Source organism: Nonomuraea turcica (assembly GCF_030718205.1).
Classification (GTDB): Bacteria; Actinomycetota; Actinomycetes; order Streptosporangiales; family Streptosporangiaceae; genus Nonomuraea.
Genome location: NZ_JAUZQF010000018.1, coordinates 169,649 through 227,030 on the forward strand (window position 1 = coordinate 169,649; position 57,382 = coordinate 227,030).

Consider the following 57,382-nt stretch of genomic DNA (forward strand, 5'->3'; position numbering starts at 1 on the left):
TGTGGACCCCGCATCGCATGGCCTACATCAAGGGTGAGAACAAGCCGACCGGCACCGGCCCCGACGACGGGTGTCCGTTCGACGCGATCCCCAAGATGAGTGACGAGGACGGCCTGATCGTCGCCAGGGGCCAGAGCGTCTACGCGGTGCTCAACCTCTACCCGTACAACTCCGGCCACCTGATGGTCGTCCCCTACCGGCACGTGTCCGACTACGACGAGCTGCGTCCGGACGAGCTGGTCGAGATGGGGGAGTTCACGCAGAAGTCGCTGCGGGCCCTGCGCAAGGCCAGCGGCGCGCAGGGTTTCAACGTCGGCATGAACCTCGGCCACGTTGCCGGCGCGGGCATCGCCGCGCACCTTCACCAGCACGTCGTCCCTCGGTGGGGCGGCGACACGAACTTCATGCCGGTCGTCGGCCAGACCAAGGTCCTGCCTCAGCTACTTCGTGACACGCGCCAGCTGCTCGCCGACGCCTGGGACTGACTGCTCCCGCCGCATGAGCACGCCGATGCCGGTGGCCAGCAGGAGCGGAATGGCCAGCGCCAGCGCCATCGACAGCACGGCCGCGCCCGAGTCGTTGACGAGCATGCCGACCACGCCGCTGACCAGCGTGCCGATCAGCCCGGCCCGCAGTGCGGGGGAGTGCTCGAACGCCGCCGGCACCACTCCGGCCGAGGCCTGCTCGGGCCGCAGGATCGCGTACACGAGGAACGCCACGGCCACGATGACGATCGGCATCAGGTTGGGGTTGAGCAGCGTGCCGAGCATGGCCTGCAGCTTGCGCCAGATGACGTCGAGCGCCTCGCCGGTCAGCACCTGGCCCACGAACCTGCCCAGGTGCGTCTGCTCGTTGGCCGGCCTCAGATAGTTGATCCAGGCGAACGTCATCACGATCACCCCGCCGGCCACGCAGAACAACGCCAGCTTCACCAGCGACACCCGCCGGCCCGACAGGATGAGCGCGGTCACCGCGATGCCCGGCACGAACGCGATGACGCCGCCGAAGTCGCTGCCCAGCCCGGACCCGCCGAGCACCATCGCGGCCGCGCCGAGCCCCACGATCGCGGCCAGTCCGATCTTTCCGGGCCAGCGGTGCGCGATCATCGTCGTGGTCAGCAGCGTGCCGGTCGCGAACAGCGCGAACGGGATGTTGCCGAGCCCGAAGTAGCGGGCACCCTGCTCGGCGCTGAAGCCCATGAAGCTGTTGAGCTGGAGCGTCGTGCCGGTCAGCAGGTCGCCGGCGAGCGTGAGCGCCGTGACGCCCGCGACCACGGCCAGCGGGCCGAGCGGCCGACGCCGCCAGGGCCCGGCCAGCGCCAGTGCGGTGATCGCCGCCCACCAGGCCAGCATGCCGCCGAACAGCTCCAGGTGGGTGGACCACGGCAGCAGGTTGACCAGGAACGAGGTGACGGGCAGGGCCGCCAGCGCCGTCGCGGCCGCGCGTATCCAGGGCAGCTGCTTGCGGCGGCGCAGCAGCAGGAACGCCAGCACGTAGAACAGGACCTGCAGGACCGCCAGGGCGGTGAAGTATTGTCCCTTCGCCGAGCGCATCGTCTGGGCGGTGGCGTCGGCACGCTGGAGGTGCTCGAAGGTGGCGCCGTGCTCGCCGGCCTGCACCGGCACGCCTACGACCGTGGTGGGCACCGCCACGCCGAGCTTGGTCAGCGCGGTGGAGGTCAGGTCGGGCAGGATCGAGATGTCCTCGCGGCGGGTTGAGGCGGCGCCGAGCAACCGGCCCTGCGCGCCGGACTCACGGAGCGCGGCCACCCGCAGGTGGGGTACGGAGCCGTGGTCGGACAGGCCCGCGAGCAGCACCGTCGTGTCGGCGGGCAGCACCGACAGCAGCGCGCCCGCCTTCGCGTCGGCCAGGCGCAGGGCCTCGCGCCGCTGGGCCGCGGTGAGCTGGTCGGGCACCTTCGGCAGCCGGTCGCCGGTCAGGTAGGGGCGGATGAGGTCGTCCACGTCCATGGCGATCATCCGGCACTTCTCCAGGTCGGCGGTCCTGACCTGGAGCGGCGAGGCGTGGTAGTGCTGAACGGCGCCCTGCCGGTCGGCCAGTCCGAGCGCGGCGCCCGGGCCGATGGCGATCGAGCACTGCCCGGCCGCCTTCAGCGACTCTCCGAGAATGCCGGCGTTACGCTGGCCGGCCACGTCGATGAGGTAGCGGTAGTCGGGGATGACGGCGCCCTCGCCCTGCTGCTCGGGCACCGGCGGCGCGCCGCAGCCGTAGCCGACGGCCGACCTGGTGCCCGCCGAGACGGTCAGCCAGCCGTCGTAGGGGCAGGTCACGTTGCCGACGGTGCGGACCGACAGCGAGCCGATCGCGCTGGATGCGGCCAGCTCCCAGAGGTTGGGGGTGTCGGCCTGAGTGAGGTCGTTCCAGTGCAGCCCGGACACCCCGATGAGCGCCACCCGGCCCGTCTGGCCGCGAGAGTGCGCCGTCCGGCCCGCGAGGTCCTGGACCGGCGCGGTGCCGTCGTCCACCTGCGCCATCCGACCGGCGCCCTCGTCGGCCCGTGCCGCCCCCGTGAACAGCCCCAAGCCGGTCAGCAGCTGGCCGAGCAGCACGGCCAGCACGACTACCGCGCGCCTCACCCCGATGACCTCCCGCGATCGATGATGTCCGTGGCACGGTAGAGGACGCTCGCCTCCAGGCGCCACAAGCCCGCGACTACCCTCTCACGAACCGAGGGTGGGCCGAGGCGCCGTCGGGCGTGGGAGCCGCGTTGCTCTGCCGGTCCTCGCACGGCGCGGCCCGCCACCCTGATGGGCGGCGGGCCGGATGGGGCTCGGTCAGCTGTGGCGCAATGGTCAGAACGCGTCGACCTTCACCTTGACCGGCGTGCTCTCGTTGTGCAGGCGGTCGAGCGAGGTGATCAGGTAGGTCCCCGGAGCCTTGACCGCGTACGGCGGGTCGGAGACGACCGCGACCAGGTTGCGGGCGTCCGTGGCCTGGCAGTCCGCGCCGGACTCCGGCAGCTGGTAGACCGCGTACGCGCGGGCCCCGGCCGACGGCGTCCAGGTCATCGTCGAGCCCGTGGCCTTGGCACCCGCCGGCTGGGCAAGGGCCTTCGCGCCGGCCGGCGCGGCCGGCGCCTGGCCGACGCGGTCCTTCATGAGCGGCAGCAGGGCGGGGCGGCCGTAGTGCTCCTTGGCGACCCGGTCCATCGCGCCCAGCGGGTTGGTGAGCAGCTGCTTGGCGCTGAAGTAGACGTCGCCGTCCACCTGCTTGTGCTTGCGGTTGAGCGTCAGGTGCGCGGCCATCTCCTCGGGCCTGGTCCAGGCCTTGTCGTCCGTGGCGCCGACCCGGTAGAGGGCCTGCCCGATGTACAGGTGCACGTCGGAGCCCTTGACGGCCTGAGCCCACCACGGAGCCAGCACCTTGTAGTCGGCCGCCTTGAAGCCGCGCGGCCAGTAGAGCTGCGGCATGACGTAGTCGACGGTGCCCGACTCGATCCAGGCCTTCGCGTCCGCATAAATCGAGTCATAGGCGGACATGCCGTTGGTGTTGGATCCGGACGGGTCATTCGACTTGTTACGCCAGATGCCGAACGGGCTGATGCCGAACTTGACGTGGTTCTTCCGCGTGTGGACGGCCTGGTCCACCTCGGCGACGAGCGTGTTGACGTTGCCGCGCCGCCAGTCGGCCAGGCTCTTGCCCTTGCCGTACTTTGTAAAGGCGGCCTTGTCGTTGAACTGGCCGCCCTCGCCCGGGTACGGGTAGAAGTAGTCGTCGAAGTGCACCCCGTCCACGTCGTAGCGGTCCACCACGTCCGTGATGACCTTGATGACGTGCTGGCGCACCTGCGGCAGGCCCGGGTTGAAGTAGAGGCGGTCGCCGTATTTGACCGTCCAGTCCGGGTGCTGCTTGGCCGGGTGGTTGGCGGGCAGCTTGGAGACGTCGGCGTCGTAGGAGGCCCGGTAAGGGTTGAACCAGGCGTGGAACTCCAGGCCCCGCTTGTGGGCCTCGTCGATGAGGAACGGCAGCGGGTCCCAGCCGGGATCCTTGCCCGCGGTGCCCGTGAGGAACTGCGACCAGGGCTCGAGCGACGACTTGTAGAGCGCGTCGGAGGCGGGCCGCACCTGGACGAAGACGGCGTTGAAGTTGCGCTTGACGGCGCTGTCCAGGATCTTGACGTATTCGGCCTTCTGCCGCTCGGCGGACAGCCCGCTCCGCGAGGGCCAGTCGATGTTCTTGACCGTGGCGATCCAGACGCCCCGGAGCTGGCGCTTCGGGTAGCGGGCGTCGGCCGTGCAGGCGGCCACGGGGGTGGCGGCGGTGGTCGTCTTCTTCTTGGTCGCCGCGGGGCTCTCGCTCGCACCAGGGCCGAACGCGTATGCGGCGGAGGTGGTGAGAACGGCGAGGGCTGCGGCGGCTAGGAGTGGGCGTCCAGTTCGCATAATGCCACCCAGTGTGACATCTGCTCAGGGATGGTCGGTACGAAAAACCGAAATGAAGTCGTGATGTCTTTGTGACAATACTCCATGGCTGGGCCGGGAGGGACCACAGCTTTCCCTCCCGGCTCCTCAGCTCATCCGAGCCCTCTCCTCGAGGCTCAGTCCTCGGCCGCCACCTTGGAGGCGAGGTTCGGCGGCAGCGGCTCGTAGCGCAGGAACGAGCGCGTGAAGGTGCCCGTGCCGTGTGACATGGATCTCAGGTCGATGGCGTAGCGCGTTATCTCCAGCTCGGGCACCTCGGCCTTGACCAGGGTGCGTCCGGTGCCGACGGGCTCGGTCCCGAGCACGCGCCCGCGCCGCGACGACAGGTCGGACATCACCGATCCCACGTGGTCGTCGGCCACCAGCACGGAGAGCTCGTCCACCGGCTCGAGCAGCAGGGTCGGCACCTTTGCCGCGGCCTCCTTCAGCGCCAGCTGGCCGGCGATCTGGAAGGCCATGTCGGAGGAGTCCACCGAGTGCGCCTTGCCGTCGTACAGCGTGACGCGCACGTCGACCATGGGATAGCCGGCGACGACGCCTCGCTCCATCTGGGCCCGCACCCCCTTCTCCACCGACGGGATGAACTGCCGGGGCACCACGCCGCCCACGATCTTGTCCACGAACTCGAACCCGCCGCCGGACGGCAGGGGCTCCACCTCGAGGTGGCAGATCGCGTACTGGCCGTGACCGCCGGTCTGCTTGACGTTGCGGCCCATCGCCTGGCACTTGCCGCCGAAGGTCTCGCGCAGCGGCACCCGCAGCTCGATCCGCTCGACCTCCACGCCGTGCCGCTTGGACAGCCGGTCGAGCAGCACGTCGGTGTGCGCCTCGCCCATGCACCACAGGACGAGCTGGCGGGTCTCGGCGTTGTTCTCCAGCCGCAGCGTGGGGTCCTCGGCCACGAGCCGGCCGAGTGCCTGCGACAGCTTGTCCTCGTCGGCCTTGGACTTGGCCCTGATCGCCACGGGCAGCAGCGGGTCTGGCATGGCCCAGGCGGTCATCAGCAGCGGCTGCTCGACGTCTGACAGCGTGTCGCCGGTCTCGGCCCGCGACAGCTTGGCCACCGCCACGATGTCGCCGGCCATGCCCTTGGCCGCGCCGCGCTGCTGTTTGCCCAGCGGGCAGGTCAGGGTGCCGATGCGCTCGTCCACGTCGTGGTCCTCGTGGCCGCGGTCGGCCAGGCCGTGCCCGGACACGTGCACGGTCATGTCGGGGCGCAGTGTGCCGGAGAAGACGCGGACGAGGCTGATGCGGCCCACGTACGGGTCGCTGGTGGTCTTGACGACCTCCGCCACGAGCGGCCCGTCCGGGTCGCAGGCGATACCTTTGACCGGTTTGCCGGACAGGTCGGTGATCTCCGGCATCGGGTGTTCGAGCGGCGACGGGAAGCCCTGGGTGATGACCTCCAGCACCTCCTGCATGCCGACGCCCAGCCCGCTGCAGAGCACCGGGTAGAAACTGCCGCGTGCGACGGCCTTCTCCAGGTCCTCGATGAGGACCTTGGTGTCCATCGGCTCGCCCTCGAGGTATCTCTCCATGAGCGTCTCGTCTTCGCTCTCCTGGATGATGCCCTCGATCAGGGAGCCGCGGTATTCCTCGATCTGCGTCTGGTACTCCGCGCCGGGCTCCTTCTCGGTGCGGGCGCCGGTCGCGTAGTTGTAGAACTTCTGGGTGAGCAGCCCGATCAGCCCGTTGACATGCCCGTTGGTGATCACCGGCAGGTAGAGGGGCGCCACGCCGTCGCCGAAGACGTCCTGGCAGGTGGCGAGCACCTCGTCGAAGTCGGCTCGCTGATGGTCGATCTTGGTGATCACGACCGCCCGCGGCATGCCGACCTGCGCGCACTCCTCCCAGAGCATCTGGGTGAGCCCGTCGATCCCGTCGGATGCCGACACCACGAACAACGCCGCGTCGGCCGCGCGCAGCCCAGCCCGCAGATCGCCCACGAAGTCGGCGTAGCCGGGGGTGTCGAGAAGGTTGATCTTGATTCCGTTGTGCAGCAGGGGGGCCAAGGCGAGATTGACCGACCGCTGTTGCCTGACCTCGACCTCGTCGAAGTCGCTGACCGTGTTGCCGTCCTCAACCCGTCCCGGGCGCTGAATGGTGCCCGTGGCGGCCAGCAGCTGCTCGACGAGTGTCGTCTTACCTGCTCCTGAGTGGCCGACCAGCACGACATTGCGTATCGCATCCGCCCTGTCGGCCGCGGGTGCCCTGCCCGCGGCTCCTGCGGCGCCTCCCGTGTTTCTTTCCGCCACGTCGCCTCCCGCGTCGTCGGTTTGTTTCCAACGCCGCGCCCGCGCGGAAGCTTGGCAGAAACCGCATGGACGCGGTGTGTTCACCAAATACCCGTGTGGCGGATATCACAAGAGGTGGAGGGCAAAGAAAGTTGTCAGGTCTGTGATGGCCTACGATCGGACCGCGATGCTCAAACTCCTGCGCCCGGCCATGACCCGGATACTCACCCCGCTGGGCAGGGCCCTCGTGGGCCGCGGGATCGGCCCGAACGCCGTCACGGCGATCGGCACCCTCGGCACCGTCGTGTCCGCCCTGACCTTCTTCCCCCTGGGCCACCTGACCGTGGGGGCCCTCGTGATCACTGTCTTCGTGCTGTTCGACCTGCTCGACGGCGTGGTGGCCCGGCTCGGTGGGAAGGGGGGCAGCACCTGGGGCGCGTTTCTGGACTCGACGCTCGACCGGGTCGCCGACGCCGCCATCTTCGCCGGCCTGATCTTGTATTTCGTGTCCAGACAGGACACGCTGATGACCTCGGTGACGCTGGTGTGCCTGATCGCCGGGACCCTGGTGTCCTACGCCAAGGCCAGGGCCGAGGGGCTCGGGCTCACGGCCGACGTCGGGCTGGCCGAGCGGCCGGAGCGGCTGGTCGTGGCGCTGGTCGCGGCCTGCTTCTCGGGGCTCGGTGTGCCGTACATTCTGCCTGCGGGGATGTGGCTGCTGGCGGTGGCCAGCGTGATCACCGTGGGGCAGCGGGTGATGGCCGTTTACCGGCAGACGAGGGAGAAATGAGCGAGAAGGCGTCGTTCGGCGATCGCGTCGTGGCCGCGGGTTTCGCGGCCGGCTGGAAGCTCGTGCCGCTGCTGCCCGAGCGCCCGACGGCCGCGGTCTTCGGCTTCCTGGCCGACCGGGTGTGGGCCAGGCGCGGCAAGTCGGTGCGCCGGCTGGAGTCCAACCTGGCCAGGGTGACCGGGCTCGACGTGGGCAGCCGGGAGCTGCGCGAGCTCACCAGGGCGGGCATGCGTTCGTACTTCCGCTACTTCCATGAGATCTTCCGGCTGCCGTCCATGAAGACCGAGGAGATCGTGCGGCGCACGCATGTCATCGGCGCCGAGCACGTCCACGACACCGTGGCGGCCGGGCGGGGCGTGGTGCTGGCGCTGCCGCACATGGGCAACTGGGATCAGGCCGGCGCCTGGCTGGTGGGCGTGGGCCATCCGTTCACGACCGTGGCCGAGCGGCTCAGGCCGGAGTCGTTGTTCCGCCGCTACGTGGCCTTCCGCGAGGGGCTCGGCATGGAGGTGCTGCCGCTGACCGGCGGCGACGGCCACAATTTCGCCTCGCTGGCCATCCGGGTGCGCAAGGGCGGCGTGGTGTGCCTGCCCGCCGAGCGCGATCTGACCAAGAGCGGCGTCGAGGTGCGCTTCTTCGGCGCCACCACGAAGGTGCCCGCGGGGCCGCCGCTGCTGGCCGTGCAGACCGGGGCCGCGCTGCTGCCGGCGATCGTCTACTTCGTCGACGGCGACTGGGGCATCCACATCCACGAGGAGGTCCCGGTCCCGCAGGAGGGCACCCGGCAGGAGAAGGTCGCGGTGGTGGCGCAGCGGCTGGCCGACGTGTTCGAGAAGGGCATCTCCGAGCATCCTGAGGACTGGCACATGTTGCAGCGGCTCTGGCTGGAGGACCTGCCTCCTCAGAAGGTCGGCCCATGAAGGTCGGCATCGTGTGTCCCTATTCATGGGACATGCCCGGCGGAGTCAAGCAGCACATCGACGACCTGGCGCAGGCGCTGATTGCGCAGGGGCACGACGTGTCGGTGATCGCGCCGGCGGCCGACGATGACGAGCTGCCCTCCTATGTGACGGGGGCCGGGCGGGCGGTGCCGGTGCCGTACAACGGGGCGGTGGCCAGGATGTCGTTCGGCTTCCTGTCGGCGGCGCGGGTGCGGCGGTGGGTGCGCACGGGCCGGTTCGACGTGCTGCACATCCACGAGCCGCTGATCCCGAGCCTGGGCGTGCTGGCGTGCTGGGCGGCGAAGGGGCCGATCGTGGCCACGTTCCACGCGTCGTGGTCGCGCTCGCGGGCCATCGCGGTGGCCGAGCCGCTGCTGCAGAGCGCGCTGGAGAAGCTCAGCGGCCGCATCGCGGTCTCCGACGCGGCCCGCAAGAGCCTGGTGGAGCAGTTCGGCGGCGACGCGGTGCTGATCTCGAACGGCGTGACCGTCTCCCGCTACACCGAGGCCGAGCCGCTGGACGGGTGGGGTCCCGACGGCGCCACGATCGGCTTCCTCGGGCGGATGGACGAGGAGCGCAAGGGCCTGCCGATCCTGCTGGAGGCGTTCACGGCGCTGGCGGCCGCGCGGCCGGAGGTGAAGCTGCTCATCGCCGGTCCCGGCGACGAGAAGGACGTGTTCGACCGGGTGCCCAAGCGGTTCCACGACCGGGTCACGGTGCTGGGCATGGTGAGCGAGGCCGACAAGATCCGCGCCTACCACTCGGTCGACGTGTTCTGCGCGCCGAACACGCGGGGGGAGAGCTTCGGCATCGTGCTGGCCGAGGCCATGGCCTCCGGGGCCACGGTGCTGGCCAGCGACATCCCGGCCTTCCGCAGGGTGCTCGGCGAAGGCCAGGCGGGCGCGTTGTTCGCCAACGGCGACGCCGGCTCGCTGGCGCGCGAGGCCGCCGCGCTGCTCGACGCGCCGGAGGGGCGTGCCAAGCTGGCCGCGGAGGCGCTGGTGGCGGTCAGGAAATACGACTGGTCCACGGTGGCGCGGGACGTGGTGCGCGTGTACGAGACGGTCACGACGAGCGGCGCGGGCCGCGTGGAGGAGGACCTGTGACCGCGGGCGGCCGGGGGGATGAGCTGTGACCTCCACCATGGTCATTCTGATCGTGGGCATCGTCGTGGTGCTCATGGCCGTGTACGTCTCCTGGCGGGCCGGCCGGCTCGACCGCCTGCACATCCGCCTGGAGCTGGCCCGCGAGTCGCTGGACGCCGCGCTGATGCGGCGCCGCGCGGTGGTGCTGGAGCTGGCCGGCGCGCGCCTGCTGGACCCGGCCACGTCGCTGGTGCTGGCCGCGGCCGCCCATGAGGCCAGGATCGCCGGGCCTGAGGAGCGCGAGCACGCCGAGAGCGACCTGTCGCGGGCGCTGCGGGCGGCGGTGGACCAGGAGCGGTTCAGGGAGAAGCTGTCGGAGTCGCCCGGCGGCCGCGACCTGCTGGAGGAGCTCGACACGGCCGTGGCCAAGGTCGTCTACTCACGGCGCTTTTATAACAATGCGGTGGCGGTCACTCGTACGGCGCAGCGCCGCTGGCTGGCGAGAACCCTGCGCTTGGCGGGCCATACGGAGTATCCCGATTTCTTTGAAATTGATGACAATCCGCCTGCGACTATGGCAACTGAATGACCTGATTTGGGGAAGCCAGTAAGCTTCATCCCGTTTTCGGGCTGAAGCGAGGAGTGTTGCAGGTGCGGCTACCCCGGTTGATCACGCTCACACTTGCCGGAGCGGCCGTGCTGCTGCCCGTCGCGGCCTGCTCGTCGGACGAGCCGGCTCCAGGTCAGGTGCCACAGGCCGCTACCGCGGCGCCGAGCGAGGAGCCCGCCGAGGTCGAGGCGCACCCGTTCACCGGCAAGCCGTACGACGCGCTCAAGCCGGTGCTCGCGGTGAAGATCGAGAACACTGCGGCGGGCAAGCCCCAGATGGGGCTGAAGAGCGCGGACATCGTCTACATCGAGCAGGTCGAGGCCGGGCTGACCCGGCTCATGGCGATCTTCTCCTCCAAGCTGCCGGCCAAGGTGGGCCCGGTCCGCAGCGCCCGCATCTCCGACCTGCACATCGCGCCGATGTTCGGCAAGCCGGCCTTCTCCTACTCGGGTGCGCAGACCCTGATGTTGCCGCTGATCGCCGAGGCGTCGCTGTTCGACGTCGGAGACACCCGCAACCCGGGGGCGTACTTCCGGCAGCCGGGCCGCTTCGCCCCGTACAACCTGTTCGCCAACACCAAGCAGCTGGTGGCCAAGGCGCCCAAGGCCAGCAAGGCCAAGGACATCGGTTTCACCTTCGGCGACGCGCCGGCCGAGGGCGGCGTGGAGAAGAAGGCGTACACCGTCAAGTGGCCCGCCGCGCGCTTCACCTTCGCCTGGTCCGAGCAGCGCAAGATGTGGATGATCTGGCAGGACGGCAAGAAGGACATGGCCGCCGAGGGCGGGCAGCTCGGCGCGCCGACGATCGTCATCCAGTACACCAAGACCGAGCGCTCGCAGTTCCACGACAAGAACGACAGCTACACGCCGCTGGTGCACACCACGGGCAAGGGCTCGGCGATCGTGCTGCGCGACGGTAAAGCTTTCAAAGCCAAGTGGGAACGGGAATCGGAGAAGGACGGCACGACGTTCACCACGGAGAGCGGCGAGCCGATGAACTTCGCCCCCGGCCAGGTCTGGGTGGCTCTCGCCAGCCGCAAGCCCGTGATCCCCTGATCATCCTGTACAAGCTGGGCGACAAATCCTGACATCTTGGCATGTCGGGGTGGGAGTCCATCAGGACCTACCATGGGCTTGATAACTTACCGATTCGCCTTGAGAGCCCGTGAGGAAGACCGTGTCCAGCAGCACGCCCCAGACCCCGCCGACCACTGGCCCCGTCACCGGAACCGCCCGCGTCAAGCGAGGCATGGCCGAGATGCTCAAGGGCGGCGTCATCATGGACGTCGTCACCCCTGAGCAGGCCAAGATCGCTGAGGACGCCGGCGCGGTGGCCGTCATGGCGCTCGAGCGCGTGCCCGCCGACATCCGCGCGCAGGGCGGCGTGTCCCGGATGAGCGACCCGGACATGATCGACGGCATCATCAACGCCGTGTCGATCCCCGTCATGGCCAAGGCCCGCATCGGCCACTTCCTCGAGGCCCGGGTGCTGCAGTCGCTCGGCGTGGACTACGTCGACGAGTCCGAGGTGCTCACCCCGGCCGACTACGCCAACCACATCGACAAGTGGCAGTTCACGGTGCCGTTCGTGTGCGGCGCCACCAACCTGGGCGAGGCGCTGCGCCGCATCACCGAGGGTGCGGCCATGATCCGCTCCAAGGGTGAGGCGGGCACCGGCGACGTCTCCAACGCCGTCACCCACATGCGCACCATCCGCGCCGAGCTCAAGCGGCTGGCCTCGCTGCCCGAGGACGAGCTCTATGTGGCCGCCAAGGAGCTGCAGGCCCCCTACGAGCTGGTGGCCGAGGTCGCCAAGGCCGGCAAGCTGCCGGTCGTGCTGTTCACCGCGGGCGGCATCGCCACCCCGGCCGACGCCGCGATGATGATGCAGCTGGGCGCCGAGGGCGTGTTCGTCGGCTCGGGCATCTTCAAGTCGGGCGACCCGGCCAAGCGCGCCGCGGCCATCGTCAAGGCCACCACGTTCCACGACGACCCCGACGTCATCGCCAAGGTCTCGCGCGGCCTGGGCGAGGCCATGGTCGGCATCAACGTCGACGACATTCCGCAGCCGCACCGCCTGGCCGAGCGCGGCTGGTAGTCCGGCGCGTCGTTGCAGGCCACGGACCTGCCTCCGGTGAGATGATCACTGCGGGCGGGGGCGCTGCCGGGCGACGGTGACGACGGAAATTTCCGAAAGAGGCGACATCCGCGAAGGATGTCGTCTTTTTCGTGTTGTGCGGTGTTAACTGCGCAGTCATGATCGTCAGTAAGGCTACGGGAAACCCCCTCACCCTCGATCGTCCCAGGAGCCACTGATGTCGAAGCTGAACCGCCGGCATTTCCTCGTCACCGGCTTAGCGGCAGGCGCCGCGGCGGCCATCCCGGCCACCGCCGCGCACGCCGACGATCCGGATCCTGCCGCCGAAACCGCCCAGAGCCTGGCCTTGCGCGGGCTGCGCACCGACCCGTTCACGCTCGGCGTCGCCTCCGGCGACCCCGACCACGAGGGCTTCGTGTTGTGGACCAGGCTCGCCCAGGAGCCCCTCGCCGAGGACGGCCTCGGCGGCATGCCGCAGCGGCCGTTCCCGGTGCTGTGGCAGGTGTACGCCGACGAGCGCCTTCGCCGCGTCGTCCGCTCCGGCGTGAGCGTGGCCGCGCCGGAATGGGGTCACAGCGTGCACGTCGAGCTGCAGAACCTCAGCTCCGACCGCGAGTACTGGTACCGCTTCCGCGTCGGCCCGTACGTCTCGCCCGTCGGCCGCACTCGCACGGCCCCGCACCCGCTGTCGTACGGCGGCGGGCTGGCCATGGCCTTCGTCTCCTGCGCGCAGTTCGAGCACGGCTACTTCACGTCCTACCGCAGGCTGGCCGAGGAGCACCCCGACCTGATCCTGCACCTGGGCGACTACCAGTACGAGTACACCAAGAACACCTACAACATCCCCGGCGGCAACATCCGCCACCATGAGGGCCCCGAGACCGAGACCCTGGCCAACTACCGCCAGCGCCACGCCCAGTACAAGGCCGACCCCGACCTGCAGGCCGCGCACGCCGCCGCGCCCTGGCTGGTGGTGTGGGACGACCACGAGCTGGACAACAACTGGGCCGACGAGGTGCCGGAGCGGCCCGAGATCCCCCAGCCGAACTTCCTGTCCCGCCGCGAGGCCGCCTTCCGCGCGTACTACGAGAACATGCCGCTGCGCCGCACCTCCATCCCGCGCGGCATCGACATGCAGCTCTACCGGCGCATCCGCTGGGGCAGGATGGCCACCTTCCACATGCTCGACACCCGCCAGTACCGCGACGACCAGGGCTGCGGCGACGGCTACAAGGACTGCCCGGCCTCCATCGACCCCGCCCGCTCGATCACCGGGGCCGAGCAGGAGGCGTGGCTGCTGGACGGGTTCCGCCAGTCGCGGGCCCAGTGGGACATCCTCGGGCAGCAGGTGTTCTTCGCCCAGCGTGACAACAACGCCGGGCCCGCCAAGGTCACCAGCCAGGACGCCTGGGACGGCTACGTGGCCTCCCGGCGCCGCATCACGCAGGGCTGGATCGACGCCCAGGTGCGCAACCCCGTGGTGCTGACCGGCGACGTGCACGCGCACTGGGCCAGCGACCTCAAGCTCGACTACGACGACCCGACCGGGCCGTCGGTGGGCTCAGAACTGGTGGCCACGTCGATCTCCACCGGCGGGAACGGGACCGACTCCGACCCGGCCACGCATCCGTTCCTGACGATCAACCCGCACCTGAAGTTCTACAACAACCAGCGCGGATACGTGCTGACGAAGATCGAGCGTGAGCAGATGGCGGCCGACTTCAAGGTCGTGCCCCGGGTCACCGATCCCGGCGCCGAGGTCTACACCCGGGCCACGTTCGTCATCGAGGACCGGGTACCGGGGGTGCAGCAGACGTACCTGCGGCCGCTCGACCCGACGATCCTGCGCAGGCAGCCGATGACGAGCGAGGAGACCGTCCGCCTCGAGACCGAGCGCCCCTAGCGGCCACACCGGCCCGGCCGCCGTCGCGGCCGGGCTTTTCTCCGCCCGGAATATCGGCGCAGCGTGGCCGGCCAGCCGGTCACCAGCCAGCCGCCCGCCGTCCTGACGCCCTGTAAGGAAGATGCCAAGCCATCCTGGTGTTGAATGGTCGGTACCCGCACCCGGACGGAAGGATCGACTGTGCCCACGATCGGCGTACTCGCTCTCCAAGGAGACGTGCGCGAGCATGTGCGCATGCTTCAGGAGGCAGGCGCGACGGCCCATGCCGTCCGCAGACCGGCCGAGCTGGACGCGGTCGACGGACTCGTCATCCCCGGCGGCGAGTCCACCACCATGTGGAAGCTCGCCGAGACCTTCGACATGCTCCAGCCGCTGCGGTTGCGGATCAAGGAGGGCATGCCCGCCTACGGCTCCTGCGCCGGCATGATCATGCTGGCCGACAGGATCGAGGACGGCATCGCCGGGCAGCAGACGATCGGCGGCATCGACATGGTGGTCAGGCGCAACGCGTTCGGCCGCCAGGTGGACTCGTTCGAGGAGGATCTGGACTTCGCGGGCGACCGGGTGCACGCGGTGTTCATCCGCGCCCCCTGGGTCGAATCCGTCGGCGGTGATGTCGAAGTGCTGGGCCGGTGCGAGCCTGGGGATAGGATCGTCGCGGTCCGTCAAGGTCCGCTGCTCGCGACATCGTTCCACCCCGAACTCACCGGGGACGCTCGCGTGCACCGTTACTTCGTAGACATGGTTAGGGAGCTCTAAGTAATGTCCGGCCACTCCAAATGGGCGACGACGAAGCACAAGAAGGCAGCGCTCGACGCCAAGCGGGGCAAGCTGTTCGCCAAGCTCATCAAGAACATCGAAGTGGCGGCCCGCACCGGTGGCCCTGACCCGGACGCCAACCCCACCCTCTTCGACGCCATCTTCAAGGCGAAGAAGAACTCCGTGCCCAACGACAACATCGAGCGGGCCCGCAAGCGCGGCGGCGGTCTGGAGGCCGGCGGCGCCGACTGGCAGACCATCATGTACGAGGGTTACGCGCCGGGCGGCGTCGCGGTGCTCATCGAGTGCCTCACCGACAACCGCAACCGCGCCGCCTCCGAGGTGCGCGTCGCGCTGACCCGCAACGGCGGCTCCCTGGCCGACCCCGGGTCCGTGTCCTACATGTTCAACCGCAAGGGCGTCGTCATCGTGCCCAAGGACGGGCTCGACGAGGACACCGTGCTGATGGCCGTGCTGGAGGCGGGCGCCGAGGAGGTCAACGACATGGGTGACTCCTTCGAGGTCGTCTCCGAGGCCGGGGATCTCGTGCCGGTGCGCAAGGCGCTGCAGGAGGCCGGGATCGACTACGACTCGGCCGAGTCGAGCTTCCTGCCGACGATGAGCGTGCCGCTGGACGAGGAGGGCGCCAAGAAGGTGTTCCGCCTCATCGACGCGCTGGAGGACAGCGACGACGTGCAGAACGTCTTCGCCAACTTCGACGTCAGCGACGCGGTGCTGGAGCGCCTGGGCGCCGAATAGCCGCCTTCTCCGCAAAGCTCTGGGCCCCGTTCCTGCCGGGCCCTGGCTCTGGCATGCTCAGTTCTCACGTGCGGTTTCCTCGCGTGGGATCAAGCCCGGGGCCCGTGGCGGCCTTGAGATGCGCGCGAGGCCGGTGGCGGCGTAGGGTCGGGCGACGTGACTTCCCCCACCCCACCGCAGACGTCCTACCGGGCGCTGGGCTGGCTGCTGGCCGTGCCCGCCCTCTTCGGCACGCTCATCACGCTGGTGCTGCCGACGGCGCAGACGATCTGGCTCAGCTTCCAAAGCGGCGGCGTTCTCAAGGAGAGCGCCTATGCGGGGATGTCCAACTTCGGTGAGGTGCTGGGCGACGACGCGTTCTGGCGGGCGCTCGGCTTCACGCTCTCGCTGACCGTCGTGCCGCTGCTCGTGGCCGTGGTCGTGGCGCCGCTGCTGGCGGCGGCTCTCGACTGGGGCGGCGCCTGGACGCGGCGGGCCGGGCGGATCGCGCTGTCCCTCGCGATCGTCACGTTCTCGCCCGTGGGCGTGGCGGCGGCCTGGATCCAAGGCCTGAGGCGGGAGGCGTCCGGCCTGGTCGCCCTGGCGCAGGGGCTGAGCGCGCCGGACACGGCGCCGGGCGCGCTGCGCCTGATCGTCGCCGCGGCGACGTTCGGCGTGGTGTGCTCGCTGGCGGTCATCGCGTTCCTGCCCACCCTGCGCGGCGGCACCGTCGCGCCCGCCATGCTCGTCGTCGGCGTGCTCGTGGCGCTCGCCACCGTCGCCGTCGGCCTGCAGACTTTCTCGATCGGGCTGGTCCTCACCAACGGAGGCCCTCAGCGCTCCACAGGGACCCTCGCGGGCCTCCAATACGACTTCGCCTTCAGGATGGCCGAGTTCGGCCCTGGTGCGGCCGTTGCGACGCTCACAGGTGCAGCCCTCGGCGTGCTCGGGATCGTCGCCACCGTCGTCGTCGCGGCCTCCCGGCTACGCATCACGCTCACGCCCGCCGGCGGCACTCCCGCCCCTCCCGCCCCTCAGGCCTTCGCGCGTCCGGACGCCTGGCCGCAGGGCTCCGCGCCGCTGCCCGATGGATCCGCCGCCGCTGCGCCTTCCGGCTCCGGCGGCTCGGACCGGCCGCCGAAGACGGCAGGGGTGGTGGTCGGGGTGGCGGCGCTGGTCCTCATCCTGGCCGTGGGGATCCTGCTGTCCTGGCCCTGGATCTCCGGCGTGCTGGGCTCGCCCGGCAGTGCGGCGGGCGGGCTGCGTACGCAGGTCAACACCTGGGTGCCAGCCGTCGCCGGCGCGCTGGTGTCGGTCGGGGTGGCCTACCTGGCCGCTCTCGGGATCGGCGGTCTGCGGCCGCTCGGGCGCGGGAGTGAGTGGCTGCTGCTGGTGTTCGCGCCCTGGCTGTTCGTCGGCACCGGCCCCCTCGGCGTGGCGAACTGGCAGAACATGCGCAACCTCGGCCTGGTCGACACCTTCCTCGCGCTCTTCCCGCCCCTGCTGGTGAGCGTTCCGGCCCTGCTGGTGCTCACCCTGCTGTGCAAGGGACTGGCGGAGCGGAACGGCAGGGACTTCTTCAGCGGTGTCGTCCTGCCCTCGCTGCCCATGGCCGGCATCCTGGTGGGGGCCGTCGCGCTGGTGAACGCCCAGGACCTGCTCTGGCCGCTGCTGGTCGCCCAGCAGCCCGGCCTGTTCACCGCGCCCGTCGCCCAGGTGAACGAGCTCGGCCGGTACGCCGTCGCCTCACCCGGCGTCGGCGTCACCACGCCGCTGCTCATGGTCGTCGTCGCGCTGGCCATCGTCGTGGCCGCTCAACTGCTCTATCTCGACCGGCTCGCCGTACGCGCAAATGGTTCGCGGCGGCGTATCCCGGCTGCGTAAGTTGGATCATTGTGGAAATTCGCGATCTGACTCCGGAGGACCTCGACGACGTCCTCGACATCCGGAAGCGCTCGTTCGGCCCGCTTTCGGCTGCTGACGCCGAGCGCTGGCGTCGCTCGACGATCCCCTTGCTCGGCGAGGGCCGCTATCTCGGCGCCTTCGACGGCTCCAGGCTCACGGCCGCGGCCCGGCTGCGGCAGTTCACGCAGTGGTGGCACGGCAGGCCGCAGCCGATGGCCGGGATCGCGGGGGTCACCGTCTCGCCCGAAGATCGCGGGCGCGGCGTCGGCACGCTGATCATGCGGGCCGTCATCGACCGGGCCGTGGCGCTCGGCGACGCGGTCTCCGTGCTCTACCCCGCCACCACGCCGATCTACCGGGCCCTCGGCTACGAGCACGCCGGGGCGCAGCACAACGTGCGCCTCCCGGCGGAGGCGCTGCGGCAGATCCGCCCCTCCGGGCAGGTCAAGCTGAGCAGGATGGGGGACGGCGACGCCGCCGAGGTCATCTCCGTGCTGCACCGCGTCCACGCCGCCGCCCGCGCCAGCGGTCCGGTCTCCTGGGACGAGCGCACCTGGAACCTGTGGCTCGAGGACGAGGACGACTTCCTCTACCTCGCCGACGACGGCTTCCTGATCTACCGGTGGAAGGGCGACGACATCCAGGTCGACAACCTCGTCGCCGGATCCGCGGAGACCGCCAGGACGTTGTGGTCCCTGGTCGGCACCGCCTCCTCGATCGCGCAGCACGTCCTCGCGCCCGTGGCGCCCGACGACCCGGTGCTGTGGCTGCTGCGGGAGCGGGGCAAGGAGCACGTCAAGCAGGTGCGCTGGATGTTCAGGGTGCTCGACGTGGCCGCCGCGATCGAGCGCAGGGGATATCCGCTGCCCGTGAGCTGCGAGGCCGTCGTCACCGTGGAGGACCCCGTGCGGGGTGGCGGCACGTGGCGGCTGGAGTTCGCCGGCGGGTCCGGCGCCGCCACGCCGGTGGGGCCGTCCGGCGCCGGGGCGCCGGGCGCGGTGTTCGGCGCGAACGGCCTGGCCGCTCTGTACTGCGGGGTTCCCACGAGCACGCTGCGGCTGGCCGGGCTCATGTCCGGCGACGACCGGTACGACGAGGCCCTGGACGCCGTCTTCGCCGCCAAGCCGTACATGCTCGACTACTTCTGACAGGCTGTCCCGGGTGTGGGGTGTGCCTGTGACGGCGTGTCTCGGGTGTGGGGTGTGGCTGTGACGGCGTGCCGATGGCGGCTGTCCCGTGTGGGGCTCGGGTCCAGAGGCGGTCGGCCGGGCGTTTCACGGTGCGCGGCCACCTCGGCCGGGGTAGAGTCTGGTGCCGAACAGGTGTTCGGCGGCGCGGGAGGGACAGGCCGGTGCGGGTGATGGGCGTCGATCCGGGGCTGACCCGGTGCGGTCTGGGCGCCGTCGAGGGGCGTCCGGGCGCGCCATTGACGCTGGTGGGCGTCGGAGTGGTCCGCACCGGCGCGGACGAGGAGCTCGGCACGCGGCTCGTCGGCATCGAGGCGGGGATCGAGCAGTGGCTCGACGACATCCGCCCCGACGCGGTGGCGGTCGAGCGGGTCTTCAGCCAGCACAACGTACGCACCGTCATGGGCACCGCCCAGGCCGCCGGCATCGCCGTGCTGTGCGCGGCCAGGCGGGGCCTGCCGGTGGCGCTGCACACCCCGTCCGAGGTCAAGGCCGCCATCACCGGCAGCGGCACCGCCGACAAGAAGCAGATCGGCGCCATGGTGACCCGCCTGCTGCGGCTGCCCGAGATGCCCAAGCCCGCCGACGCCGCCGACGCGCTCGCGCTGGCCATCTGCCACGTGTGGCGCGGCGGCGCCCAGTCCCGCCTCGCCGAGGCCCTGGCCCGGGCCACACGAAAGGACGTCAGGCGATGAACGCGTCGGCCACGATGAGTCACGCGGCGAATCGCCCGTGGGCTCGCGCAGTGCGTGGTCCGCAGGGTCGCGCGGCGGGTCGTCCGTGGGCTCGCGCAGTGCGTGGTCCGCAGGGTCGTGCGGCGGGTCCCCTGCTGGATCGCGCGGTGGGCGGTCCGCTGGATCGAGTGGCGAGTCGAGTGGCGATCGTGACAGGTGTGGAGGGCAAGCTGTGATCGCGTCGGTGGCGGGACGGGTGGCGGCGATCGCGCCGGACGGGGCGGTGATCGAAGTCGGTGGGGTCGGCATGCTTGTCCACTGCACCCCGGGCACGCTCGCCACGCTGCGCGTCGGCGAGGCGGCCCGGCTGGCGACGTCGCTGGTGGTGCGCGAGGAGTCGCTCACCCTCTACGGCTTCGCCACCGACGACGAGCGGGCCGTGTTCGAGCTGCTGCAGACTGCCAGCGGAGTCGGGCCCAAGCTGGCACTCGCCATGCTCGCCGTGCACACGCCCAACGCGCTGCGGGTGGCTGTGGCAGGCGCCGACCTCAAGGCGCTCACGCAGGTGCCGGGCATCGGGCAGAAGGGCGCCCAGCGCATCGTGCTGGAGCTCAAGGACCGGCTCGGGACGCCCGATGCGGCCGTCAACGCCGCGCTCAACGGAGAGCGGCGGGTGGCGGTGTGGCGGGAGCAGGTCCACTCGGGGCTGGTGGGGCTGGGCTACTCCAGCAAGGACGCCGACGAGGCGCTCGCCGCCGTGGAGCCGGACGCCGACGCCGAGCTCGCCGCCGGCCGCCAGCCCCAGGTCGCCGCTCTGCTAAAGGCGGCGCTCCGATCGCTGAGCGTGCGATGATCGCGTTCCGGTCCTGTTCCGGTGGCGCTGTTTTCCACGTTGGCAAGGCCTCGCCCCGTCGCCGCGCGGTGAGTGCTGAGGGCCGTACGGTGAGAACTTCGGACCCTGAGGTTGGCGATCCGGTGAGGGGGTGTGGTGGGCGTGGGATTTGAGCGTGAGCTCGTGTCGGCCGATGCCGCGGGCGACGAGCTGCAGATCGAGGCGGCCCTGCGGCCCAAGCGGCTCGGCGAGTTCATCGGCCAGGGCCGGGTGAGAGAGCAGCTGTCGCTCGTGCTCGAGAGCGCCCTGCGCCGGCGGCGGCCGCCCGACCATGTGCTGATGAGCGGGTCCCCGGGACTCGGCAAGACCACCCTGGCCATGATCGTCGCTGCCGAGCTGAACGCGCCGCTCCGCATCACCTCGGGCCCCGCACTGGAGCGGGCCGGCGACCTCGCCGCGATCCTGTCCACGCTGGCCGAGGGCGAGGTGCTGTTCATCGACGAGATCCACAGGATGGCCCGGCCCGCCGAGGAGATGCTCTACCTCGCCATGGAGGACTTCCGGGTCGACATCATCGTCGGCAAGGGCCCGGGCGCCACCGCCATCCCGCTCGACATCGCGCCGTTCACCCTGGTCGGCGCCACCACCCGGGCCGGGCTGCTGCCCGCCCCGCTGCGCGACAGGTTCGGCTTCACCGCCCACATGGACTTCTACGAGGCGGCCGAGCTGGAGCAGGTGCTCTACCGCTCGGCCAAGCTGCTCCGCCTCGACCTCCCCGCCGAGGGCGCCCACGAGATCGCCAGGCGCTCGCGCGGCACGCCCCGCATCGCCAACCGCCTGCTGAGACGCGTACGCGACTTCGCCGACGTCCGTGCCGACGGCGTGATCAACCGAGAGATCGCCGCCGCGGCGCTCAACCTCTACGAGGTGGACGCCGAAGGGCTCGACCGGCTCGACCGGGCGGTGCTGGGCGTGCTGCTGAGGAAATTCGGCGGCGGCCCGGTCGGCCTGTCCACGCTCGCCGTGGCCGTGGGGGAGGAGCCGGAGACGGTCGAGGTGGTGGCCGAGCCGTTCCTCGTACGCCAAGGACTGCTGGCCAGGACGCCGCGTGGCCGGGTGGCGACCGCGGCCGCGTGGGCGCACCTCGGTATGACACCACCACCGGATGCGTTCGGAGCGTCACTTTTCGACTGATCACAGAACGGTTGCAACCGTTTCAAATCGGGAACTTCCCCGCGCGCCGAAACGCTGCCTCGTTGCCGCGTTTCGCAACAAGCGCCTACACTCCGTGGCTTGGCTGGCTGTGTAGGCTGACGGGCTGAGCGGCGCGGCCCGACGCAACGCACGGAATTTCCGGCGCGAGGCCGGTGTCAACTTTTTGTACGGCAATGAAAGGTCGCCCCTTATGGACATGGGACAACTCGGTAGCATCCTGCCGCTGATTCTTCTGGTGGTGGTGTTCTACTTCCTGCTGATCCGCCCCCAGCGCAAGCGCCAGCAAGAGGCGATCAAGATGCAAAACTCCCTGGCGCCCGGCACCCGCGTCATGACCACGACCGGTCTGTTCGGGACCGTTGTCTCGGTGGACAATGAGGACGTCATCCTCGAGGTCTCGCCCGGCATCGAAACCCGCTGGGTGAAGGCCGCGATCGGCCGCGTCATCGCCCCCGGAGAGCCTCCGGCGGCAGGGGAGCGGGACGCGGACGAGTCCGGGGAGGACACGAACGAGTCCGAGACCAGCGCGGATCGCAACGACGGTCAGGACACCAACACCAAGCAGTCCTGACTAAGCTCTGCGACAAACCTCTATCCGAAAGAACTGACGACCAGTGGCCCGACCGACCAGCCGCCACAGCCGACCGGGGCGAACGCTCCTCGTGCTGCTGGCGCTCATCCTCGCCCTGGGCGGGACGATGTTCTTGCAGAAGGCGTATACGCCCAAGCTGGGACTCGACCTCGCCGGCGGCACGACGGTGACCCTGTCCCCCGTGACGCAGAACGGTGCCTCTCCTCCCGAGGAGATCATGGACCGCGCGGTCAACATCATCCGCGACCGGGTCAACGGCACCGGCATCTCCGATGCGGAGGTCGCCAAGTCAGGCGACAACATCATCATCTCCATCCCGGGCGTCGGACAGAATGAGGCCATCCAGCTGGTCGCCACCACCGCGGAGCTGCGTTTCCGCCAGGTGCTCGCCCTGCAGGCCACGCAGATTCCGCAGGAGCTGACCACCAACGCGCCCACGCCGGCCGCCTCGCCCTCGGCTTCCGCGACGGGGTCGGCCAAGCCGTCCCAGTCGGCGGGCTCGCCGGCACCCAGCGCCTCTCCGACGGGCAAGGCCCTGTCGTCGGCGCTGACCGCGCCGACCCCGAGCGCGCAGCCGACGGCCACGCAAGCCGGCCAGAAGCAGGACAAGAAGGGCCAGAACGCCAAGGCCACGCCGACGGCGAGCCCGACCGCCCCGGCCAGCACGCCGCCCGCTGAGGACCCCAACGCCGGGATCAACACCGAGGGCATCGACCCCGCGGTGCTCAAGCAGTTCCAGGCGCTCGACTGCGCCGACCCCAAGAAGCGCGGCCAGGGCGTCCAGGACGACCCGAAGAAGCAGTTCGCCGCCTGCGATGCCGACGGCAGCGCCAAATACGTCCTCGACGTCGCCAGGGTCGTCGGCACCGACATCGACACCGCCTCCGCGGGCATCCGCCAGGGCACCACCGAGTGGATCGTCCAGCTCGACTTCAAGAGCAAGGGCGCGGGCGAGTGGGGCAAGCTCACCACGGAGGCCTACAACTCGCAGGCGCCGCGTAACCAGGTCGCGGTCGTCCTCGACGGCGTCGTCATCACCGCGCCCAACATCATCAGCCCGATCCCCGGCGGCCGGGCCGAGATCACCGGCGGCTTCACCCAGGCCAGCGCCACCACGCTGGCCGACCAGCTGAAGTACGGCGCGCTGCCGCTGAAGTTCAACCGCAGCTCCGTCGACACGGTCTCCTCGACCCTGGGCCAGGACCAGCTGCGGGGCGGCCTGATCGCGGGCGTCATCGGGCTTGCGCTCGTGGTGCTCTACTGCCTGCTCTACTACCGCGGCCTGGGCATCGTGGCGGTGCTGAGCCTCGTGGTGGCCACGGTCATCACGTACACGTCGGTGGTCGTGCTCGGCCACAACGCCAACTTCCGGCTGTCGCTCCCGCACATCATCGGCTTGGTGGTCTCGATCGGCATCACCGCCGACTCCTTCATCGTCTACTTCGAACGCATACGTGACGAAATGAAGGAAGGGCGGCGCACGCTCCGGGCGGCCGTCGAGGTGGCCTGGGTCCGTGCCCGGCGCACGATCCTGATCGCCGACGCCGTCATGTTCATCGCCGCGATCGTGCTCTACTTCCTGGCGGTGGGCGGTGTGGCCGGGTTCGCGTTCGCGATGGGCCTGACCACGCTGATCGACGTCGTGGTGGTGTTCCTGTTCACGAAGCCGTTCATCGCCATGCTGGCGAAGGTGAAGTTCTTCGCCAAGGGGCACCCGCTGTCCGGTCTCGACGCCGAGCGCATGAGCGAAGTCAGCAGCACGACCGGCCGCACGACCACTCCGCAGGAGGCCTGAGATGGGACTCGCGCGTCGCCTCTATCGCGGCGAGATCGACGTCGACTTCGTCGGCAAATGGAGGCTGTGGTACAGCCTGTCCGGCTTCCTGCTGCTCGTGTCGCTGGCCGGTCTGCTGATCAACGGCCTCAACCTGGGCGTGGAGTTCAAGGGCGGCACGGTCTACTCGTTCGAGGCCCCGACGGCCACCGTCGAGACCATCCGCGAGTCCATCCGCGAGGAGGGCGTGCACCAGGTGATCGTCCAGTCGGCCGGCGACGGCTGGCGGGTGACCACCGAGAGCCTGTCGGAGGACACCCGGGCACAGGTGCAGTCCGAGATCGCCAAGGACTTCAACACGCCGGCCGGCGAGGTCAGCATCCAGGCCATCGGTCCGTCCTGGGGCGGTGAGGTCTCCCAGCAGGCCTGGATCGGCCTGGGCGTGTTCATGGTGGCGATCATCCTGTATCTGTCGATGGCGTTCGAGCCGAAGATGGCGCTTGCCGCCATCGTCGCGCTCATCCACGACCTCGTCATCACGGCCGGCATCTACGCCTGGTCGGGGTTCGAGGTCACGCCGGCGACGCTGCTCGGCTTCCTGACCATCCTCGGTTACTCGCTCTACGACGCGGTCGTGGTGTTCGACATGATCAAGGAGGTCACGGCCAAGCTGGGGCACACGTCGAAGATGACGTACTCGATGGCGGCCAACAACGCGCTCAACCACACGCTGATCCGGTCGCTCAACACCTCGCTGGTCGCGATCCTGCCGGTGGCGGCGATCCTGTTCATCGGCACCACGCTGCTCGGCGCGGGCACGCTGAAGGACCTGTCGCTGGCCCTGTTCGTCGGCATGATCGTCGGTACGTACTCCTCGCTCTGCGTGGCCACGCCGCTGCTGGTGACGCTGAAGGAGCGCGAGCCGAAGTACCAGGCCATCGCCAGGAGGCTCGCCTCCACGGGTGGTGGCAAGAAGGGTTCCAAAAGCGCCGCGGTAGCCAAGGGGTAGCCCGCACCGCGTAGCCGACGCCCCCGCCCGTGACCGGGCGGGGGCGTCGCGTTGTGACCGGCCCAGGAGGCTGGGCGCCGACCGGGAACGGGGCGGGACCGGTCCGCTTGGGTGCCGGAATGCATCATCATGGAGCCCGGCACACAGCCGGTGGAGAGAGGCGAGGAAGCCATGAGCGAGCTGAGCACGATGATCTTGGATCGGATCCGGGACATCCCGGATTACCCGAAGCCGGGAGTCATGTTCAAGGACATCACCCCGCTTCTGGCGGACCCTGTGGCGATGGCCGCCGTGGTGGAGGAGCTGGCCGGGCTGCACCAGGTGGACAAGATCGTGGGGATCGAGGCCCGCGGGTTCATCCTGGCCGCGCCGGTGGCGTACCGGGCGGGGGCCGGGTTCGTGCCGGTGCGCAAGAAAGGGAAACTGCCCGCCGCGACCCTCGAAGAGTCCTACGATCTGGAATACGGCTCCGCGACCATCGAGGTGCACCGTGACGCTTTCGCGCCCGGTGACCGGGTTCTCATCGTCGACGACGTGCTCGCCACGGGCGGCACGGCGAAGGCGGCCGTGGAGTTGGTGGAGAGGGCCGGCGCCGAGGTCGTGGGCATCGCGGTGCTGATGGAGCTGGCATTTCTCAAGGGCCGGGAGCGTTTGCCGGGAGTGGAGTTGCATTCCCTGGTGATCGTCTGAGCCCGGCCGGCGACAGCCGGGCTTTGCCACCTGGATACACTGGGGGATCTGGACTCGAACGTGAGGAGCCAAATCGCGTGAGGAGTCATTGCGGGAGGAGTCTGTGTGCCCCGTGACGCGGTCGTGCCCGACGTAACCGACTCCGGCAGTGCCGAGCCGAGCGGCGTGCCGGCAACGCGCCGGCGGCGGTTTGGGGGTGGGGCCATGAACCCGGTGCTGGAGCCGCTGTTCCGCACGGTCCGCGCCACCCACCCCAAGGCCGACCTGCGCGTGATCGAGCGTGCCTACGACGTCGCCGCCTACCACCACCGCGACCAGAAGCGGAAGTCCGGCGACCCGTACATCACGCATCCGCTCGCCGTGGCCACCATCCTCGCCGAGCTCGGCACCGACGACGAGACGTTGTGCGCGGCGCTGCTGCACGACACCGTCGAGGACACCGCCTACAGCCTCGACGAGCTGCGCGGCGACTTCGGTGAGACGATCGCGTCCCTGGTCGACGGCGTCACCAAGCTGGACAAGGTGAAGTTCGGCGACGCCGCGCAGGCCGAGACCGTACGCAAGATGGTGGTCGCGATGGCGCGCGACATCCGCGTGCTGATCATCAAGTTGGCCGACCGGCTGCACAACATGCGCACCATGCGCTACCTGCCCGAGCACAAACGGCACCAGAAGTCCCGCGAGACCCTGGAGATCTTCGCGCCGCTGGCCCACCGCCTGGGCATGAATACGATCAAGTGGGAGCTCGAGGACCTCGCCTTCGCCATGCTCTACCCCAAGCGCTACGACGAGATCGCGCGCATGGTGTCGGAGCGGGCGCCGCGCAGGGACCTGTTCCTGCAGGAGGTCATCGAGAAGGTCTCCGGCGACCTGCGCGAGGCGAAGATCCGCGCGGTGGTCAAGGGCCGGCCGAAGCACTACTACTCGGTCTACCAGAAGATGATCGCGCGTGACGTGGCGTTCGACGACATCTACGACCTGGTGGGCATCCGCGTCCTGGTCGACACCGTGCGCGACTGCTACGCGGCGCTCGGGACCATCCACGCCCGGTGGAACCCGGTGCCCGGGCGGTTCAAGGACTACATCGCGATGCCCAAGTTCAACATGTACCAGTCGCTGCACACGACGGTGATCGGTCCCGAGGGCAAGCCGGTGGAGCTGCAGATCCGCACCCACGCGATGCACCACAGGGCCGAGTACGGCGTGGCCGCGCACTGGAAGTACAAGGAGGAGGTCGGCGGCTCGGGCCCTCCCGGCAAGGTCAAGCCGGGCAGCGACATGGCCTGGCTGCGCCAGCTCCTCGACTGGCAGAAGGAGACCTCCGACCCGGGCGAGTTCCTGGATTCGCTGCGCTTCGACCTGTCGGTCTCCGAGGTCTACGTGTTCACCCCGAAGGGGCAGGTCATCGCGCTGCCCGAGGGGGCCACTCCCGTCGACTTCGCCTACGCCGTGCACACCGAGGTGGGCCACCGCTGCATCGGGGCCCGCGTCAACGGGCGGCTGGTGCCGCTGGAGTCGCGGCTGGGCAACGGTGACACCGTTGAGATCTTCACCTCCAAGTCGCCGGACGCCGGGCCGTCGCGCGACTGGCTGAAGTTCGTCAAGTCGGGCCGGGCCCGCAACAAGATCCGGCAGTGGTTCTCCAAGGAGCGCCGCGAGACCGCGATCGAGGCGGGCAAGGAGGCCATCGGCCGCGCCATGCGCAAGCAGGGACTGCCGCTGCAGCGGCTGATGTCCGGCGAGGCGCTGCTGGCCCTGGCCCGCGACCTGCGCTACCCCGACGTGTCGGCGCTGTACGCGGCCGTGGGGGAGGGGCACATCGCGGCGCAGGCCGTCGTGCAGAAGCTCGTGGCCTCGATCGGCGGCGTCGACAGCGCCGAGGAGGACATCGCCGAGACCGCCCTGCCGACCCGGCTGCGCGGCCGCCCCCGGGGCGGCGGCGCGGGCGTCGTGGTGGCGGGGGACGCCGACGTGTGGGTGCGTCTGTCGAAGTGCTGCACCCCGGTGCCCGGTGACGAGATCGTCGGATTCGTCACCCGCGGGCACGGCGTGTCCGTGCACCGGGGCGACTGCACCAACGTGCAGCAGCTCAAGTCGCAGCCGGACCGGCTGGTGGAGGTCAGCTGGTCGCCGAGCGACGACAGCGTCTTCCTGGTGGCCATCCAGGTGGAGGCGCTGGATCGGCCGCGCCTGCTGTCCGACGTCACCCGGACGCTGTCGGACCAGCACGTCAACATCCTGAGCGCTTCGGTGACGACGTCGCGGGACCGGGTGGCGATCAGCAAGTTCACGTTCGAGATGGGGGACCCGAAGCACCTGGGGCACGTCCTGAAGGCCGTGCGCAGCATCCAGGGGGTCTTCGACGTCTACCGGGTCAGCGGGGCCGGCAGCTGACCGACGGCCCTCGGGTGCCCCTCGCGGCCTCGGCGGGCGCGGGTGGGCCCACTCTGGACCGCTGCGTTGGCAGGGCGCCGTGGGCGCTGCTGCGTGGTGCCGGCCGATGCTGCCACCGGATCACCGTGCTGCCGATCAGGGCATTCGGGGGCTGGACGTCCATCCGGGGCGCCGGCCGCCGAGCCGCCGGACCGGGCCGTGCCCGCGGGTCAGCGGGGGCGGAGGTCGGGGAGGTTGACGACGATGGCCTCCTGGGTGCTGCGGGCGATCACGACGACCGCCTCCTGAGCCGGGTCCGGGTTCTCCTCGCGATGAGGCACGTACGGCGGGACGAAGACGTAGTCGCCGGGCTTGGTCTCCAGCCGCACCTCCCGCGCCCCCTCCAGGAACACGAACGACGGCGTGCCGCTGACCACGTAGATCGCCGTCTCCGACGCCCCATGGTGGTGATCGGAGGACCGGGTGGCGGGCGCGACGTGCGTCTGCCCCATCCACAACCGCGCCGACCCGGCGGTGGCCCCGCTGATGGCCGCCAGCCGCCGCATGCCCGAGCTCTGCGCCGTGTCGCCCGAGAGCCCTTCTGCGGGCACGTGACGTAGCGGCCGGTGAAACGGGTCCCCCTCGGCCCGATAGCCCTCCCAGAGCCGCCCTCCCGCCCCCTCAAGCACGTCTGAGGCCACGGCGGCCAGCCGTGCCGGGTCGTCGTGCGCGGCGAGTAGCTCGGCGGCCAGGTCCGGGTCGTGCGCGCGCAGCTCGCGCAGCAGCCACTTGCCGCTGCCCTGCCACCTGCGCCCGAACCCCAGCGCCATCCTGGCCGTCTCCTGCACCACCTGCCACCGGATGAACGTCTGCTCGCCCGGATCGATCGCCCCCGACAGGTCGTCCAGAAGGTCGGAGAGCGCGTATCTGGCCCGCTCGGCCTCTGTGTCCGTCAACCCGCCAGGACCGGCCGCCAGGCGCTCGCTCAGGGCCGTCTGGAGGTCGCTGGCCCGGCCGCTGGTCCGGTCGGTCAGCACCGCGCCCTCGGCGCACATGCGCGCCAGGGTCGGCTGGCGCCGGTCGAAGTCCTTGTCGAGGTAGGCGTGCAGGCTGGTCTCGCTGTGCACGAACAGCTCGACCGGCCACCCGCGCCAGCGCAGCGACTCGCGATAGGGGACGGGCAGGCCGTCGAGCACCACGACGACGTCCAGGTCCGAGGTGCTGGTGCGCTGCTCGGTGAGCACGCTGCCGCCGACGAAGGCGTACAGGGCCCCCGGGAACATCTCCTCGACGAGAGCGCGAGCGACGCTGACGGGATCCATGGCGCAAGCCTAGATCGCAGGCCGCTCCGCGTGCCGCCCGATTCCCCACGATCGGGCGGGAAGGCGACGTCAGCTGAACTCGGCCAGCGTCCGCTCGGCCTCCTCGAGCCAGGAGCGGCGGGCCACCAGGGCTTCCTCGGCCTCCTTGACGTCCTTGGCGCGCCCGGCCGCCTGCGCCTTGGCCAGCCGCTTCTCCAGCTGCTCGATCGAGGTGCGCAGCTGGTCGACCGTGCTCTGCGCGCGGGCCCTGGCCTCAGGGTTGGAACGCTTCCACTCGGCGTCCTCGGCCTTGCGCACGGCCTCGTCGACCTTGCGCAGCCCGCCCTCGAGCCGGTCGCGCTGCTCGCGCGGCACCGGGCCCGCGGCCTCCCATCGCTCCAGGATATGCCGTAGCGCGCCCCGGGCCGTACGTACGTCGGTGACCGGAAGGATCTTCTCCGCCTCGGCCAGGAGCTCCTCCTTGACCTGCGCGTTGGCCGCCAGCGAGGCGTCCCGCTCGGCGAAGACCGCCGACCGGGCCTGGAAGAACTGGTCCTGCGCGGCTTTGAAGCGGGCCCACAGCTCGTCCTCGGCCTCCCTCGAGGCCCGCCCTGCGCTCTTCCACTGCTGCATCAGCTCGCGGTAGACGGCCGCGGTCTGGCCCCAGTCGGTGGAGTCCGCGAGCGCCTCGGCCTCGGCGACGATGCGCTCCTTGGCCGCGCGGATGCCCTCGCGCTGCTCGTCCAGCCCCGCGAAGTATTGCTTGCGCCGCTTGGCGAACGCCGTGCGGGCGGCCGACAGCCGCTTCCACAGCGCCGCCTCGGTGACCCTGTCGATGCGGTCGGCGGCCTTCCACTCCTCGACCAGCTGGCGCAGCCGCTCGCCGCCCGACTTCCAGTGGGTGGTCTCGTCGGCGATCCGCTCGGCCTCGCCGACGATGCGCTCCTTGACCGCCCTGGCCTCGGCGCGCGCGTGCTCACGGGCCGCCTTGACCTCCTCGCGGCGCTGGGCGACCAGCTCCGTCAGGCCGTCCAGGCGGGTGGTCAGCGCGGCCAGGTCGCCGATGGCGTGGGCGTCCGCGACGGCCTCGCGCAGCTTGGCGATGCTGGCCTCGGCCTGCGCCGGTGCCAGATCCGTGCCCCGCACCCGCTGCTCGAGCAGCTGAACCTGGCCCGCCAGCTCGTCGTACTTGCGATGGAAGTAGGCCAGTGCCTCTTCGGGTTCACCGGCCTGCCAGGAGCCGACGGCCCGCTCTCCCTCAGCCGTACGCACGTAGACGGTGCCGTCGTCGTCTACCCGGCCCCACGGGTCGGTGCTCACCGTGTCCTCCCGCACTATCCATCAGACCCTTCGGGACTACTTCGTCCCTAGTTTGTATTACGTCAGCTCTTGCCGGCGATTGTCACGTCTTTGATTTCGACGGATTGCTTCGGTGCTCCCGTCCCGTCCCCCATGTCGGCGATGACGCCTGCTTTGCTTACCTTGTCCAGGATGTCGAGCCCCTTGGTGATCGTACCCACCGGCGTGTAAAGCGGGTCGAGTTGGATGTCTCCGAAAACGAGGAAGAACTGGCTTCCCGTGCTGCCCGGCGCCTGCGTTTTGGCCATCGCCATCACACCGCGCTTGTACTGGGCACCCTGCAGGTTCTCCTCGGCCAAGACGTAGCCGGGGCCGCCCGAGCCGTCCTGGCTCTTGCCGTCGGCCTTGGCGGTCGGGTCGCCGCACTGCAGCATCGGGAACTTGTCGCTGCCGAGCCGGTGGCACTTGCTGCCGTCGTAGTACTTCTTCTTCGCCAGGAATTCCAGCGAGTTGGTCGTGCAGGGCGCCTTGGCGTTGTTGAGCTCGACCACGATGTCGCCCTGGTTGGTCTTGAACGTCATCGTCTTCGCGGCGGGCGTGGTCTTGACGCTCTTCGGCGGCATGCCGACGTCCTTGACCTGCCCGCCGGCGGTGTCCTTGACGTAGTCGCAGGTGCCGGTCGCCGCGTCGTACGGCTTCGGCCCCGTGCTCGCGCTCGGCGCCGCCGTGGCGGTGTCGGCGGCCGACGCCGAGGGCGTGGCGGCCGCTTCCGTGGTTTGATCACCGCCGCCCAGCAGGGCGACCGCCGCCACGATGCCGCCGACCACGATCACCACGCCCACAGTGGAGCCGATGATCGCCGTGCGCTTGGCCTTCTGCTCGCGCTCGACACGGCGCTGCATCTGCCGCTCGTAGTGCTCACGTGCCAGCTGCTTCTGCCGGTCCTTCCCCGTGGCCACCGCTTTGCCTCCCATAGTCAATCAACTGAGGTGGGCGAATCGTATCGGCCAATGGGTAATGATTCGCAGCCCGGCGACCCGCACCGGTACCCTTCGGTTACATTCCCATTGGCTTTTCGACGAGATCACCTGAGGCAGATGCTCATCGCCGGCTTCCCCGCAGGGGCCTTCCAGACCAATTGTTACGTCGTCGCGCCTGCCGCCGGTGAGGAGTGCGTCATCGTCGATCCAGGTCAGGACGCGACCGAAGGCGTCGACGAGCTGCTGCGCGAGCACCGGCTCAAGCCGGTCGCGGTCCTGCTCACCCACGGCCACCTCGACCACGTCTGGTCGGTCGCCCCGGTCTGCGGCGCGCGCGACGTCCCCGCGTGGATCCACCCCGAGGACCGCCACCTGCTGAGCGACCCGGCCGCGGGCTGGTCCGGCACGAGCGCCTCGCTGTTCGGCGACCTCACGCTGAGCGAGCCCGACGATGTGCGCGAGCTGACCGACGGCGCGGTCCTCAAGCTGGCCGGCCTCGAGCTCGCGGTGGACCACACGCCCGGCCATACCAGGGGGTCGGTGAGCTTCCGGCTGCCCGATGACGAGGTCATGTTCTCGGGCGACCTGCTGTTCGCCGGCTCCATCGGACGCTCTGACCTGCCCGGGGGCGATTACCCGACGATCCTGCGCAGCCTGGCTGCCAAGTGCCTGCCGCTGCCTGACGATACGGTCGTCCTGCCGGGCCACGGACCACAGACCACGATCGGCCGCGAGCGCGCTACCAACCCATACTTGAAAGAAGCAGCGCCGCACGCCGGTCCCACACGAGGGATCTAATGAGCTTCCAAGCACCCAAAGGCACCTTCGATTGGCTGCCACCCCGCTCCGAGCGGATTCTGGCCGTCCGCGAGGCGCTGGCCGCTCCGCTGCGCCGGGCGGGATATGGCTACATCGAGACGCCTGTCTTCGAAGACACCCAGTTGTTCGCCAGGGGCGTAGGCGAGTCGACGGACATCGTCTCCAAGGAGATGTACACCTTTCCCGACAAGGCAGGCCGCTCCCTGACCTTGCGCCCCGAGGGCACGGCTTCGGTCGTGCGGGCCGTGTTGCAGCACAACCTGCACAACGGGCAGCTCCCGGTCAAGCTGTGGTATTCCGGGAGCCAGTTCCGCTACGAGCGTGCCCAGAAGGGCCGCTACCGCCACTTCTGGCAAGTGGGAGCGGAGGCGCTCGGCTCGGAGGACCCGGCGCTCGACGCCGAGCTGATCGTGCTGGGGGCCCGCGGCTTCGCCTCGCTCGGGCTCACGGGCGTCCGGCTGCTGCTCAACTCGCTGGGCGACAAGACCTGCCGCCCGGCCTACCGGGCCGCGCTGCAGGAGTTCCTGCGCGGGCTCGACCTCGACGAGGACACCCGGGCCCGCATCGAGATCAATCCGCTGCGGGTGCTCGACGACAAGCGGCCCGAGGTGCGGGCGCAGCTCGACGGGGCGCCGCTGGTCGTCGATCACCTGTGCGCCTCCTGCACTGCGTACCACGAGGAGGTGCGGGCGCTGCTGCGGGCGTCCGGGGTGGCGTTCGAAGACGACCCGCGGCTGGTGCGCGGGCTTGACTACTACACCCGCACCACGTTCGAGTTCGTGCACGACGGGCTCGGCTCGCAGTCGGCCGTCGGCGGCGGCGGCCGCTACGACGGGCTCAGCGAGATGCTCGACGGGCCGCCGCTGCCCAGCGTCGGCTGGGCGCTCGGCGTGGACCGCACGTTCCTCGCCATGGAGGCCGAGGGCCTGCTCGGCGACGAGGCGGCGCAGGCGCGCGTGCAGGTGTACGGTGTCCCGCTGGGCGACGACGCCCGCCGCCGGATGTTCCTGCTCGTCAGCGAACTGCGCGAGGCGGGCGTCAGCGCCGACATGGCTTTCGGCGGCAAGGGGCTCAAGGGCGCCATGAAGGGCGCCGACCGTTCGGGCGCCGCGTTCGCGCTGATCCTGGGCGAGCGCGACCTGGCCGCCAAGGCCGTGCAAGTGAAAGACCTGACCACCGCTGACCAGACCGAGGTGCCCTTGACCGAGGTCGTCGAATTCTTGAAAGGGAAAGTGCAGTGATCCGCACGCATACGGCCGGGTCGCTCCGCGAGGAGCACGCCGGGCAGCAGGTGACGCTCGCGGGATGGGTGGCCCGCCGCCGCGACCATGGCGGCGTGGTCTTCATCGACCTGCGTGACGCCTCCGGCTCGGCGCAGGTGGTCTTCCGCGAGGAGGACCACGCCCACGACCTGCGCGCCGAATACTGCGTGAAGGTCGTCGGCGCGGTCCGCCTGCGCCCCGAGGGCAACGAAAACCCCGACCTGCCCACCGGCAGGATCGAGGTCGTGGCCGACACGGTGGAGGTGCTGAGCGAGTCGGCGCCGCTGCCGTTCCCGATCGAGGGCAACGTGGGCGTCTCGGAGGAGGCGCGGCTAAAATACCGCTACCTCGACATCCGCCGCCAGCAGGTGGCCACCGCGATGCGCACCCGCTCCAAGGCCACCTACCTCGCCAACGAGGTCATGCACGAGCTCGGCTTCGTCTACGTCGAGACGCCGACGCTGACCCGCTCCACCCCCGAGGGCGCGCGCGACTTCCTCGTGCCGGTGCGCCTGCAGCCCGGCAGTTGGTATGCCCTGCCGCAGTCGCCCCAGCTGTTCAAGCAGCTGCTGCAGGTGGGCGGGCTCGAGCGTTACTACCAGCTCGCCAAGTGCTACCGCGACGAGGACCTGCGGGCCGACCGGCAGCCGGAGTTCACCCAGATCGACGTCGAGATGTCCTTCGTGGACCAGGAGGACGTCATCGAGGTCGGCGAGAAGCTGATCGGCCGGCTGTGGAAGGAGATCGCCGGCTACGAGCTGCCGACGCCGCTGCCGCGCATGACGTACGCCGACGCCATGGCCCGCTACGGCTCCGACAAGCCCGACCTGCGCTTCGGCCAGGAGCTGGTCGAGATGACCGCCTACTTCGCGAACACGTCGTTCCGCGTCTTCCAGGCCGAATACGTCGGCGCGGTCGTCATGCCGGGCGGCGCCTCGCAGACCCGCAAGGAGCTCGACGGCTGGCAGGAGTGGGCCCGCTCGCGCGGCGCCAAGGGCCTGGCCTACGTGCTCGTGCAGGAGGACGGCACGCTCGGCGGCCCGGTGGCCAAAAACCTGTCCGAGGAGGAGGCCGGCGGGCTAGCGGCCAAGGTCGGCGCCAACCCGGGTGACGCGATCTTCTTCGCGGCCGGCCCCCGGCACTCCTCCCGCGACCTGCTCGGCGCCGCCCGCCTGGAGATCGGCCGGCGCTGCGACCTGATCGACGAGTCGGCGTGGTCGTTCCTGTGGGTCGTCGACGCCCCCATGTTCGAGCCGGTGCACGACGAGGTGGGCCGCGAGATCGGCTGGACGGCCGTGCACCACCCGTTCACCGGTCCCAAGCCGGAGTGGGCCGACAACTTCCAGGACCACCCGGGCGAGGCCCTCGCCTACGCCTACGACATGGTGTGCAACGGCATGGAGATCGGCGGCGGCTCGATCCGTATCCACCGGGCCGAGATGCAGCAGCGCGTCTTCGACGTGCTCGGCATCTCCAAGGAGGAGGCCGAGAGCAAGTTCGGCTTCCTGCTCGAGGCGTTCAAGTACGGCCCGCCGCCGCACGGCGGCATCGCCTACGGCTGGGACCGGATCTGCATGCTGCTGTCCGGCGGCGACTCGATCCGCGACGTGATCGCCTTCCCGAAGACGGCCTCCGGCTTCGACCCGCTCACCGCCGCGCCCACGCCGATCACGGCCGACCAGCGCAAGGAGGCGGGCGTCGACGCCCAGCCCAAGGCCTGAACGACTGCCGCTCAAGGCGTGAACGCAAGAACGGCAGGCGCCCGCGTTGCGGGGGCCTGCCGTTCTTGTGTCTCCTACTTGACCGTGACGCTCTTGATCAGGATCGGCGTCTTCGGGGCGGTGGAGCCGCCGTCGCCGGTGATGTCGTCCTCGTTGACGGTGACGCCGTCCTTGGCGACCTTCTCGATGATCTCCAGGCCGGACTTCACCATGCCCAGCACCGAATACTGCGGCTCGATCTGCGCGTTCTCGTCCGACATCGAGATGGCGAACTGGCTGCTGTTCTGGCCGGCCGCGTCCTGAGGCTGGGTCAGGAACACCACACCCCTGGTGTACGGCACCACGCCCACGGCCTCGTCGCCGAACACGTACCCCGCGGTGCCCAGGCCGTCCGTCGGGTTCTTGCCGTCCGCCTTGGCCTGAGGGTCGCCGCACTGCAGCAGGAACAGACCGGTCGTCTCCGGCGTCGCGAGGCGGTGGCACTTGGTGTTGTCGTAGAACTTCTTCTTGGCCAGGAACGCCATGGAGTTCACCGAGCACGGGGTGGCGTTCGCGTCCACGTCGATGACGATGTCACCGTGGTTGGTCTTGATCGTCATCGTGCTGAGCTTCAGGTTGGGCTTCTTGCCGGGCATCCCCACGTACTTGTTCGGAACCGAGTCGTCCCGCTTGTACGTGCACGACACCGAGCCCGCCTTCTTCGGCGGCGCGGTGCTCGGAAGCTCTGTCGGCGCGGGGGCGGAGGCGGAGGCCGACGCGGACGCCGAGGGCGTGCTCGCCGCCGAGGCCGCCTCACCGCCGTCCTTGCTGACCAACGTGGTCGCGGCGAAGATGCCGCCCGCCACCACTACGACGGCCACGCCCGCGCCGATGAAGGTGTTCCGCCTCGCCTTGGAGGACTGGTCGGCCGCGGCGCGCTCCTTCTGCCGCTCCTTGTGCTCCCGCGCCAGCTCGCTCTTGCGGTCGTCGTCGCCGCTCACCGCTTGTCTCCTTCATCTTTGCCGTCACATGACCAAACAACTCCGCGCATGCTACCGGCCTCCGATATGTGCCGGACGTAAGTGGCGAAAGCCGTGATGTGCGACTTGTGAGGTCGCGAACCATATGGTGCTCACATTCGTAGTTGAAATGAGCACTAAGGAGCCCCCATGTTCGACCAGATCCTGGGCCTCCCGGCCCACCCCCTGATCATCCACTTCGCCGTCGTGCTGACCCCGCTCCTCGTCGTCGTGGCCGCCGTCTACGCGCTGCTGCCGCGCTGGCGGCCGTACATGGCCTGGGCCGTCGTCCTGCTCTCCCTGGTGGCGCCGGCGGCCGTCTACGCGGCCAAGGAGAGCGGCGAGAGCCTCAAGGCGGCCCGCTTCGCCACCGCCGGCGGCGAGGTGGGCGCCCGCATCTCCACCCACCAGAGCTTCGCCAACCCCTTGCTGCTGTCGGTGCTCGGGCTCGCCGCCGCCGCCCTGCTGCTGGTGTACGCCACCCGCCCGGCCCGCGACTCCGTGGGCGGCGACCGGTTCGGCCGCGCCGCGACGCTGATCCTGTCGGGACTGACGCTGGCGCTGGCCGCGGTGGCCGGCTACTTCGTCTTCCTGGCCGGTGACTCCGGAGCGAGAGCCGTGTGGGGAGTGTAATCTCGCGTTGTGGAGAGCCTGTTCGATTCGGCGGCTGAGGAGGCCACCCCGCAGCCCCTCGCGGTGCGCATGCGCCCGCGCACGCTCGACGAGGTGATCGGCCAGCGGCACCTGCTCGGCCAGGGCACCCCGCTGCGGCGCCTGGTCGAGAGCGAGGCTCCCATGTCGCTGTTCCTATGGGGCCCGCCGGGCACCGGCAAGACCACGCTCGCCTACGTCGTCTCCAACGTCACCAAGCGCCGCTTCGTCGAGGTCTCGGCCGTGTCCGCCGGCGTCAAGGACGTGCGGGCCGCCATCGACAACGCCCGCCGCGAGCTGGGCATGACCGGGCGCCAGACCGTGCTGTTCGTGGACGAGGTGCACCGCTTCAACAAGGCACAGCAGGACGCCCTGCTGCCCGCCGTGGAAAACCGCTGGGTCACCTTCATCGGGGCGACCACCGAAAACCCGTTCTTCTCGGTCATCTCGCCGCTGCTGTCGCGCTCGCTGCTGCTGACGCTGGAGTCCCTGTCCGAGGACGACATCCGCGTGGTGCTGGAGCGGGCCGTCGCCGACCCGCGCGGCCTGGACGGCCGCGTCACCCTCGCGCCCGAGGCCCTGGAGCATCTCGTACGCCTGGCGGGCGGAGACGCGCGCCGGTCGCTGACCTACCTCGAGGCGGCGGCGCTGCTGGCCGACGACGTCACGGTCGAGGTCGTGGAGAAGGCCGTCGACAAGGCGGCCGTACGCTACGACCGGCAGGGCGACCAGCACTACGACGTGATCAGCGCGTTCATCAAGTCGATGCGCGGCTCGGACGCCGACGCCGCACTCCACTATCTGGCCCGCATGATCGAAGCGGGCGAGGACCCGCGCTTCATCGCCCGCCGCATCGTCATCTTCGCCTCCGAGGACGTCGGCATGGCCGACCCCACCTGCCTGCAGACCGCCGTCGCCGCCGCCCAGGCCGTGCAGCTCATCGGCCTGCCCGAGGGGCAGATCAACCTGGCGCACGCCGTCATCCACTGCGCCCTGGCCCCCAAGTCCAACGCCGTCGTCAAGGCCATCGGGGCCGCGATCGGCGACGTGCGCCGCGGCCTGATCGGCCAGGTGCCCGGCCACCTGCGCGACGCCCACTACCCGGGGGCCGCCAAGCTTGGCCACGGGGACGGCTACAAATACCCGCATGACTTCGACCACGGGCTCGTCCGCCAGGACTACGCGCCCGAGCAGGTCCGCGAGCGCCGCTACTACGAGCCGACCCGGCACGGGGCCGAGGCCCCGGTCGCCGACCGCTGGGCCAAGATCCGCGACTTCCTGCGCGCAAAGCCGGACGCATAGGTGAAAGCCGTACTAAACAGCTGTTCACGGGGAATCACCACCGTGTGAAGGCGACCGTTACCTCCGGTGGCGGCCTGTTCGGCCCCACGTCGATCACCTGGCGCATCCACACCGAGCCGCTCGCCTGGCCGGCGGTGCTGCGCGCCTTCCAGTTGCAGGCCCTGCATCCCCGCACCATCCGCGGCATCGCCCAGAACTGTCTGCTCGACGACCCCGAGGTGGCCCGCGAACGGCTGCGGCGGCAGCTCGCCTACCTCACCATGCGCACGTTCGGCACCCGCGAGCAGGCCGAGCAGGCCGCCGAGCGGGTGCGCCGCGTGCACGCCCGCCTCATCGGCCTCGACACCGACACCGGCACTCTGTTCCGGGTGGACGACGAGGAGAACCTGCGGTGGGTCCACTGCGTGGAGACCTCCTCGCACCTGGAGGTGGCTCTGCGCGCCGGCGTGCCGCTCACCGGCGCGGAGGCCGACGCCTATGTGGCCGAGCAGCGGCGCAGCGCGAGTCTCGTCGGGCTGCGGGACGTGCCGGGCGACGTGGCGGAGCTGCACGATTACCTCGAGGGCATGCGCCCGTACCTATCGGCCACCGACGAGGCGCGCGACGCGCTGCGCCGCAGCCTCAGCCCGCAACTGTCGTTGCGCCTGCTGTGGCCATGGTCGCGCTCGCACGGGGCTCCGCTGGTCACGCAAGCTGCCGCTCTCCGCCCCAGGCTCGCCGCGCTGTGTTTATGGTCGCGCTCGCTGCCCGCCGCGGGCGCCCTCGCCTTCGCCACACTGCCCGCGTGGGCCAAGGAGATGTACGGCTGTCACGCGGGCAAGGCCACCGAGTACGCGGCCGGCACGGCGCTCAAGGCGTTGCGCGTGGCGGCGGCCGCCCTGCCGGAACGGCTGGTCGCGCCGGAGATCAGGGCGGCCCGCGGCCTCATGCGGGCGCTCGCGCGCGCGCCGGGCGCGGACGTGGCGGCCTGAGGCGGCTCGTCGTCCTCACCGATGTTGTCGCTCGGACGCGATAGGGTCGTGCCGTTCCGGCCCAGCGCACGAGGGAGAGAGCGGATGCTTACCGCTGGAGAGGTCGCCGGGCTGATCGCGGCCACGGGCTGGATCGTCCTGGTCTGCGTTCTCGCCATGGTGCTCGTCAAGCTCGCCAGGCTGCTCACGGAGACCACCAAGGCGGTCTCCGACCTCAACAACCGCCTCACGCCGCTGCTGGACGACCTGAGCGTCACGGTCAGCGAGACCAACAGGCAGCTGATCGCCGTCGAGGCCATCGCCGAGGACGTCAAGCAGGTCAGCGGCCACGCGGCCAAGCTCAGCGCGGTGACGCAGACGGTCTTCACCGGGCCGCTGATCAAGGTGTCGTCGCTGACCTACGGCGTGCGGCGCGCCATCGAGGCCCGCCGGCCGCGCAGAGCCGTGCCGAGGCGGACGCGATGATCAGAAGGCTGTTCTACCTGTCGCTCGGCGCGTTCCTCGCCATGTGGGTGATGCGCAGGCTGCAAGCGCTCCATCCCAACCATGTCATCCACAGGACTGCGGACGGTGCGGCAGGCATGCTCCGGCAGGTGAGAGACTTTACCTCTGACGCGCTAGGCGAGGCCGCCGAGCGCGAAACCGAGTTGCGGGCACGCTTCGGGCTCGACAACGCTGAAGACAACAACTGACTAAACGCAAAGGATGGCCACCATGGAGTCGGCAGAGATCGCCCGCCGCTTCCTGCGCTTCTTCGAGGAGCGTGGGCACAAGATAGTGCCCTCGGCCAGCCTGATCGCTGAGGACCCGACGCTTCTCCTGGTCAATGCGGGTATGGTGCCGTTCAAGCCGTACTTCCTGGGGCAGCGCAAGCCTCCGGCGTCACGGCTGGCCACCGCGCAGAAGTGCGTGCGCACCCCCGACATCGACGAGGTCGGCAAGACCACCCGGCACGCGACGTTCTTCCAGATGCTGGGCAACTTCTCCATCGGCGACTACTTCAAGGCCGAAGTGATCCCGTTCGCGTGGGAGCTGCTCACCAGGTCCGAGTCCGACGGCGGCTTCGGCTTCCCCGAGGACAAGCTGTGGGCGACGGTCTACCTCGAGGACGACGAGGCCTACGACCTCTGGCGCAACAAGGTCGGCCTGCCCGAGCACCGCATCCAGCGCCGCGGCCTGGAGGACAACTACTGGCACATGGGCGTCCCAGGCCCAGGCGGCCCCTGCTCGGAGATCTACTACGACCGCGGCGCCGAATACGGCAAGGAGGGCGGTCCGGTCGCCGACGAGGACCGCTACCTCGAGGTGTGGAACCTCGTCTTCATGCAATACCAGCTCAGCCAGGTCCGCACCAAGGTCGACTTCGACGTGGCGGGTGAGCTGCCGGCGAAGAACATCGACACCGGCATGGGCCTGGAGCGCATGGCGGCGATCCTGCAAGGCGTCGACAACATCTACGAGATCGACACCACCTACAAGATCCTCGACAAGGCGGCCGAGCTCACCAAGACCCGCTACGGCCGCGACCACCGCTCCGACGTCAGCCTGCGGGTGATCGCCGACCACGTGCGCACCGGCACCATGCTGGTGGCCGACGGCGTCATGCCCGGCAACGAGGGCCGCGGTTACGTGCTGCGCCGCATCCTGCGCCGTTCGGTGCGCAACCTGCGCCTGCTCGGCTCCGGCGACGAGCGCTACATGCACGAGCTCACCGACGTCGCGATCAACGTGATGGGCGAGCAATACCCCGAGCTCAAGGCCGACGCGCCGCAGATCCACGGAGTCATCGACGCGGAGGAGGCCTCCTTCCTCGGCACGCTGCGCACCGGCACCGCGATCTTCGACGTGGCCGTCGAGGAGACCAAGCGCAAGTCCGGCACCACGATCCCCGGCGACCAGGCGTTCAAGCTGCACGACACCTACGGCTTCCCGATCGACCTGACGCTGGAGATGGCGGCCGAGCACGGGCTCAAGGTCGACGAGGAGGGCTTCCGCCGCCTCATGAAGGAGCAGCGGCAGCTGGCCAAGGCCGACGCGGCGGCGAAGAAGACCGGCAACGCCGACATCTCCGTCTTCGGGCAGCTGCTCGAGGCGGCAGGCAAGATCGAGTTCCTCGGCTACGACCAGACCGAGGCCGACACCAGCGTGGTGGGCATCCTGGTGGACGGCGCGTCCGTCCCTGCGGCGGGCGCCGGCTCGACCGTGGAGGTGGTGCTCGGGCGCACCCCGTTCTACGCCGAGGGCGGCGGCCAGCTCGCCGACCAGGGCGTGATCCGCACCAGCGGCGCGGAAGTCGAGATCGTCGACGTGCAGTCCCCGCTGCCCGGGCTCGTCGTGCACCGCGGCAAGGTCCGCAGCGGCGAGCTGAGGGTCGGGGACGAGGCGCAGGCCGAGATCGACATCGAGCGCCGCCGCGCGATCTCCCGTAGCCACAGCGCGACCCACCTCGTCCACCGCGGTTTCAAGAACGCGCTCGGCGAGACCGCGGCGCAGGCCGGCTCGGAAAACTCGCCCGGCCGCTTCCGTTTCGACTTCACCGCATCGGGCGCGGTCCCGGCCAGCGTGCTGCGCGACGTCGAGGACGAGGTCAACGCGGTGCTCATCAACGACCTCAAGGTCAACGCCTTCTACACCTCGCAGGCGGAGGCCAGGGCGATGGGCGCGCTGGCGATGTTCGGCGAGAAATACGGCGACGAGGTCCGCGTGGTCGAGATCGGCGACTACTCGCGCGAGCTGTGCGGTGGCACCCACGTGCACAGCTCCGGCCAGCTCGGCCTGGTCAAGGTGCTGGGCGAGCAGTCGGTCGGCGCGGGCGTCCGCCGCGTCGAGGCGCTCGTCGGCATCGACGCGTTCCGGTTCCTGGCGCGTGAGAGCGTGCTGGTCAACCAGCTCACCGAGCAGCTCAAGGCGCGTCGCGAGGAGCTGCCCGAGCGCATCGACGGCATCGTCACCCGGCTGCGCACGGCCGAGAAGGAGCTGGAAAGGCTCCGCTCGGCGCAGGTGCTCGAGGCGGCCGGTGATCTGGTGGCCCAGGCTCGTGACCTGCGGGGAGTCTCCGTCGTGACACACCGCGCGCCTGATGGCACCGGCCCCGATGACCTGCGTAAGCTCGCGCTTGATGTGCGTGGCAGGTTCCCGGCCGACCGGCCGGCGGTCGTCCTGATCGCCGGCGTCCCCTCCGACCGGCCCGTGGTGGTTGCCGCGGTCAACGAGGCGGGGCGCGAGCGGGGGCTCAAGGCCGGACAGCTGGTCGGCGTCGCCGCCAAGGCGCTTGGGGGTGGCGGCGGTGGCAAGGACGATGTCGCGCAAGGCGGTGGCACACGACCGGAGGCGATCGGCGACGCGCTGCGCCTGGTTGAGGAGGCCATCGCGGGGCAGCTCGGCTGACATGAGGTTCGGTTCACGGATCGGCGTGGACGTCGGCTCCGTACGCGTCGGCGTGGCCCGCAGCGACCCTTCGGGGCTGCTGGCCACGCCGGTCGAGACAGTCAAGCGGGGCAAGGGCGACCTCGACCGCATCGCCGCGATCGTCGCCGAGCACGACGCGATCGAGGTCGTGGTGGGACTGCCCACCTCGATGTCGGGCCGCGAGGGGCAGGCGGCCACGCTGGCCCGCCAGTTCGCCGCCGCGCTGGCCGCCCGGCTCGCGCCGACGCCCGTACGGCTGTTCGACGAGCGGCTGACCACGGTTGCCGCCCAGCAAGGACTGCGGGCCAGCGGCGTGAAGGCCAAGAAACAGCGTGGCGTCGTCGATCAGGCGGCGGCGGTCGTGCTGCTGCAGGATGCGCTCGACTCCGAGCGCGCCACGGAAAGACCACCAGGCAGGCCCGTCGCACCGCCCCCGGCGGACGACGGACCTGCCCGATGAGCGGGCGATTCACGGGGCAGGCCTGCGTGGCGGCGACGGCGGGGGGCCGGTCGGCCGGGCGTGTGAGGAGGGCGTCGAACGCGTCCCCCATGAGCGGGCACGCAGGTGCGGCGCCGATGGCGGGCCTTCCCAGAACGCGCGGGCGTGTGGTCGCAGGCCGGAGGGGCCAGGCGTTTGGTGGGGTGGTCGCATGAGCGGCGACGGCACCGGCGGCCGCGCGCAGAATGACCCGCGTGAGGAGGAGCAGGGCGACGTCGGCGACGTGATCCCGTTCCAGGCCGACGACGACCCGCCCGAGGAGGCCGGGTCACAGGGTGGCGAGCGGGCCGAGCCCGAGGGCTCCCGAGACCGCGAGGCCTCCCAGGACCGCGGGGGCTCCCAAGACCGCGAGGACCCCCAGGAGCCCGAGGACCCTCAGGAGGGGGAAGGCGCCGAGGCGGACGTCCGGCTGACGGCGCCCCGCAAGCAGGCCATGCGCACGGTCGCCCTGGTCTCGGCCGGCCTGATCGCGGCCCTGGTGGCACTGGGGATAGGGGCGTTCGCGGTGCTCAAGCCGTACCTCAGCCCCGACGACTTCGAAGGCCCCGGCAGCGGTGCGGTGACCGTGCGGATCACACCCGGCTCCAGCGCGGAGGCCATCGGCTCGGCGCTCGCCGAGGCCGGGGTCGTGGCGAGCACGCAGTCGTTCGTCCGCGCGACGGAGGATCGCGCGGTGGCCGACCGGCTGCGGCCCGGGCACTACCGCCTGCGCAAGGGCATGGCCGCGGGCGCCGCGCTCGACCTGCTGCTCAGCCCCGCGTCCAGGGTGGTGCGGCGGGTCACTGTGCCCGAGGGCATGCGGGTGAGCGAGGTGCTGCCCCGCCTCGCCCGCCAGGCCGGGCTGCCGCTCAAGGACCTGCAGAGCGTGGACAAGGCCCTGGTCGGACTGCCCAAGTACGCGCCCGGGCTCGAAGGGTTCCTCTTTCCCGCCACGTACGAGATCGAGCCGGGGGACACGGCCGTGGACGTGCTCGCCGCGATGGTCGAGCGCTTCGGCGTCGCGGCCAAGAAAGTGCGGCTGGCCGAGCAGGCGGCGCGCGTGAAGCTGACGCCCCTGGAGGCCGTCACGGTGGCCAGCCTGATTCAGGCGGAGGGCGGCACCGACGAGGACTATCCCAAGATCTCCCGAGTGATCTACAACCGGCTCGCGAAGGGCACACCGCTCGAGATTGACAGCACCGTCCTGTACGCGCAGAACCGGCGAACACTGAGAGTAACGGAGCGCGACACCAAGGTGGACTCCCCCTACAACACCTACCGGCGCAAAGGACTGCCGCCAGGGCCCATCGCCAATCCCGGGGAGAAGGCGCTGATGGCGGCCTTGCACCCGGCCAAGGGCGATTGGCACTGGTTTGTAACGACGGATCCGGCGCATAGAATCACCAAATTCACCAACAAAGAGAGCGAGTTCGTGAGATACCGGGAAGAGTTGAACAAGAACCTCGGGGCGAGCTGATGGCCGACGGGACCCCCTCCGTCCCCACGCAAAAGCTTCAACGCGGGGCATGCGTCCTCTTTCCGTCCCCTAGCATGGCTACCCAGAGTGATCTCCGCCGGTCATGGCAGCATGTCCGGCGGCTCCCCCAGTTCCACTCGGTAACCCCTGCCGGTTGGGCCCTTCCGCTTGACGCCTGGCCGGCAGTACCGGGAGATTGGCCAGCGAACCTATGAACGATCTCGATCTGAACACGCTGCTCGGCGCCGAGGACGACGAAGGTCAGACCAGGCGCCGCACCCGAGGCTCCGGCAAACGTGGCAACGGCCGCAGACGGCGCAGGCGCCGCAACCGGGGCCGATTCATAGCGCCTCTGCTCGCCTTCGTCGTGCTGGCGGGCATCATCGGCGGCGGCGGATACTACGGCTACCTCTGGCTCAGCGACGCCCTCGTCCCAGACGACTACACCGGTCAGGGCACCGGCGAGGTCGTCATTGAGATCAAGGACGGGCAGAGCGCCTCGGAGGTGGCCGAGGAGCTGGAGCGGCAGGGGGTCGTAAAAAGCGCCAGGGCGTTCACCAACGCGATCGCCAACGCCGGCAAGAGCGCCTCGCTGCAGCCGGGCTCGTACAAGCTGCGCAAGGAGATGTCGGCGGCCAGCGCCGTAACGATGCTCGTTCCGGAGAACCGGCTGCTCGCCAAGGTGACAATCCCTGAAGGCAAGCGCCTGTCGGACACGCTGTCCATCCTCGCGAAGGCGACCGGCAAACCGGTCAAGGAGTTCACCGCCGCGGCCGAGGAGGCCGGCGAACTGGACCTGCCGTCCTATGCCAAGGGCAAGCTGGAAGGGTACGCCTTCCCGGCCACGTACGAGTTCCAGCCCAAGACCACCCCGGCGCAGATGCTGGCAACGATGGTCGACCGGTTCAAGCAGACCGCCAAGAACGTGGACCTTGAGGGCGACGCCAAGGCCCTCGGGTACAAGCCGCACGAGATCATCATCATCGCCAGCATCATCCAGGCCGAAGCCGGACGCGCTGAGGACATGCCGAAGATCGCCCGCGTCGTCTACAACCGGCTGGCGCACAAGCCGCCGATGCCGCTGTCGATGGACAGCACGGTGATGTACGCGCTCGGCAAGTACCGCACCTACGCCACCCACGCGGAGCTGCAGACCAAGTCGCGCTACAACACCTACAAGCACCAGGGCCTGCCGCCCGGCCCGATCGCGAATCCTGGCGACCACGCCATCGAGGCCGCGCTCAACCCGGCCAAGGGACCCTGGCTGTTCTTCGTGGCCACCGACCCCAAGAGTGACGTCACAGAGTTCGCCACCACCGAGGCCGAGCGCGCGGCGCTGGTGGCCAAGTGCACCAGCAACGGCGGCTGCGGCGGCTGACCCTCCCGGCCGGGAAGCGCCGTCCGCCCGGGGTGTGCAGCGTGCCGGGCGGACGGCGATAGGGTCTTCCTGTGTCGGAAGGAGTGGGAATGCGGGCGGCGGTGCTGGGATCACCCATCGGGCATTCGCTCTCGCCCTACCTGCACAGGGCCGCCTACCAGGCGATGGACCTCGACGGGTGGAGCTACGAGGCGTTCGAGTGCGATGAGGCGCGCCTGCCGGGGCTGCTGGACGAGCTCGTGCCGATGCGCGGGCAGGCGCCGCAGGACGCTGACGCCTGGGCAGGGCTGTCGCTGACCATGCCGCTCAAGCGGGCCGTGCTGCCGCTGCTCGACTCCGTCTCAGAACTGGCCGTGGAGGTCGGCGGCGCCAACACGGTGGTGTTCCGCGACGGACTGCGGCACGGCGACAACACCGACGTCTACGGCATCGAGCAGGCGCTGGCCGAGGCCGGCGTGCCCGCGCCGCGGTCGGCCACGGTGCTGGGCGGAGGAGCCACCGCGGCCTCCACGCTCGCGGCCCTGCGCAACCTCGGACTGTTCTCGACGACCCTGCTGGTACGCGACCCGGCGCGGGCGGGCGAGACGGTGGAGGTGGCGGAGCGGCTCGGCGTGGCGCTGGCGGTGGAGACGTTCGACAAGCTCGACGCGCTCACCGGGGTGGACCTGGTGGTGTCCACGCTGCCGAGCGGCGCCGCCGACGCTTTCGCCGACCGGCTGGCCCGGGTCCCCGCGCTCTTCGACGTCGTGTACTCACCCTGGCCGACCAGGGCGGCGGCGGCCGTGCAGGCAGCGGGCGGCACGGTGGTCGGCGGGTTCGCGATGCTGCTGCACCAGGCGGCGCGGCAGGTGGAGCTGATGACCGGCCGGACGGATGTGCCGGTGGAGGCGATGCGTACGGCCGGTGAAGCGGAGATCCTCAGGCGGTCGGCCAGTCGAACGGGTTGATCGTTTCCACGTCGAACCCGGCGAAGTGCTTCACGTTGCGGGTCACAAGGGTGCAATCATGCGCGCGGGCGGTAGCGGCGATGAGGCCGTCGACGCCGCAGGTGCCATCTGGTCGCTCCGGGCTGATCTGCCGTCATCTGACCCCGCTCTGACTATCCCCCCGACAGAACTTTACAGCGCTGTGCCCGGTCCGGCGGGAAGAGTTCGAGGGTGCTGCGTGGTTGTGGTAATGTAGCTCTCTGATCGGTCCGGCATGCACTGCTGGACGCGCAAGCGGAGGTCTCCCTCCCACCCGAGTCGCCGAAAGGTGTCCGGGTCCAGGATCACGCCGGACTACTCCGGGGAGCTCGAGGCCACGAAAGCCACAGAGCTCAGTGGCCCCGCATGCGCGACGTGCGGGGCTTTTCGCGTCAAGAAGCGCGGAAGGCCCTCGGCACGACGAGCACGTAGGGATCGCAAACCTAGGAGGCCCCATCAGCACTGAGCCCCGCATCAACGAGCGTATCCGAGTTCCCGAGGTTCGCCTCGTGGGCCCGAACGGCGAGCAGGTAGGCATCGTCTCGATTCACGACGCCCTGAAGCTCGCCCAGGAAGCCGACCTTGACCTCGTCGAGGTCGCGGCCACGGCTCGACCGCCCGTGTGCAAGCTCATGGACTACGGCAAGTTCAAGTACGAGTCCGCGATGAAGGCGCGCGAGGCGCGCAAGAATCAGGCGCACACGATCATCAAGGAGATCAAGCTCCGGCCGAAGATCGACCCGCACGACTACGAGACCAAGAAGGGTCACGTGGTGCGGTTCCTCAAGGCGGGAGACAAGGTCAAAGTCACGATCATGTTCCGCGGACGCGAGCAGTCCCGGCCGGAGCTGGGCTTCCGGCTGCTGCAGCGGCTCGCGGACGACGTCCAGGAGCTCGGCTTCGTGGAATCCCACGCCAAGCAGGACGGCCGTAACATGATCATGGTGATCGGTCCGCACAAGAAGAAGGCCGAGGCCAAGGCCGAAAAGGCCGCAGCCAGGGCACAGCGTGGCAGCGAGGACACTTCCGTACAGGAAGGATGACCCGCGGTTGGGGTTAGCCTTACAAAGCACCCCGATTCAGCCACCGGGACGACGAAAGACGCCGCGACCGGGTCGGCCAGCACCGGCCCGGCCACCGGCACGACCGAAACGAGGAGAGACGGCGACATGCCGAAGATGAAGACGCACAGTGGTGCGAAGAAGCGGTTCCGGCTCACCGGCACCGGCAAGATCAAGCGTCGCCGTGCCAATCGCGCCCACTACAACGAGTGGAAGTCGTCCACGCTGACGCGCCGTCTCAAGAATGAAGTCGTCCTTTCCGACGCCGATTCCAAGAAGATCAAGAAGCTGCTCGCCAAGTAGCGCGAACTTTCCCCGGGGAGAAGAAACATGGCACGCGTGAAGCGGGCGCTCAACGCCAAGAAGAAGCGCAAGGTCGTCCTCGAACGGGCCACCGGTTACCGTGGCCAGCGGTCACGTCTTTACCGCAAGGCCAAGGAGCAGATGCTCCACTCGATGACGTACGCCTACCGGGACCGTAAGGACCGCAAGGGCGCGTTCCGCCGTCTGTGGATCCAGCGGATCAATGCCGCGGCCCGCCAGAACGGCATGACGTACAACCGTCTGATCCAGGGCCTGCGCCTGGCCAACATCGAGGTCGACCGCAAGATCCTCGCCGATCTCGCGGTGAACGACATTCAGACCTTCGCCACGCTCGTCGAGGCCGCCAAGAAGGCGCTGCCGGCGAACGTGAACGCTCCGGCCGCGAGCTGAAGCACCACAGAGGGGCCCACCGGCTGACGGTGGGCCCTTTGCCGTATCCACAGGGGGAGAGCATGGCCGGGTCCGAGCTGACCAACGTGAAGTCGCCGCGGGTCAAGGCCGCCCGGCGCCTCACCAAGCGGGCCTTCCGGGAGCAGGACCGCAGGTTCCTGGCCGAGGGCCCGCAGGCGGTACGCGAGGCGCTGCGGCTCGACGGCGTCACCCTGGAGCTGTTCAGCACCGCCGAGGCCGAGCTGCGCCACCCCGAGCTGATCACCGAGGCGACGCTCAAGGGCGTGACCGTGCACCGGGCCAGCGGCGAGGTGATGGCCGAGCTGTCACAGACGGTGACCCCGCAGGGGCTGCTGGCGGTCTGCACGCTCGTGCACGTCCCCTTGGACGAGGCGCTGGAGGAGCCGCCGCGCCTGGTGGCGGTGCTCGCGCACGTCCGTGACCCGGGCAATGCCGGCACTGTGATGCGGGTGGCCGACGCGGCCGGCGCGGACGCGGTGGTGTTCACCGATGCCTCCGTCGATCCGTACAACGGCAAGTGTGTGCGCGCCAGCGCCGGCAGCATTTTTCATCTGCCGGTCGTCATCGGTGCACCGGTCAGTGCCACTGTGCGTCAACTGAAGGAGCGAGGCTTGCGCGTGCTGGCGGCAGACGGCGCGGGCAAGCACACGCTCGACGACGTCGACCTGTCGGGCCCCACCGCGTGGATCTTCGGCAACGAGGCCTGGGGACTGCCGGAGGAGATACTGGCCGAAGCGGATGATGTGGTCAGAGTGCCCATCTACGGACAGGCTGAAAGTCTCAACCTGGCCACCGCGGCGGCGGTATGCCTTTACTCCTCCGCTAGGGCTCAGCGAGTGTCCTAGGCGGCCGGAAACCCGCTATTGTCGGCGTTGTAGGCGGAGGAGGCGAGGTCGTGCACGGTGCGGAAACCGACGGGCAAGTAGTGGCCGCCGCGTGCACGATAGCCATCGACGACCTTCCCGACGGTCTCATCGTGACCGACCGATATGGGTGCGTGCTGGCCGTCAACCGGGCCGCGGCCCGGCTCACCGGCGTGGCCATGGAGCGCGCGGTCGGCCGCCACATGAACGACGTGTTCCCGTTCCGCGACCACGACGGGCGCGACTGGTGGAAGGCGGTCGACCCCGAATGCGGGCTGCGTACCCGTAGCCGGGTGCCGGAGCGGCCGCTGCACCTGCCGGGCGGGCAGGAGCTCCACGTCACCGCGAGGCTCGTACGCGAGCCGGAACGCGGCGGCGAGGTCGAGCGGGTCGCGATCACCCTGCGTGACGGCGGCGCCCGCGCCCGGCTGGAGCGCAGCCGCGCCGACCTGGTCTCCACCGTGGCCCACGAGCTGCGCTCGCCGCTGACCAGCGTCAAGGGCTTCACCGCGACCCTGCTGGCCAAGTGGACCCGTTTCACCGACGAGCAGAAGCGGGTGATGCTCGAGACGGTCAACAACGACGCCGACCGCGTCACCAGGCTCATCACCGAGTTGCTCGACGTCTCACGCATCGAGTCCGGGCGGCTGGAGGTGCGCCGCCAGGTCGTCGACATCCCCGCCAGGGTGCGCAGGCTCATCGCGGGCCGGGTCGCGGCAGGCGAGGCGGAGGACCGCTTCCACCTGATCGTGGGCGACGATCTGCCCGAGATGTGGCTCGACCAGGACAAGCTCGACCAGATTCTGGGTAACCTGGTGGAAAATGCGCTGCGCCACGGGCGCGGCACCGTGACAATCGAGATCGAGTCCGTGGGATGGGGAGTTGCCGTGTCGGTGCGCGATGAGGGCGAGGGCATCGAGCCCGAGCTGGCCCCGCGCGTCTTCCGGCAGTTCTGGCGGGGCGGCAACAGCCGCAGGCGCGGCGGCACCGGGCTCGGGCTGTTCATCGTCAAGGGCCTGGTCGAGGCGCACGGCGGCACCATCACCGTGCAGCGGGCGCCCGAGGGCGGGGCGGAGTTTCGATTTACCGTGCCCACCGGCACGCCCGACTTCGCCTCGTCTATGTGACAAGCGGAATGCGGGCTCGGTGGGCGGGCCCCACTAGACTCTTTTCCGCTCAAGCCCTGGATACGGAGCTCACTCTTGTCTGACTACGACCCCGTCGAGGTGACACCGCTGCATGCCGATGAGGTGTCGCGCATGGAAGCCGACGCCATCGCGGCGATCAAGGCAGCCGACAGCCTCGACGCACTCAAGCAGGCCAGGCTGGCGCACGCGGGCGACCGCTCGCCCATCGCCCTGGCCAACCGCGAGATCGGCGCCCTGCCGCCCGCCGCCCGCGCCGAGACCGGCAAGCGCGTCGGCGCCGCCCGCAAGGCGATCAGCGAGGCGCTGGCCGCCCGCCAGGCCGAGCTGGAGGCCGAGCGCGACGCCCGGGTGCTCGTCGAGGAGACCGTCGACGTCACCCTGCCCTGGGACCGGCGGCCGCGCGGCGCCCGTCACCCGCTGACCACGCTGCAGGAGCGCATCGCCGACGCGTTCGTCGCCATGGGCTACGAAGTGGCCGAGGGGCCCGAGCTCGAAGGCGAGTGGTTCAACTTCGACGCGCTCAACATCGCCAAGGACCACCCGGCCCGCTCCGACCACGACACGTTCTTCGTGGGCTCCACCGAGTCGGGCATGGTGCTGCGCACGCAGACCTCGCCGGTGCAGATCCGCGCGCTGCTCCAGCGCGAGCTGCCGGTCTACGTGATCTCGCCGGGCAAGACGTTCCGCACCGACGAGCTCGACGCCACCCACACGCCGGTCTTCCACCAGACCGAGGGCCTGGCCGTGGACGAAGGCCTGACGATGGCCCACCTCAAGGGCACGCTCGACCGGTTCGCCGAGGTGATGTTCGGCAAGGGCATCACGACGCGGTTCCGGCCCAACTACTTCCCGTTCACCGAGCCGTCCGCCGAGATGGACCTCAAGTGCTTCGTCTGCCGCGGCGCCTCGGCGACCCCCGGCAACCCGCCCTGCCGCACCTGCAAGTCGGAGGGCTGGATCGAGTGGGGCGGCTGCGGCATGGTCAACCCGCGCGTGCTCATCGCGTGCGGCGTGGACCCCTCGCGCTACTCCGGGTTCGCCTTCGGCATGGGCATCGAGCGGACTCTGATGTTCCGCCACAACGCCGAGGACATGCGAGACATGATCGAAGGAGACGTGCGCTTCACGCTCCCGTTCGGAATGGAGATCTGATGAAGGTCCCGCTTTCCTGGCTGCGGGAGTACGTCGATCTCCCGGCGGTCACCGCCCACGAGGTGGCCGACAAGCTCACCATGGCAGGGCTCAAGCTCGAGTCGATCACTTCGCACGGCCACGACGTCAAGAACGTCGTGGCCGGCGAGGTGCTCGAGATCGAGGAGCTGACCGGCTTCAAGAAGCCGATCAGGCACTGCAAGGTCGAGACCGGCGAGGCGACGCCCCGCGAGATCGTCTGCGGCGCCACCAACTTCGTGGCCGGCGACCGCGTGCCGGTCGTGCTGCCCGGCGGCGTGCTGCCCGGCGGGTTCGAGGTCGGGGCGCGCAAGACGTACGGGCGCATGTCCGAGGGCATGATCTGCTCCGAGCGGGAGCTCGGGCTGAGCGACGAGCACGCCGGCATCATGGTGCTGCCGCCGGACACGCCGATCGGCGCCGACGTGGTCGAGCTGCTCGGTCTGCGTGACGACGTGATCGAGCTGGAGATCACGCCCGACATCGGCTACGCCCTGTCGATCAGAGGTGTGGCCCGCGAGGCGGCGACCGCGTTCGGGGTGGCCTTCCGCGACCCCGCCGCCGTTGAGCTGCCCACCGAGACCGGCCCGGCGTGGCCGGCCTCGATCGCCGACCCGACCGCCTGCGACCGGTTCGTGCTGCGCGAGGTCACCGGCTTCGACCCGGCCGCGTCCAGCCCGCTCTGGATGCGGACCCGCCTCACGCGCGCCGGCATGCGGCCGGTGTCGCTGGCCGTCGACATCACCAACTACCTGATGCTGGAGCTCGGGCAGCCGCTGCACGCGTTCGACCGGTCCAAGCTGAGCGGCGAGATCGTCGTACGCCGGGCCCAGCCGGGGGAGCGCCTGGAGACGCTCGACCACGTCGTCCGTGAGCTCGACCCCGACGACATCCTCATCACCGACCGGTCGGGCCCGATCTCGATGGCGGGCACCATGGGCGGCCTGGAGACCGAGATCTCCGACGAGTCCACTGACATCGTCATCGAGGCCGCACACTTCTCCGCCACCGGCATCTCGCGCGAGTCCCGCAGGCACGGGCTGGTGTCCGAGGCGTCCAAGCGATTCGAACGCGGCGTCGACCGGGAGCTGCCGCTCGTCGCCTCCTGGCGGGCCGTGCAGCTGCTGGCCGAGCTTGGCGGGGCGACCGTCCAGCCCGGGGTCACCCACGCCGAGGTCGAGGTGACGCCGCCGCGCATCGCGATCCCGTCCCGCTACCCGAGCGTCGTGGCCGGGGTGAGCTACTCCAAGGACACCGTGGTCGCCCGGTTGCGGCAGGTCGGCTGCGTCGTCGTGGACGGCAACGATCCCGCGGTGCGCAAAGGCGGCGTCGACCCGACCGGAGTCGTGACCGGCGGCGCGCTCGCGGCCAAACTGGCCGTCAATGGCGACGACATGCTCACGGTGACGCCGCCGTCGTGGCGGCCCGACCTCACCGACCCCAACGACCTGGCCGAAGAGGTCATCCGGCTGGAGGGCTACGACACCCTGCCGTCGGTGCTGCCCAGCGCCCCGGCCGGGGCAGGCCTCACCGAGGGACAGCGGCTGCGCAGGCGGGCCGGCCGGGCGCTGGCCGAAGGCGGCTACGTCGAGGTGCTCAGCTACCCGTTCATCAGCGCCGACGACTTCGACCGGCTGTTGCTGCCCGCCGAGGACGCGCGACGCCACGCCATGCGGCTGGCCAACCCGCTGTCGGAGGACGAGCCGCTGATGCGCACCACGCTGCTGCCGGGGCTGCTCAAGACCCTGGTACGCAACGTCGGGCGCGGCTTCACCGACGTGGCGCTGTTCGAGACCGGGGCCGTCTACCGGCCGCGCGAGGGCGCTCCGGAGGTCGCGCCGGTGCTCGGCGTCGAGCGCAGGCCGACCCCCGAGGAGCTGGCCTCGATCGAGGCGGCGCTGCCCGACCAGCCGATGCGGGTCGCGGTCGTGCTGGCCGGCGAGTTCGAGCGGTCCGGCTGGTGGGGCGGCGGCCGTCAGGCCACGTGGGCCGACGCCGTGCAGGCCGCGCGGCTCGTGGCGGCCGAGGCCCGGCTCGAGCTGTCGGTCACGGCCGACCAGCACGAGCCCTGGCACCCCGGGCGTTGCGCCGCACTCTACGTGGGCGACACGCTCGTCGGGCACGCCGGCGAGCTGCACCCGCGCGTGATCGAGGCCTACGGGCTGCCGCCGCGCACCGTGGCGATGGAGCTCGAGCTGTCGCGCCTGGAGCCGGCCATGCCGGGGCCCGTCGACGCGCCTGCCGTGTCCTCGTATCCGGTGGCCACGCAGGACGTGGCACTGATCGTGCCCGACTTCACGCCGGTCGCGGACGTGGAGTCGGCCCTGCGCGACGGGGCCGGGGAGCTGCTGGAGTCGATCCGGCTGTTCGATGTCTATGCCGGGGAGCAGGTGGGCGAGGGGAACAAGTCGCTCGCCTACACGATGCGGTTCCGGGCGGCCGACCGGACGTTGACGGTGGAGGAGACGACTGCGGCGCGGGACGCGGCGGTGGCCATGGCGGCCGATCGTGTGGGGGCTCAGCTGCGGAGCGCCTGAGCCTGGGAAAGGGCCGGTACGGCGGGATGCCGTGCCGGCCCTTTCGCTTACAGGCGGTGGATCTCAGTGAGGTCGATGTCGACGTCGAAGGGGATCGCGAGCTTGAGTCTGCTCTGTCGGACGCTGGTGAGTGCGTAGGCCTCGGTGATGGGATCCAGATCATAGACGTGGACGATCAGCTCGCCGGTCTCGGTCTCGGCCCGCCAGAAGTGTGGGATCCCGGCTTCGGCGTAGAGGAGCGGCTTGCGCTTTCTGTCGCGGGACCTCGTGTCACGGGACACGATTTCGATCGCGAGCACGACGTCTCGCGTCCGAAAGTAGGTCTGATCCCAACCTTTCCAGCCGCTGGCGCGGATGACCATGACGTCCGGTTCTGGACGTTGGTCCTCATCCAAGATGACAGTCATGCGACTGACCACCAGCAAGTCTTTCGGCACGGCGCGGTCGAGGGCGGACTGGAACAGAGACACAGCGCACGAATGGATCGCGGTCTGCGGGGCGAAGAAGACTAAGCTGCCGTCGATCAGCTCGGCGTGCATGGGCAGCCCCGGGAGGCGATCGAGGTCTTCGGCCGCGAAGCCGTGTGGGGGTGGGCGAACCCAGTCGGGCAGCGGCTCAGGCGCTTCCGAGGTCATGACTGTACGTTAGTGGATATGACACAGCGTGCGCAGGCGCTCGGTTTCATCACGTGCGTGGTCGGCTGGCACAATGCGCTCTTATGAGGCAGCTGCTGGTGTTCGGCGAACGGGATGACGCCGAGGAGGTCGCCGAAACGCTGGGCGAGTGGTTCCCTGAGCTAGGGGTTCCGCGGGTGGTGCGGGAAACGCTGGCCGGGGAGGACGACGCGGAAGACGCGCAGTGGGTGATCGACATCCAAGGGCTTGGCGAGGACATGCTCGCGAAGGTGGACCATCTGGTGGATCAGTACGATGGGTGGCGGGAGATGGGCTGAGGTGGCTCAGATGCGGTCGATCTCTGTGAGGTCGATGTCGATGTCGAAGGGCATGGTGACCTTCAACCTCTCGTGATGGATGCCCGTGAGGGCGTAGGCACTGGTGGCGGGGTCGAGCTCGTAGACATAAACGACGGCTTTGTCTGAGTCGTCTTCGACGCGCCAGAAATGGGGAATCCCAGCCTCGGCATAGAGAACCGGCTTGCGCTTGCGGTCGCGCACTTCGGACTCCGGCGAGACCACCTCGACGGCCAGTATGAGATCTTGCCCCCGATAGAACGTCTGCCTGGAACGCTCTTCGGCACTGACGGGGATGACGAAGAGATCAGGCTCCGGTCGCTGGCGCTTGTCGAGTATGACGCTCATCTCGCGTCGCACAAGAAGGCCTTCCGGAGCGGCTCGACGCAGGTTGAAGACCAGAACATCGACAATCCGCATGTGGAAGGAGGCTTGGGGGCTCACGAAGACCAAGCTTCCATCAATCAACTCTGTGTGCGCAGGCAAATCCGCAATGTGATCGAGATCTTCGGCGACGAAGCCTCCGGGCGGCGGGAAGACCCAGTCCGGCAGCGAGGAAGACGTCATCTTTTGGATCACCGCTTCGGCCGTCATACTGCAACGCTACCAATCTAGTCCCCTCACGCCAGGTGAATGCACGGATACTTAGGGAGGCGTTCGTCGGGCGCGAACGGCTCTCCCTCCGTGGCCGGGATCCGGGCAGAGTGGTGGCATGCGTGTTGCCGTGCTGTCCGACATTCATGGTGTGCTGCCGGCCCTCGAAGCCGTGCTGGATGAGCCCGACGTGGCTACCGCCGACCTCATCGTGCTGACCGGGGACATGGCGGCGGGGCCGATGCCGGTGGAGACGCTCGACGTGCTCGTGGCGCTGGGGGAACGGGCGCTGTGGGTGAGCGGGAACGCCGACAGGGAGCTCGTGGAGGTGGCGCGGGGGAAGGTGCATCCTCGTGCGGTCACCCAGTGGGCGGGGGAGCGGCTGCGAGGCGATCAGGTCGAGTTGCTGGCCGGGTTGCCTGCGCGGCAGGTGGTCGAGCTCGGGCGGCTCGGGGCGGCCTTGTTCGTGCACGCCACGCCGCGCAGCGACGAGGAGGTGATCCTGGTCGACAGCTCGCTGGAGCGGTGGAGTGACGTGCTGGCGGGCGAGACGGCCGAGACGGTGGTGCTGGGGAACACGCACATGCCGTTCGTGCGGCTGGCCGATCGGGTGCTGGTCGTCAACCCGGGATCGGTCGGCATGCCCTACGGGAGGGGCGGAGTGGCGCACTGGGCGTTGCTGGATGGGGAGAGAGGCGCGGTCAGCCTGCGGTGGACGCCCCTCGATGCGGCCAGGGTGGGGGAGCGGCTGGCCGCCGAGAGCGGGTTCGAGGAGATCCAGGAGTGGGTGGGGGAGTACGTGACCAGCGTCTACTCCGATGCCGAGGCGCTGCGGGTGTTCGCCCGGGCCGAGAGTCGCGGTTAGGCGCTGGCATCCTGTGCCGCCGACTCCTCACGGCGAGCCTTTTCCGCCAGGGCGTGCTCGTCCGTCCTGGCGTCGTAGCGGCGGAACTTCGGCAGAGCCGCGGCCAGCCCCAGCACGGCGGCGACGCACAACAGGCCGCCCGCGCTCAGTGAGAAGCGGGTGCCGCCGAAGTTGGCCATCAGGCTCGCCCGGGTGTTGCCGAGCATCGGGCCGCTGGCGTACGAGAGGAGCTCGATGCCGGCGAGGCGCCCGCGCAGTTCCCGCGGGATCGTCTGGTTCCACATCGTCATCCGGAAGATGCCGCTGACCATGTCGGCCGCGCCCGCCAGCGCGATGCAGACGAAGACCAGCCACACGTTCGGGGCCAGGCCGGTCAGGGCGACCGCCACGCCCCACAGCGTCGCGGCGACGATCACGCCGAGACCGTGCCGCTGCACCCGCGCCGTCCAGCCGCCGGTGAGAGAGGCGATCAGCGCGCCGACCGCGGCGGCCGAGTAGAGCATCCCGAGCGCCTGCGGCGCGTGCAGTTCGTCGGCCAGGAAGGGAAACAACGCCGTCCCCATCGCGAACACCATGGCC

At 69.9% G+C, this 57,382-nt stretch carries 52 protein-coding genes (2 of these 52 cut by a window edge); 42 read left to right on the top strand and 10 right to left on the bottom strand.

Annotated elements, in window-relative coordinates; translation table 11 throughout:
• A protein-coding gene (locus tag Q9G87_RS39290) for an HIT family protein (RefSeq protein ID WP_305921658.1) crosses the window boundary here: on the top strand, positions 1 to 485 show its 3' portion. Its footprint begins 46 nt before the window's first position; only the last 485 of its 531 coding nucleotides appear in the window; the start codon falls outside the window, past its left edge; it ends in the stop codon at positions 483 to 485.
• Here Q9G87_RS39290 and Q9G87_RS39295 read toward each other — a convergent pair.
• From Q9G87_RS39295 to Q9G87_RS39305, 3 genes are all read right to left on the bottom strand, one after another.
• Positions 441 to 2,597: a hypothetical protein gene (locus Q9G87_RS39295; RefSeq protein ID WP_305921659.1), complete on the bottom strand. Its 2,157-nt coding sequence runs from the start codon at positions 2,595 to 2,597 to the stop codon at positions 441 to 443. The genes Q9G87_RS39290 and Q9G87_RS39295 overlap by 45 nt on opposite strands.
• 216 nt (positions 2,598 to 2,813) lie before the next feature.
• On the bottom strand, positions 2,814 to 4,403 hold the full coding sequence (locus tag Q9G87_RS39300; RefSeq protein ID WP_305921660.1) for a glycoside hydrolase family 10 protein: 1,590 nt from the start codon (positions 4,401 to 4,403) through the stop codon (positions 2,814 to 2,816).
• Between the two features lie 155 nt (positions 4,404 to 4,558).
• Positions 4,559 to 6,697, bottom strand: a complete 2,139-nt coding sequence (locus tag Q9G87_RS39305; RefSeq protein WP_305921661.1) for an elongation factor G-like protein EF-G2 — start codon at positions 6,695 to 6,697, stop codon at positions 4,559 to 4,561.
• 145 nt (positions 6,698 to 6,842) lie between these two features.
• Between Q9G87_RS39305 and pgsA the strand changes: the two genes are divergently transcribed.
• From pgsA to Q9G87_RS39400, 19 genes are all read left to right on the top strand, one after another.
• Positions 6,843 to 7,466: a phosphatidylinositol phosphate synthase gene (gene pgsA / locus Q9G87_RS39310; RefSeq protein ID WP_305921662.1), complete on the top strand. Its 624-nt coding sequence runs from the start codon at positions 6,843 to 6,845 to the stop codon at positions 7,464 to 7,466.
• Positions 7,463 to 8,386, top strand: coding sequence for a phosphatidylinositol mannoside acyltransferase (locus tag Q9G87_RS39315; RefSeq protein WP_305921663.1), 924 nt, complete (start codon positions 7,463 to 7,465; stop codon positions 8,384 to 8,386). Before pgsA ends, Q9G87_RS39315 begins: the two co-directional genes overlap by 4 nt.
• Positions 8,383 to 9,513, top strand: coding sequence for a glycosyltransferase family 4 protein (locus Q9G87_RS39320; RefSeq protein WP_305921664.1), 1,131 nt, complete (start codon positions 8,383 to 8,385; stop codon positions 9,511 to 9,513). Before Q9G87_RS39315 ends, Q9G87_RS39320 begins: the two co-directional genes overlap by 4 nt.
• Before the next feature lie 37 nt (positions 9,514 to 9,550).
• Entirely contained in the window at positions 9,551 to 10,081 is a 531-nt protein-coding gene (locus Q9G87_RS39325) for a LemA family protein (RefSeq protein WP_371825894.1), read from the top strand.
• Between the two features lie 62 nt (positions 10,082 to 10,143).
• The gene (locus tag Q9G87_RS39330; RefSeq protein WP_305921666.1) at positions 10,144 to 11,157 is read left to right on the top strand and encodes a DUF3048 domain-containing protein; all 1,014 of its coding nucleotides are present in this window, start codon (positions 10,144 to 10,146) and stop codon (positions 11,155 to 11,157) included.
• A 109-nt stretch (positions 11,158 to 11,266) separates the two neighbouring features.
• The gene (gene pdxS, locus Q9G87_RS39335) at positions 11,267 to 12,199 is read left to right on the top strand and encodes a pyridoxal 5'-phosphate synthase lyase subunit PdxS (protein WP_305921667.1); all 933 of its coding nucleotides are present in this window, start codon (positions 11,267 to 11,269) and stop codon (positions 12,197 to 12,199) included.
• A 217-nt stretch (positions 12,200 to 12,416) separates the two neighbouring features.
• Positions 12,417 to 14,102, top strand: a complete 1,686-nt coding sequence (locus Q9G87_RS39340; protein ID WP_305921668.1) for an alkaline phosphatase D family protein — start codon at positions 12,417 to 12,419, stop codon at positions 14,100 to 14,102.
• Between the two features lie 144 nt (positions 14,103 to 14,246).
• A complete protein-coding gene (gene pdxT / locus Q9G87_RS39345; protein ID WP_305921669.1) occupies positions 14,247 to 14,861 on the top strand; it encodes a pyridoxal 5'-phosphate synthase glutaminase subunit PdxT in 615 nt (204 codons plus the stop codon).
• A gap of 3 nt (positions 14,862 to 14,864) precedes the next feature.
• Complete coding sequence (locus Q9G87_RS39350; RefSeq protein ID WP_305921670.1) at positions 14,865 to 15,620, top strand: YebC/PmpR family DNA-binding transcriptional regulator; 756 nt, start codon at positions 14,865 to 14,867, stop codon at positions 15,618 to 15,620.
• Between the two features lie 156 nt (positions 15,621 to 15,776).
• Positions 15,777 to 17,483: a hypothetical protein gene (locus Q9G87_RS39355; RefSeq protein WP_305921671.1), complete on the top strand. Its 1,707-nt coding sequence runs from the start codon at positions 15,777 to 15,779 to the stop codon at positions 17,481 to 17,483.
• A gap of 11 nt (positions 17,484 to 17,494) precedes the next feature.
• Entirely contained in the window at positions 17,495 to 18,652 is a 1,158-nt protein-coding gene (locus tag Q9G87_RS39360) for a GNAT family N-acetyltransferase (RefSeq protein WP_305921672.1), read from the top strand.
• Positions 18,653 to 18,855: 203 nt separating this feature from the next.
• Positions 18,856 to 19,386, top strand: a complete 531-nt coding sequence (gene ruvC, locus Q9G87_RS39365) for a crossover junction endodeoxyribonuclease RuvC (protein WP_305921673.1) — start codon at positions 18,856 to 18,858, stop codon at positions 19,384 to 19,386.
• 211 nt (positions 19,387 to 19,597) lie between these two features.
• Positions 19,598 to 20,218, top strand: coding sequence for a Holliday junction branch migration protein RuvA (ruvA, locus tag Q9G87_RS39370; protein WP_305921674.1), 621 nt, complete (start codon positions 19,598 to 19,600; stop codon positions 20,216 to 20,218).
• Positions 20,219 to 20,359: 141 nt separating this feature from the next.
• Positions 20,360 to 21,391, top strand: coding sequence for a Holliday junction branch migration DNA helicase RuvB (gene ruvB, locus Q9G87_RS39375; protein ID WP_305921675.1), 1,032 nt, complete (start codon positions 20,360 to 20,362; stop codon positions 21,389 to 21,391).
• A gap of 217 nt (positions 21,392 to 21,608) precedes the next feature.
• Positions 21,609 to 21,983, top strand: a complete 375-nt coding sequence (gene yajC / locus Q9G87_RS39380; RefSeq protein ID WP_305921676.1) for a preprotein translocase subunit YajC — start codon at positions 21,609 to 21,611, stop codon at positions 21,981 to 21,983.
• 43 nt (positions 21,984 to 22,026) lie between these two features.
• Positions 22,027 to 23,799 (top strand): protein translocase subunit SecD, encoded by a 1,773-nt coding sequence (gene secD, locus Q9G87_RS39385; RefSeq protein WP_371825890.1) that lies wholly within the window; start codon positions 22,027 to 22,029, stop codon positions 23,797 to 23,799.
• A 1-nt stretch (position 23,800) separates the two neighbouring features.
• Entirely contained in the window at positions 23,801 to 24,787 is a 987-nt protein-coding gene (secF, locus tag Q9G87_RS39390) for a protein translocase subunit SecF (RefSeq protein WP_305921677.1), read from the top strand.
• A gap of 171 nt (positions 24,788 to 24,958) precedes the next feature.
• Complete coding sequence (locus Q9G87_RS39395) at positions 24,959 to 25,477, top strand: adenine phosphoribosyltransferase (protein ID WP_305921678.1); 519 nt, start codon at positions 24,959 to 24,961, stop codon at positions 25,475 to 25,477.
• 105 nt (positions 25,478 to 25,582) lie between these two features.
• A complete protein-coding gene (locus Q9G87_RS39400) occupies positions 25,583 to 27,871 on the top strand; it encodes a RelA/SpoT family protein (protein ID WP_371825891.1) in 2,289 nt (762 codons plus the stop codon).
• A 209-nt stretch (positions 27,872 to 28,080) separates the two neighbouring features.
• Here Q9G87_RS39400 and Q9G87_RS39405 read toward each other — a convergent pair whose 3' ends face one another.
• From Q9G87_RS39405 to Q9G87_RS39415, 3 genes are all read right to left on the bottom strand, one after another.
• The gene (locus Q9G87_RS39405) at positions 28,081 to 29,172 is read right to left on the bottom strand and encodes a cupin domain-containing protein (RefSeq protein WP_305921679.1); all 1,092 of its coding nucleotides are present in this window, start codon (positions 29,170 to 29,172) and stop codon (positions 28,081 to 28,083) included.
• 69 nt (positions 29,173 to 29,241) lie between these two features.
• Entirely contained in the window at positions 29,242 to 30,471 is a 1,230-nt protein-coding gene (locus Q9G87_RS39410; RefSeq protein ID WP_305921680.1) for a DUF349 domain-containing protein, read from the bottom strand.
• 62 nt (positions 30,472 to 30,533) lie between these two features.
• Positions 30,534 to 31,409 carry a peptidylprolyl isomerase gene (locus tag Q9G87_RS39415; RefSeq protein WP_371825892.1) on the bottom strand — a complete coding sequence of 292 codons (876 nt, stop codon included), beginning with the start codon at positions 31,407 to 31,409 and terminating at the stop codon, positions 30,534 to 30,536.
• Positions 31,410 to 31,547: 138 nt separating this feature from the next.
• On the opposite strand from Q9G87_RS39415, the gene Q9G87_RS39420 reads away from it, so the two are divergent.
• The 3 genes from Q9G87_RS39420 to aspS are packed head-to-tail and all read left to right on the top strand — an operon-like array spanning position 31,548 to position 35,232.
• Positions 31,548 to 32,228: an MBL fold metallo-hydrolase gene (locus Q9G87_RS39420; RefSeq protein ID WP_305921682.1), complete on the top strand. Its 681-nt coding sequence runs from the start codon at positions 31,548 to 31,550 to the stop codon at positions 32,226 to 32,228.
• On the top strand, positions 32,228 to 33,490 hold the full coding sequence (hisS, locus tag Q9G87_RS39425) for a histidine--tRNA ligase (protein ID WP_305921683.1): 1,263 nt from the start codon (positions 32,228 to 32,230) through the stop codon (positions 33,488 to 33,490). Before Q9G87_RS39420 ends, hisS begins: the two co-directional genes overlap by 1 nt.
• Positions 33,487 to 35,232: an aspartate--tRNA ligase gene (gene aspS, locus Q9G87_RS39430; RefSeq protein WP_305921684.1), complete on the top strand. Its 1,746-nt coding sequence runs from the start codon at positions 33,487 to 33,489 to the stop codon at positions 35,230 to 35,232. Before hisS ends, aspS begins: the two co-directional genes overlap by 4 nt.
• Positions 35,233 to 35,306: 74 nt before the next feature.
• Here the strand turns inward: aspS and Q9G87_RS39435 are convergent, their stop codons facing one another.
• Positions 35,307 to 36,212: a peptidylprolyl isomerase gene (locus Q9G87_RS39435; RefSeq protein WP_305921685.1), complete on the bottom strand. Its 906-nt coding sequence runs from the start codon at positions 36,210 to 36,212 to the stop codon at positions 35,307 to 35,309.
• A gap of 168 nt (positions 36,213 to 36,380) precedes the next feature.
• On the opposite strand from Q9G87_RS39435, the gene Q9G87_RS39440 reads away from it, so the two are divergent.
• From Q9G87_RS39440 to Q9G87_RS39520, 17 genes are all read left to right on the top strand, one after another.
• On the top strand, positions 36,381 to 36,863 hold the full coding sequence (locus tag Q9G87_RS39440) for a DUF2231 domain-containing protein (RefSeq protein WP_305921686.1): 483 nt from the start codon (positions 36,381 to 36,383) through the stop codon (positions 36,861 to 36,863).
• A gap of 69 nt (positions 36,864 to 36,932) precedes the next feature.
• Positions 36,933 to 38,183 (top strand): replication-associated recombination protein A, encoded by a 1,251-nt coding sequence (locus Q9G87_RS39445; RefSeq protein WP_327591068.1) that lies wholly within the window; start codon positions 36,933 to 36,935, stop codon positions 38,181 to 38,183.
• Positions 38,184 to 38,227: 44 nt separating this feature from the next.
• A complete protein-coding gene (locus Q9G87_RS39450) occupies positions 38,228 to 39,154 on the top strand; it encodes an oxygenase MpaB family protein (protein ID WP_305921688.1) in 927 nt (308 codons plus the stop codon).
• A gap of 84 nt (positions 39,155 to 39,238) precedes the next feature.
• Positions 39,239 to 39,619 carry a DUF948 domain-containing protein gene (locus tag Q9G87_RS39455; protein WP_305921689.1) on the top strand — a complete coding sequence of 127 codons (381 nt, stop codon included), beginning with the start codon at positions 39,239 to 39,241 and terminating at the stop codon, positions 39,617 to 39,619.
• Entirely contained in the window at positions 39,616 to 39,846 is a 231-nt protein-coding gene (locus Q9G87_RS39460) for a hypothetical protein (RefSeq protein WP_305921690.1), read from the top strand. Before Q9G87_RS39455 ends, Q9G87_RS39460 begins: the two co-directional genes overlap by 4 nt.
• A gap of 22 nt (positions 39,847 to 39,868) precedes the next feature.
• Positions 39,869 to 42,541, top strand: coding sequence for an alanine--tRNA ligase (alaS, locus tag Q9G87_RS39465; RefSeq protein WP_305921691.1), 2,673 nt, complete (start codon positions 39,869 to 39,871; stop codon positions 42,539 to 42,541).
• Position 42,542: 1 nt separating this feature from the next.
• A complete protein-coding gene (ruvX, locus tag Q9G87_RS39470) occupies positions 42,543 to 43,022 on the top strand; it encodes a Holliday junction resolvase RuvX (RefSeq protein WP_305921692.1) in 480 nt (159 codons plus the stop codon).
• A gap of 190 nt (positions 43,023 to 43,212) precedes the next feature.
• Positions 43,213 to 44,517 carry an endolytic transglycosylase MltG gene (gene mltG / locus Q9G87_RS39475; protein WP_305921693.1) on the top strand — a complete coding sequence of 435 codons (1,305 nt, stop codon included), beginning with the start codon at positions 43,213 to 43,215 and terminating at the stop codon, positions 44,515 to 44,517.
• A 211-nt stretch (positions 44,518 to 44,728) separates the two neighbouring features.
• Entirely contained in the window at positions 44,729 to 45,895 is a 1,167-nt protein-coding gene (gene mltG / locus Q9G87_RS39480; protein WP_305921694.1) for an endolytic transglycosylase MltG, read from the top strand.
• Between the two features lie 89 nt (positions 45,896 to 45,984).
• Positions 45,985 to 46,842, top strand: coding sequence for a shikimate dehydrogenase (locus Q9G87_RS39485; RefSeq protein WP_305921695.1), 858 nt, complete (start codon positions 45,985 to 45,987; stop codon positions 46,840 to 46,842).
• A 491-nt stretch (positions 46,843 to 47,333) separates the two neighbouring features.
• Complete coding sequence (infC, locus tag Q9G87_RS39490; RefSeq protein WP_305921758.1) at positions 47,334 to 47,903, top strand: translation initiation factor IF-3; 570 nt, start codon at positions 47,334 to 47,336, stop codon at positions 47,901 to 47,903.
• Positions 47,904 to 48,029: 126 nt separating this feature from the next.
• Positions 48,030 to 48,224 (top strand): 50S ribosomal protein L35, encoded by a 195-nt coding sequence (gene rpmI / locus Q9G87_RS39495; RefSeq protein WP_043622108.1) that lies wholly within the window; start codon positions 48,030 to 48,032, stop codon positions 48,222 to 48,224.
• Between the two features lie 27 nt (positions 48,225 to 48,251).
• A complete protein-coding gene (gene rplT, locus Q9G87_RS39500; protein ID WP_127934456.1) occupies positions 48,252 to 48,635 on the top strand; it encodes a 50S ribosomal protein L20 in 384 nt (127 codons plus the stop codon).
• Positions 48,636 to 48,697: 62 nt separating this feature from the next.
• Complete coding sequence (locus tag Q9G87_RS39505) at positions 48,698 to 49,501, top strand: TrmH family RNA methyltransferase (RefSeq protein WP_305921696.1); 804 nt, start codon at positions 48,698 to 48,700, stop codon at positions 49,499 to 49,501.
• Positions 49,502 to 49,551: 50 nt separating this feature from the next.
• Positions 49,552 to 50,646 carry a sensor histidine kinase gene (locus tag Q9G87_RS39510; RefSeq protein WP_305921697.1) on the top strand — a complete coding sequence of 365 codons (1,095 nt, stop codon included), beginning with the start codon at positions 49,552 to 49,554 and terminating at the stop codon, positions 50,644 to 50,646.
• Positions 50,647 to 50,778: 132 nt separating this feature from the next.
• Positions 50,779 to 51,819, top strand: a complete 1,041-nt coding sequence (gene pheS / locus Q9G87_RS39515; protein ID WP_305921759.1) for a phenylalanine--tRNA ligase subunit alpha — start codon at positions 50,779 to 50,781, stop codon at positions 51,817 to 51,819.
• The gene (locus Q9G87_RS39520; RefSeq protein WP_305921698.1) at positions 51,819 to 54,374 is read left to right on the top strand and encodes a phenylalanine--tRNA ligase subunit beta; all 2,556 of its coding nucleotides are present in this window, start codon (positions 51,819 to 51,821) and stop codon (positions 54,372 to 54,374) included. The genes pheS and Q9G87_RS39520 overlap by 1 nt, the downstream gene beginning before the upstream one ends.
• A 47-nt stretch (positions 54,375 to 54,421) precedes the next feature.
• On the opposite strand, the gene Q9G87_RS39525 is transcribed toward Q9G87_RS39520, so the two are convergent.
• A complete protein-coding gene (locus tag Q9G87_RS39525) occupies positions 54,422 to 55,009 on the bottom strand; it encodes a Uma2 family endonuclease (RefSeq protein WP_305921699.1) in 588 nt (195 codons plus the stop codon).
• An 83-nt stretch (positions 55,010 to 55,092) separates the two neighbouring features.
• Between Q9G87_RS39525 and Q9G87_RS39530 the strand changes: the two genes are divergently transcribed.
• The gene (locus Q9G87_RS39530) at positions 55,093 to 55,326 is read left to right on the top strand and encodes a hypothetical protein (protein ID WP_305921700.1); all 234 of its coding nucleotides are present in this window, start codon (positions 55,093 to 55,095) and stop codon (positions 55,324 to 55,326) included.
• A gap of 6 nt (positions 55,327 to 55,332) precedes the next feature.
• Here Q9G87_RS39530 and Q9G87_RS39535 read toward each other — a convergent pair whose 3' ends face one another.
• Positions 55,333 to 55,911 carry a Uma2 family endonuclease gene (locus Q9G87_RS39535; RefSeq protein WP_305921760.1) on the bottom strand — a complete coding sequence of 193 codons (579 nt, stop codon included), beginning with the start codon at positions 55,909 to 55,911 and terminating at the stop codon, positions 55,333 to 55,335.
• Positions 55,912 to 56,056: 145 nt separating this feature from the next.
• On the opposite strand from Q9G87_RS39535, the gene Q9G87_RS39540 reads away from it, so the two are divergent.
• Positions 56,057 to 56,803: a metallophosphoesterase family protein gene (locus Q9G87_RS39540; protein WP_305921701.1), complete on the top strand. Its 747-nt coding sequence runs from the start codon at positions 56,057 to 56,059 to the stop codon at positions 56,801 to 56,803.
• Here Q9G87_RS39540 and Q9G87_RS39545 read toward each other — a convergent pair.
• On the bottom strand, positions 56,800 to 57,382 hold the end of the coding sequence (locus Q9G87_RS39545; protein WP_305921702.1) for an MFS transporter. Its footprint extends 722 nt past the window's final position; the window shows 583 of its 1,305 coding nt (coding positions 723-1,305); its start codon lies beyond the right edge, outside the window; the stop codon is at positions 56,800 to 56,802. The two genes, Q9G87_RS39540 and Q9G87_RS39545, sit on opposite strands and share 4 nt — an antisense overlap.

Bases quoted from the DNA above. Each gene is read 5' to 3' on its own strand.
- Q9G87_RS39300 (WP_305921660.1), bottom strand. From the start codon at position 4,403: ATGCGAACTGGACGCCCACTCCTAGCCGCCGCAGCCCTCGCCGTTCTC.
- pgsA (WP_305921662.1), top strand. From the start codon at position 6,843: ATGGCCTACGATCGGACCGCGATGCTCAAACTCCTGCGCCCGGCCATG.
- Q9G87_RS39315 (WP_305921663.1), top strand. From the start codon at position 7,463: ATGAGCGAGAAGGCGTCGTTCGGCGATCGCGTCGTGGCCGCGGGTTTC.
- Q9G87_RS39320 (WP_305921664.1), top strand. From the start codon at position 8,383: ATGAAGGTCGGCATCGTGTGTCCCTATTCATGGGACATGCCCGGCGGA.
- Q9G87_RS39325 (WP_371825894.1), top strand. From the start codon at position 9,551: ATGGTCATTCTGATCGTGGGCATCGTCGTGGTGCTCATGGCCGTGTAC.
- Q9G87_RS39340 (WP_305921668.1), top strand. From the start codon at position 12,417: ATGTCGAAGCTGAACCGCCGGCATTTCCTCGTCACCGGCTTAGCGGCA.
- pdxT (WP_305921669.1), top strand. From the start codon at position 14,247: ATGGTCGGTACCCGCACCCGGACGGAAGGATCGACTGTGCCCACGATC.
- Q9G87_RS39350 (WP_305921670.1), top strand. From the start codon at position 14,865: ATGTCCGGCCACTCCAAATGGGCGACGACGAAGCACAAGAAGGCAGCG.
- yajC (WP_305921676.1), top strand. From the start codon at position 21,609: ATGGGACAACTCGGTAGCATCCTGCCGCTGATTCTTCTGGTGGTGGTG.
- secF (WP_305921677.1), top strand. From the start codon at position 23,801: ATGGGACTCGCGCGTCGCCTCTATCGCGGCGAGATCGACGTCGACTTC.
- Q9G87_RS39395 (WP_305921678.1), top strand. From the start codon at position 24,959: ATGAGCGAGCTGAGCACGATGATCTTGGATCGGATCCGGGACATCCCG.
- Q9G87_RS39405 (WP_305921679.1), bottom strand. From the start codon at position 29,172: ATGGATCCCGTCAGCGTCGCTCGCGCTCTCGTCGAGGAGATGTTCCCG.
- Q9G87_RS39420 (WP_305921682.1), top strand. From the start codon at position 31,548: ATGCTCATCGCCGGCTTCCCCGCAGGGGCCTTCCAGACCAATTGTTAC.
- hisS (WP_305921683.1), top strand. From the start codon at position 32,228: ATGAGCTTCCAAGCACCCAAAGGCACCTTCGATTGGCTGCCACCCCGC.
- Q9G87_RS39440 (WP_305921686.1), top strand. From the start codon at position 36,381: ATGTTCGACCAGATCCTGGGCCTCCCGGCCCACCCCCTGATCATCCAC.
- Q9G87_RS39445 (WP_327591068.1), top strand. From the start codon at position 36,933: ATGCGCCCGCGCACGCTCGACGAGGTGATCGGCCAGCGGCACCTGCTC.
- Q9G87_RS39455 (WP_305921689.1), top strand. From the start codon at position 39,239: ATGCTTACCGCTGGAGAGGTCGCCGGGCTGATCGCGGCCACGGGCTGG.
- Q9G87_RS39460 (WP_305921690.1), top strand. From the start codon at position 39,616: ATGATCAGAAGGCTGTTCTACCTGTCGCTCGGCGCGTTCCTCGCCATG.
- alaS (WP_305921691.1), top strand. From the start codon at position 39,869: ATGGAGTCGGCAGAGATCGCCCGCCGCTTCCTGCGCTTCTTCGAGGAG.
- ruvX (WP_305921692.1), top strand. From the start codon at position 42,543: ATGAGGTTCGGTTCACGGATCGGCGTGGACGTCGGCTCCGTACGCGTC.
- mltG (WP_305921693.1), top strand. From the start codon at position 43,213: ATGAGCGGCGACGGCACCGGCGGCCGCGCGCAGAATGACCCGCGTGAG.
- mltG (WP_305921694.1), top strand. From the start codon at position 44,729: ATGAACGATCTCGATCTGAACACGCTGCTCGGCGCCGAGGACGACGAA.
- Q9G87_RS39485 (WP_305921695.1), top strand. From the start codon at position 45,985: ATGCGGGCGGCGGTGCTGGGATCACCCATCGGGCATTCGCTCTCGCCC.
- rpmI (WP_043622108.1), top strand. From the start codon at position 48,030: ATGCCGAAGATGAAGACGCACAGTGGTGCGAAGAAGCGGTTCCGGCTC.
- rplT (WP_127934456.1), top strand. From the start codon at position 48,252: ATGGCACGCGTGAAGCGGGCGCTCAACGCCAAGAAGAAGCGCAAGGTC.
- Q9G87_RS39505 (WP_305921696.1), top strand. From the start codon at position 48,698: ATGGCCGGGTCCGAGCTGACCAACGTGAAGTCGCCGCGGGTCAAGGCC.
- pheS (WP_305921759.1), top strand. From the start codon at position 50,779: ATGGAAGCCGACGCCATCGCGGCGATCAAGGCAGCCGACAGCCTCGAC.
- Q9G87_RS39520 (WP_305921698.1), top strand. From the start codon at position 51,819: ATGAAGGTCCCGCTTTCCTGGCTGCGGGAGTACGTCGATCTCCCGGCG.
- Q9G87_RS39525 (WP_305921699.1), bottom strand. From the start codon at position 55,009: ATGACCTCGGAAGCGCCTGAGCCGCTGCCCGACTGGGTTCGCCCACCC.
- Q9G87_RS39530 (WP_305921700.1), top strand. From the start codon at position 55,093: ATGAGGCAGCTGCTGGTGTTCGGCGAACGGGATGACGCCGAGGAGGTC.
- Q9G87_RS39535 (WP_305921760.1), bottom strand. From the start codon at position 55,911: ATGACGTCTTCCTCGCTGCCGGACTGGGTCTTCCCGCCGCCCGGAGGC.
- Q9G87_RS39540 (WP_305921701.1), top strand. From the start codon at position 56,057: ATGCGTGTTGCCGTGCTGTCCGACATTCATGGTGTGCTGCCGGCCCTC.